Source organism: Luteimonas sp. YGD11-2 (assembly GCF_004118975.1).
GTDB classification, from domain to species: Bacteria; Pseudomonadota; Gammaproteobacteria; order Xanthomonadales; family Xanthomonadaceae; genus Luteimonas; species Luteimonas muca.
Window position 1 is genome coordinate 2,102,744 of the sequence record NZ_CP035376.1, and the last position, 55,061, is coordinate 2,157,804.

54 protein-coding genes, 2 pseudogenes and 1 riboswitch (2 of these 57 running past the window's edge) are annotated in these 55,061 nt (G+C 70.2%); of the genes and pseudogenes, 29 read left to right on the forward strand and 27 right to left on the reverse strand.

All coding sequences use genetic code 11. The annotated features are described in order from the left end of the window. Positions 1–416: the 3' end of a M13-type metalloendopeptidase gene (locus ERL55_RS09480; RefSeq protein WP_241685741.1), read on the forward strand. It extends 1,693 nt beyond the left edge of the window; the window shows 416 of its 2,109 coding nt (coding positions 1,694–2,109); its start codon lies off the left edge, out of view; it ends in the stop codon at positions 414–416. A 149-nt stretch (positions 417–565) separates the two neighbouring features. Further along, entirely contained in the window at positions 566–2,593 is a 2,028-nt protein-coding gene (locus ERL55_RS09485) for a M13 family metallopeptidase (protein ID WP_129136204.1), read from the forward strand. 247 nt (positions 2,594–2,840) lie between these two features. Here ERL55_RS09485 and ERL55_RS09490 read toward each other — a convergent pair whose 3' ends face one another. Further along, complete coding sequence (locus tag ERL55_RS09490) at positions 2,841–3,494, reverse strand: rhomboid family intramembrane serine protease (RefSeq protein ID WP_129136205.1); 654 nt, start codon at positions 3,492–3,494, stop codon at positions 2,841–2,843. Between the two features lie 71 nt (positions 3,495–3,565). Further along, a complete protein-coding gene (locus ERL55_RS09495; RefSeq protein ID WP_129136206.1) occupies positions 3,566–3,910 on the reverse strand; it encodes an MGMT family protein in 345 nt (114 codons plus the stop codon). Positions 3,911–3,994: 84 nt separating this feature from the next. On the opposite strand from ERL55_RS09495, the gene ERL55_RS09500 reads away from it, so the two are divergent. Beyond that, complete coding sequence (locus ERL55_RS09500) at positions 3,995–4,405, forward strand: hypothetical protein (protein WP_129136207.1); 411 nt, start codon at positions 3,995–3,997, stop codon at positions 4,403–4,405. Positions 4,406–4,429: 24 nt separating this feature from the next. On the opposite strand, the gene ERL55_RS09505 is transcribed toward ERL55_RS09500, so the two are convergent. Both ERL55_RS09505 and ERL55_RS09510 read right to left on the reverse strand, forming a co-directional pair. Beyond that, the gene (locus tag ERL55_RS09505) at positions 4,430–5,557 is read right to left on the reverse strand and encodes an inorganic phosphate transporter (protein ID WP_129136208.1); all 1,128 of its coding nucleotides are present in this window, start codon (positions 5,555–5,557) and stop codon (positions 4,430–4,432) included. Between the two features lie 54 nt (positions 5,558–5,611). Continuing rightward, the gene (locus ERL55_RS09510) at positions 5,612–6,238 is read right to left on the reverse strand and encodes a DUF47 family protein (protein ID WP_129136209.1); all 627 of its coding nucleotides are present in this window, start codon (positions 6,236–6,238) and stop codon (positions 5,612–5,614) included. Positions 6,239–6,603: 365 nt separating this feature from the next. On the opposite strand from ERL55_RS09510, the gene ERL55_RS09515 reads away from it, so the two are divergent. Together ERL55_RS09515 and ERL55_RS09520 are read left to right on the forward strand one after the other, a co-directional pair. Continuing rightward, a complete protein-coding gene (locus ERL55_RS09515) occupies positions 6,604–7,914 on the forward strand; it encodes a hemolysin family protein (protein ID WP_129136210.1) in 1,311 nt (436 codons plus the stop codon). Continuing rightward, complete coding sequence (locus ERL55_RS09520; RefSeq protein WP_129136211.1) at positions 7,904–8,539, forward strand: exopolysaccharide biosynthesis protein; 636 nt, start codon at positions 7,904–7,906, stop codon at positions 8,537–8,539. The genes ERL55_RS09515 and ERL55_RS09520 overlap by 11 nt, the downstream gene beginning before the upstream one ends. A gap of 9 nt (positions 8,540–8,548) precedes the next feature. Here the strand turns inward: ERL55_RS09520 and ERL55_RS09525 are convergent, their stop codons facing one another. The 3 genes from ERL55_RS09525 to ERL55_RS09535 all read right to left on the reverse strand — a co-directional run bounded on the left by ERL55_RS09525 (position 8,549) and on the right by ERL55_RS09535 (position 12,459). Further along, positions 8,549–10,675 (reverse strand): EAL domain-containing protein, encoded by a 2,127-nt coding sequence (locus tag ERL55_RS09525; RefSeq protein ID WP_164972170.1) that lies wholly within the window; start codon positions 10,673–10,675, stop codon positions 8,549–8,551. After that, complete coding sequence (locus ERL55_RS09530) at positions 10,672–11,577, reverse strand: phosphate/phosphite/phosphonate ABC transporter substrate-binding protein (RefSeq protein ID WP_241685742.1); 906 nt, start codon at positions 11,575–11,577, stop codon at positions 10,672–10,674. The genes ERL55_RS09525 and ERL55_RS09530 overlap by 4 nt, the downstream gene beginning before the upstream one ends. A 105-nt stretch (positions 11,578–11,682) precedes the next feature. Beyond that, positions 11,683–12,459 (reverse strand): RNA methyltransferase, encoded by a 777-nt coding sequence (locus ERL55_RS09535; RefSeq protein ID WP_129136212.1) that lies wholly within the window; start codon positions 12,457–12,459, stop codon positions 11,683–11,685. A gap of 87 nt (positions 12,460–12,546) precedes the next feature. Between ERL55_RS09535 and ERL55_RS09540 the strand changes: the two genes are divergently transcribed. Then, positions 12,547–13,407, forward strand: coding sequence for an inositol monophosphatase family protein (locus ERL55_RS09540; RefSeq protein WP_100322360.1), 861 nt, complete (start codon positions 12,547–12,549; stop codon positions 13,405–13,407). A 925-nt stretch (positions 13,408–14,332) separates the two neighbouring features. Here the strand turns inward: ERL55_RS09540 and secF are convergent. The 6 genes from secF to ERL55_RS09570 form a co-directional block, all read right to left on the reverse strand. Further along, entirely contained in the window at positions 14,333–15,298 is a 966-nt protein-coding gene (gene secF / locus ERL55_RS09545) for a protein translocase subunit SecF (RefSeq protein WP_129136213.1), read from the reverse strand. A 15-nt stretch (positions 15,299–15,313) separates the two neighbouring features. Continuing rightward, positions 15,314–17,164, reverse strand: a complete 1,851-nt coding sequence (secD, locus tag ERL55_RS09550; RefSeq protein ID WP_129136214.1) for a protein translocase subunit SecD — start codon at positions 17,162–17,164, stop codon at positions 15,314–15,316. Between the two features lie 143 nt (positions 17,165–17,307). After that, positions 17,308–17,646: a preprotein translocase subunit YajC gene (gene yajC, locus ERL55_RS09555; RefSeq protein WP_129136215.1), complete on the reverse strand. Its 339-nt coding sequence runs from the start codon at positions 17,644–17,646 to the stop codon at positions 17,308–17,310. An 87-nt stretch (positions 17,647–17,733) separates the two neighbouring features. Beyond that, the gene (gene tgt, locus ERL55_RS09560; protein ID WP_129136216.1) at positions 17,734–18,867 is read right to left on the reverse strand and encodes a tRNA guanosine(34) transglycosylase Tgt; all 1,134 of its coding nucleotides are present in this window, start codon (positions 18,865–18,867) and stop codon (positions 17,734–17,736) included. Between the two features lie 66 nt (positions 18,868–18,933). Beyond that, positions 18,934–19,998, reverse strand: a complete 1,065-nt coding sequence (gene queA / locus ERL55_RS09565) for a tRNA preQ1(34) S-adenosylmethionine ribosyltransferase-isomerase QueA (RefSeq protein ID WP_129136217.1) — start codon at positions 19,996–19,998, stop codon at positions 18,934–18,936. A 273-nt stretch (positions 19,999–20,271) separates the two neighbouring features. Then, on the reverse strand, positions 20,272–20,703 hold the full coding sequence (locus tag ERL55_RS09570) for an Lrp/AsnC family transcriptional regulator (protein ID WP_129136218.1): 432 nt from the start codon (positions 20,701–20,703) through the stop codon (positions 20,272–20,274). A 117-nt stretch (positions 20,704–20,820) separates the two neighbouring features. Between ERL55_RS09570 and ERL55_RS09575 the strand changes: the two genes are divergently transcribed. Beyond that, the gene (locus ERL55_RS09575) at positions 20,821–22,317 is read left to right on the forward strand and encodes an aminotransferase class III-fold pyridoxal phosphate-dependent enzyme (protein WP_129136219.1); all 1,497 of its coding nucleotides are present in this window, start codon (positions 20,821–20,823) and stop codon (positions 22,315–22,317) included. A gap of 40 nt (positions 22,318–22,357) precedes the next feature. Here ERL55_RS09575 and rlmKL read toward each other — a convergent pair whose 3' ends face one another. From rlmKL to ERL55_RS09590, 3 genes are all read right to left on the reverse strand, one after another. Then, the gene (gene rlmKL, locus ERL55_RS09580) at positions 22,358–24,526 is read right to left on the reverse strand and encodes a bifunctional 23S rRNA (guanine(2069)-N(7))-methyltransferase RlmK/23S rRNA (guanine(2445)-N(2))-methyltransferase RlmL (protein ID WP_129136220.1); all 2,169 of its coding nucleotides are present in this window, start codon (positions 24,524–24,526) and stop codon (positions 22,358–22,360) included. 69 nt (positions 24,527–24,595) lie between these two features. Beyond that, positions 24,596–25,126 (reverse strand): hypothetical protein, encoded by a 531-nt coding sequence (locus ERL55_RS09585; protein ID WP_129136221.1) that lies wholly within the window; start codon positions 25,124–25,126, stop codon positions 24,596–24,598. Next, positions 25,123–25,626, reverse strand: coding sequence for an MOSC domain-containing protein (locus ERL55_RS09590; RefSeq protein WP_129136222.1), 504 nt, complete (start codon positions 25,624–25,626; stop codon positions 25,123–25,125). The genes ERL55_RS09585 and ERL55_RS09590 overlap by 4 nt, the downstream gene beginning before the upstream one ends. A 92-nt stretch (positions 25,627–25,718) precedes the next feature. Between ERL55_RS09590 and ERL55_RS09595 the strand changes: the two genes are divergently transcribed. From ERL55_RS09595 to ERL55_RS09610, 4 genes are all read left to right on the forward strand, one after another. Further along, a complete protein-coding gene (locus ERL55_RS09595; RefSeq protein WP_129136223.1) occupies positions 25,719–26,297 on the forward strand; it encodes an N-acetylmuramoyl-L-alanine amidase in 579 nt (192 codons plus the stop codon). Between the two features lie 70 nt (positions 26,298–26,367). Further along, on the forward strand, positions 26,368–27,267 hold the full coding sequence (tesB, locus tag ERL55_RS09600) for an acyl-CoA thioesterase II (protein ID WP_129136224.1): 900 nt from the start codon (positions 26,368–26,370) through the stop codon (positions 27,265–27,267). A gap of 16 nt (positions 27,268–27,283) precedes the next feature. After that, a complete protein-coding gene (locus tag ERL55_RS09605; protein WP_129136225.1) occupies positions 27,284–27,688 on the forward strand; it encodes a DUF2007 domain-containing protein in 405 nt (134 codons plus the stop codon). A gap of 92 nt (positions 27,689–27,780) precedes the next feature. After that, entirely contained in the window at positions 27,781–28,923 is a 1,143-nt protein-coding gene (locus ERL55_RS09610; protein ID WP_232140582.1) for a sigma-70 family RNA polymerase sigma factor, read from the forward strand. 106 nt (positions 28,924–29,029) lie between these two features. On the opposite strand, the gene ERL55_RS14935 is transcribed toward ERL55_RS09610, so the two are convergent. After that, on the reverse strand, positions 29,030–29,740 hold the full coding sequence (locus ERL55_RS14935; protein ID WP_164972171.1) for an EF-hand domain-containing protein: 711 nt from the start codon (positions 29,738–29,740) through the stop codon (positions 29,030–29,032). Between the two features lie 145 nt (positions 29,741–29,885). Here ERL55_RS14935 and ERL55_RS15160 point away from each other — a divergent pair, with 145 nt between their 5' ends. The 3 genes from ERL55_RS15160 to ERL55_RS09625 are packed head-to-tail and all read left to right on the forward strand — an operon-like array spanning position 29,886 to position 32,391. Beyond that, on the forward strand, positions 29,886–30,455 hold the full coding sequence (locus tag ERL55_RS15160; RefSeq protein WP_232140580.1) for a hypothetical protein: 570 nt from the start codon (positions 29,886–29,888) through the stop codon (positions 30,453–30,455). Next, positions 30,452–31,180, forward strand: coding sequence for an arginyltransferase (locus ERL55_RS09620; RefSeq protein ID WP_232140579.1), 729 nt, complete (start codon positions 30,452–30,454; stop codon positions 31,178–31,180). Before ERL55_RS15160 ends, ERL55_RS09620 begins: the two co-directional genes overlap by 4 nt. After that, entirely contained in the window at positions 31,177–32,391 is a 1,215-nt protein-coding gene (locus tag ERL55_RS09625; protein ID WP_129136228.1) for an endonuclease/exonuclease/phosphatase family protein, read from the forward strand. The genes ERL55_RS09620 and ERL55_RS09625 overlap by 4 nt, the downstream gene beginning before the upstream one ends. A 58-nt stretch (positions 32,392–32,449) precedes the next feature. On the opposite strand, the gene ERL55_RS09630 is transcribed toward ERL55_RS09625, so the two are convergent. The 3 genes from ERL55_RS09630 to purT all read right to left on the reverse strand — a co-directional run bounded on the left by ERL55_RS09630 (position 32,450) and on the right by purT (position 35,374). Further along, positions 32,450–32,926 carry a hypothetical protein gene (locus tag ERL55_RS09630; RefSeq protein ID WP_129136229.1) on the reverse strand — a complete coding sequence of 159 codons (477 nt, stop codon included), beginning with the start codon at positions 32,924–32,926 and terminating at the stop codon, positions 32,450–32,452. Position 32,927: 1 nt separating this feature from the next. Continuing rightward, positions 32,928–34,016 (reverse strand): LysM peptidoglycan-binding domain-containing protein, encoded by a 1,089-nt coding sequence (locus ERL55_RS09635; protein WP_129136230.1) that lies wholly within the window; start codon positions 34,014–34,016, stop codon positions 32,928–32,930. Between the two features lie 143 nt (positions 34,017–34,159). Further along, complete coding sequence (gene purT / locus ERL55_RS09640; RefSeq protein ID WP_129136231.1) at positions 34,160–35,374, reverse strand: formate-dependent phosphoribosylglycinamide formyltransferase; 1,215 nt, start codon at positions 35,372–35,374, stop codon at positions 34,160–34,162. Positions 35,375–35,487: 113 nt separating this feature from the next. Between purT and ERL55_RS09645 the strand changes: the two genes are divergently transcribed. The 6 genes from ERL55_RS09645 (at position 35,488) to ERL55_RS09670 (ending at position 38,411) form a co-directional block, all read left to right on the forward strand. Next, positions 35,488–36,354, forward strand: a complete 867-nt coding sequence (locus ERL55_RS09645; RefSeq protein WP_129136232.1) for an SPFH domain-containing protein — start codon at positions 35,488–35,490, stop codon at positions 36,352–36,354. Further along, the gene (locus ERL55_RS09650) at positions 36,354–36,626 is read left to right on the forward strand and encodes a hypothetical protein (RefSeq protein ID WP_129136233.1); all 273 of its coding nucleotides are present in this window, start codon (positions 36,354–36,356) and stop codon (positions 36,624–36,626) included. Before ERL55_RS09645 ends, ERL55_RS09650 begins: the two co-directional genes overlap by 1 nt. Then, the gene (locus ERL55_RS09655; RefSeq protein WP_129136234.1) at positions 36,623–36,811 is read left to right on the forward strand and encodes an Arc family DNA binding domain-containing protein; all 189 of its coding nucleotides are present in this window, start codon (positions 36,623–36,625) and stop codon (positions 36,809–36,811) included. The genes ERL55_RS09650 and ERL55_RS09655 overlap by 4 nt, the downstream gene beginning before the upstream one ends. Beyond that, positions 36,804–36,983, forward strand: coding sequence for a DUF4177 domain-containing protein (locus ERL55_RS09660; protein WP_129136235.1), 180 nt, complete (start codon positions 36,804–36,806; stop codon positions 36,981–36,983). Before ERL55_RS09655 ends, ERL55_RS09660 begins: the two co-directional genes overlap by 8 nt. Before the next feature lie 128 nt (positions 36,984–37,111). Next, positions 37,112–37,498, forward strand: a complete 387-nt coding sequence (locus ERL55_RS09665; protein WP_206733303.1) for a DUF3887 domain-containing protein — start codon at positions 37,112–37,114, stop codon at positions 37,496–37,498. Between the two features lie 106 nt (positions 37,499–37,604). Further along, positions 37,605–38,411, forward strand: a complete 807-nt coding sequence (locus ERL55_RS09670; protein WP_241685743.1) for a M15 family metallopeptidase — start codon at positions 37,605–37,607, stop codon at positions 38,409–38,411. 75 nt (positions 38,412–38,486) lie between these two features. On the opposite strand, the gene ERL55_RS09675 is transcribed toward ERL55_RS09670, so the two are convergent. The 6 genes and pseudogenes from ERL55_RS09675 to ERL55_RS09700 form a co-directional block, all read right to left on the reverse strand. Further along, positions 38,487–39,161, reverse strand: coding sequence for a DNA-3-methyladenine glycosylase (locus tag ERL55_RS09675; protein ID WP_129136238.1), 675 nt, complete (start codon positions 39,159–39,161; stop codon positions 38,487–38,489). Between the two features lie 77 nt (positions 39,162–39,238). Then, positions 39,239–39,607: a DUF423 domain-containing protein gene (locus ERL55_RS09680; protein WP_129136239.1), complete on the reverse strand. Its 369-nt coding sequence runs from the start codon at positions 39,605–39,607 to the stop codon at positions 39,239–39,241. 99 nt (positions 39,608–39,706) lie between these two features. Next, positions 39,707–40,828, reverse strand: a complete 1,122-nt coding sequence (locus tag ERL55_RS09685) for an SRPBCC family protein (RefSeq protein WP_129136240.1) — start codon at positions 40,826–40,828, stop codon at positions 39,707–39,709. Positions 40,829–40,976: 148 nt separating this feature from the next. Next, positions 40,977–41,045 (reverse strand): annotated as a pseudogene (locus tag ERL55_RS15165) (DNA-binding response regulator); the annotation flags it as partial. 84 nt (positions 41,046–41,129) lie between these two features. Then, entirely contained in the window at positions 41,130–41,771 is a 642-nt protein-coding gene (locus ERL55_RS09695) for a response regulator transcription factor (RefSeq protein WP_129136242.1), read from the reverse strand. 115 nt (positions 41,772–41,886) lie between these two features. Next, a pseudogene (locus ERL55_RS09700) lies at positions 41,887–43,059 on the reverse strand (sensor histidine kinase); the annotation flags it as partial. Between the two features lie 140 nt (positions 43,060–43,199). Here ERL55_RS09700 and ERL55_RS09705 point away from each other — a divergent pair. The 7 genes from ERL55_RS09705 (at position 43,200) to ERL55_RS09735 (ending at position 49,068) form a co-directional block, all read left to right on the forward strand. Beyond that, positions 43,200–43,799, forward strand: coding sequence for a GNAT family N-acetyltransferase (locus tag ERL55_RS09705; RefSeq protein WP_129136244.1), 600 nt, complete (start codon positions 43,200–43,202; stop codon positions 43,797–43,799). Between the two features lie 2 nt (positions 43,800–43,801). Continuing rightward, positions 43,802–44,572 carry a septum site-determining protein MinC gene (minC, locus tag ERL55_RS09710; protein ID WP_129136245.1) on the forward strand — a complete coding sequence of 257 codons (771 nt, stop codon included), beginning with the start codon at positions 43,802–43,804 and terminating at the stop codon, positions 44,570–44,572. 168 nt (positions 44,573–44,740) lie between these two features. Next, positions 44,741–45,550, forward strand: a complete 810-nt coding sequence (gene minD / locus ERL55_RS09715) for a septum site-determining protein MinD (RefSeq protein WP_129136246.1) — start codon at positions 44,741–44,743, stop codon at positions 45,548–45,550. Positions 45,551–45,552: 2 nt separating this feature from the next. Next, entirely contained in the window at positions 45,553–45,816 is a 264-nt protein-coding gene (gene minE, locus ERL55_RS09720; RefSeq protein ID WP_100322326.1) for a cell division topological specificity factor MinE, read from the forward strand. 19 nt (positions 45,817–45,835) lie between these two features. Continuing rightward, complete coding sequence (locus ERL55_RS09725; protein ID WP_129136247.1) at positions 45,836–46,348, forward strand: hypothetical protein; 513 nt, start codon at positions 45,836–45,838, stop codon at positions 46,346–46,348. A gap of 7 nt (positions 46,349–46,355) precedes the next feature. Further along, a complete protein-coding gene (locus ERL55_RS09730; RefSeq protein WP_206733304.1) occupies positions 46,356–47,081 on the forward strand; it encodes a YrbL family protein in 726 nt (241 codons plus the stop codon). A 34-nt stretch (positions 47,082–47,115) separates the two neighbouring features. Continuing rightward, positions 47,116–49,068 (forward strand): M2 family metallopeptidase, encoded by a 1,953-nt coding sequence (locus ERL55_RS09735; protein WP_241685744.1) that lies wholly within the window; start codon positions 47,116–47,118, stop codon positions 49,066–49,068. A 56-nt stretch (positions 49,069–49,124) separates the two neighbouring features. Here the strand turns inward: ERL55_RS09735 and ERL55_RS09740 are convergent, their stop codons facing one another. Continuing rightward, positions 49,125–50,381 (reverse strand): multidrug effflux MFS transporter, encoded by a 1,257-nt coding sequence (locus tag ERL55_RS09740; protein WP_129136250.1) that lies wholly within the window; start codon positions 50,379–50,381, stop codon positions 49,125–49,127. Positions 50,382–50,632: 251 nt separating this feature from the next. After that, positions 50,633–50,734, forward strand: a riboswitch (glycine riboswitch). Between the two features lie 100 nt (positions 50,735–50,834). On the opposite strand from ERL55_RS09740, the gene gcvP reads away from it, so the two are divergent. Continuing rightward, positions 50,835–53,705, forward strand: coding sequence for an aminomethyl-transferring glycine dehydrogenase (gcvP, locus tag ERL55_RS09745; protein ID WP_129136251.1), 2,871 nt, complete (start codon positions 50,835–50,837; stop codon positions 53,703–53,705). Between the two features lie 889 nt (positions 53,706–54,594). Further along, on the forward strand, positions 54,595–55,061 hold the 5' portion of the coding sequence (locus tag ERL55_RS09750; RefSeq protein WP_129136252.1) for an NAD(P)H-dependent oxidoreductase. 82 nt of this gene lie beyond the right edge of the window; the window shows 467 of its 549 coding nt (coding positions 1–467); the start codon lies at positions 54,595–54,597; its stop codon lies beyond the right edge, outside the window.

Below are 55,061 nucleotides of genomic sequence, written 5' to 3' on the forward strand. Positions count from 1 at the left end.
CCGACGCCAGTGGCTTCCGCAAGCTCACCGACCGCCTGGTGGCGCAGTTCGATGCCTACGAGGCGGCGCCGGGCCAGCATGTCAACGGCAACCTGACGCTGGGCGAGAACATCGCCGATCTCGGCGGCCTGGCAGTCGCCTACGACGCCCTGCAGCGCGCACGCGAGGGCCAGCAGGATCCGAACGTGGACGGCCTCACCCAGGACCAGCGTTTCTTCCTCAACTGGGCCACGGTGTGGCGCCGCAACTTCACCCCGGAGGAACTGAAGGTGCGGCTGGCGACCGACCCGCATGCGCCGGCGAACTTCCGTGCCATCGGCGCGCCGGCGAACCTGCCGGCGTTCGCCGCCGCGTTCTCGTGCGAGGCCGGTGCGCCGATGGTGCGCGCGGGCGAGGAGCGCATCGTGATCTGGTGATGCGCCCGCACGAGAGGTGCGACGCGAAAGGCCGGGCCCGTCCCGGCCTTTCGCATTACGGGCATCGCGACTCCGCCCCGCCTGTGCGCCGTCGATGCCTCACGCGGCCGCGGCTAAACTCCGCGCAGACCGCAGCCATGGAATCTGCAATGCCGATCGCCCCCCTGTCCGCTTTCCTCCGCCCCACCCTGCTCGCTGCCAGCCTCGTCATGCTGCTCGGCACCGCCACCGACGCGGATGCCCAGCGCCGTCGCGCCGCCGCGCCGAAGCCACCACCGGGCCCGACCGCCTGCACCGATTTCTACAGCTTCCACAACAAGGACTGGCTGGCCGCCACCCCGGTGCCGGCGCAGGGCATGGTCACCGCGCTGGGTGAGCTGCAGCAGCGGTCGCTGCAGCAGCAGCGCGAGCTGCTGGACACGGCGATGCGCCAGCCGGCCAACCCCGTGCAGCAGCTCCTCGGCGACTTCTGGGCCAGCGGCCTGGACGAGGCCGCGGTGGAAGCCGATGGCGCACAGCCGATCGCCCCGCTGCTGGCGCGCATCGACGCGATCCGCCGCGCCCGCCACATCCCGCCGGCGATCGCCGCGCTGCACCAGGTGGGCATCCCGGTGGCGTTCAACTTCAACGCCGATGTCGACCTGGGCGACCTCGGCCGCCATATCGGCTACTTCACCCAGGGCGGCCTGGGCCTGCCGGACCCGGCCTTCTACACCCGTGGCGACGCCAACAGCCAGGCGCTGCTCGGGCGTTACCGCGAATACGTGCGCAACATCCTGGTGCTGAGCGGCGTGCCGGAAGCACAGGCGGACGCCGCCGCCGGCCAGGTGATCGAACTGGAAACGCGCATCGCGCAGAAGTCGCCGTCGCTGGTCGACAGCCGCGACCCGCGTGCCAACTACGCCCGCGTGGCGGTGCGCGATGCCAGCCGCCAGTACCGCAACCTGCAGCTGGGCGAGTTCCTGACCGCACAGGGCGTCGAGGACGACGTGGTGTCGCTGGCGCCGCCGGAACTGTTCGCCGACCTCAACACCTTCGTTGCGGGCCTTCCGGTCGAGCAGTGGAAGCATTACCTGCGCTTCCACGTCGGCTCCGCGATGGCGCCGTATCTGTCGAAGCCCTGGCGTGATGCGGACTTCGCCTTCCGTGGCCGCCTGCTGCGTGGCGACACCGCGCCGGCCACGCGCGAGGTGTTGACGCTCGAGGCGATCAACAAGGCCGCGGGCCCGATGCTTGCGCGCGAATATGTCGCCCGCCATCTGCCCGCGGCGACCCGCGAGCGTGCCGACACCATCGCCACCCAGGTGCGCGATGCCCTGGTGCGCAGCATCGAGCACAGCACCTGGATGACGCCCGCCACGAAGGCCGAAGCCCGGGCCAAGGCCTCGACCATCCGCATCGAGATCGGCGCACCGGTCGAGGATCTCGACTTCAGCGTGCAGCCGATGGGCCGCGGCAGCTTCGGCGGCAACATGCTGATCGCCTCGACCTGGCAGCGGCGCGAGGAAATGAAGCGCATCGGCCGCGCCAATGCCGACCGCCGCTGGGACGTGCTGCCGCAGCAGCCGGCGCTGGCCTACGACCTCGCACAGAACCGGCTGATCGTCTCCGCCGCGGTGCTGCAGCCGCCGGTGCTCGACCTCGCGCGCACGCCGGAATCGCATTACGGCAGCTACGGCGCACTGGTCGGCCACGAGCTGGGCCGCAGCGTGGACATCCGCGGCCGTGTCGTGGATGCCAGGCAGGACGCACGGATGTGGTGGAGCCCCGAGGACCTGTCCGCCTGGGAAGGCATCGCGTCGCGGCTGGCGGTGCAGTACAGCGCCTATCCGTATCCCGGGCTGACCGCGCTCAACGTCGACGGCACCCGCACCCGCGACGAGAATGCCGCCGACCTCGCCGGGGTGGAGCTGGCGCTGGACGCGTTTACCACCGCCAATCCCGGCGCGACGCCCGAGGCCTCGCAGCAGTTCTTCGCGGCGTGGGCGGAACTGTGGCGCCAGCAGGCGGCACCTGCCGCGGCCCAGCACGCCGCGATGACCTCGCCGCATGCGCCGGGCCACTGGCGCACCAATGGTCCGCTGGCCAACCTGCCCGCCTTCGGCACCGCGTTCGCGTGCGAGCCCGGCGCGCCGATGCAGCGCACCGAGGCGGAGCAGATCCGCATCTGGCGCTGAGGGTCTGTAGCGCTCCCGCCATGGGCTGGAGCGCTCCTGCCGCCGATCAGCGCGGATGGACGCGGCCAAGGCAACCCGCAAAAAAAGAAGCGCCCCACGGGGCGCTTCTTTTTCATCCGGGAAACGCAGGCAGGAGGGCATCGCCCGCCCCGGCTCACTCCTCGCTCCGCCCCGCTTCAATCCGCCCCGCTTCAATCCGCCTTGATCGCGTCATCCGCGGCAGACCGCTTGCATCCACCGGCCACGCTCAGAACCGGCGCACATTGCCGCGCGGGCGCAGCCGCGGGCCGAATGGCGGACGCCCGCGCCACTGCTGGATGAGCAGCCAGCCGAACAGCATGCCGCCGAGGTGGGCGAAGTGCGCCACGCCCGAGCGGGTGCCGGTGATGCCCATCAGCAGCTCGATCGAGCCGTAGACGATCACCAGCGTGCGCGCCTTCATCGGGATCGGCGGGATCAGCAGCATCACCCGGCGATGCGGAAACAGCATGCCGAACGCCAGCAGCAGGCCGAACATGCCGCCGGAGGCACCCACGGTCGGGTATGCCGCGCCGCCGGACGCCAGCGACCAGCTCACTACCACCAGCTGGCACAGGCCTGCGCCGACCACGCACACCAGGTAATAGGTCAGGAACCGCTTCTGCCCCCAGGTGTATTCAAGCTGCGAGCCGAACATCAGCAGCGCCAGCATGTTCACCAGCAGGTGCGCCATGTGGGCGTGCAGGAAGCCGTAGGTCAGCAGCTGCCACGGCATGAAGCCCAGCCCGCCGACATCGGCGCCGCCGAGCGGCCACAGCATCAGGGGCGCGAACAGCACACTGCCCAGCAGCAGCTGGGCCACGAATACCGCACCGTTGAGGATCAGCAGGATCTTCGTCGCGGGGGGGAGATTGAGGAACATCCGGGCTCCTGGTGAACCGCGCCATGATACCCGCCGCCAGTGAGCGCCGGCTCATCGCGCGGATCCCCGTGTCACCCGCCCGGACCCCAGACGCGGCTGTCGAGGTCGGCCTTCACCGCCTGTCCGCGCACGCGCCCGGCCTCCATCCGCACGCCTTCGGCGCGCAGCCGCTGCAGCTGTTCGGTCCAGCCCGGGCTGCCCTGCGGGAACGCGATCCGCCCGTCGCTGCGCAGCACGCGGTGCCATGGCAACGATGGATCGGTGTTGGCGGCCAGCACGGTCGCCACCAGCCGCGCGCGCCCGGGCAACCCGGCGCGGCGTGCCACTTCGCCGTAGCCGGCAACGCTGCCGGGCGCGATCGCCCGCACCTGCGCGAGGATGCGCCGTACCCGGTCCGCCGCCGTGTCATCCGTCACCCGCTCTGTCCCCCGTCATGGCCGCACGGACGATTCCGGGCCTAGGATAGGCGCAAGCCCGGCAGCCGGGCCTGGAGATCGGCCATGCAGACCTTCGAACGCATCCGCAGCCAGCTGCGCAGCGCGGACTTCAACATCACCATGCAGGAGCCGTACGTGGTCTGCGTGGAACTGTCGCTCGACAACGGGCATCGCCACCAGGCGATCTTCCTGTCGGAGCTGCACGACGACGACGGCCGCGAGTACCTGCGCGTCAGCACCGCGGTCGCGCCGATCACCGGCGTGGATCCGCGCCGCGCGCTGGCATTCAACTGGCAGAGCCGGGTGGGTTACCTCGCCATCGGCGAACTCGACGGCGTGCCCTACCTGCAGCTGTGCGAGAACCGCCCGTACAGCTGCCTGGATGCCGCGGAACTGTCGCGGCTGGTGCTGGAGATCGGCGGCATGGGCGACCGCCTGGAGCGGATGCTGACCGCGGACGGCGACCTGCTGTAGCAGGCCGCCGCGGCGCACCGGGGCTTATGCCCAGCCGAAGTTCTGCAGCAGACGGAACAGGCCGTAGGCCATGCCGCCCGACATCGGGATGGTCAGGATCCACGCCCACACCATCTTGTTGACCACGCCCCACTTGATCGCATTGAGGCGCTTGGCCGTGCCCACGCCCATGATCGCGGAGGAGATGTTGTGCGTGGTCGACACCGGGATGCCCAGCGACGACGCCGCCAGGATCACCGACGCCGCACTGGTTTCGGCGGCGAAGCCATGGATGGGGTGCAGCTTGACCAGCTTGTGGCCCAGGGTCTTGATGATCCGCCAGCCGCCCGCGGCGGTGCCGGCGGCCATCACCACCGCACAGGTGATCTTGATCCACAGGTCGATCCCGCCCTCGGTCAGGGCTTCCTCCGACGGATGCAGAAAGCCCAGCGCCCACGGCAGGTTGTCCAGGGTGCCGGCCGCCTCGGCGCTGACCAGGGTCAGGGCGACGATGCCCATGGTCTTCTGCGCATCGTTCATGCCGTGCGCGAAGCCCATGCCCGCGGCGCTGACGATCTGCGCCTTGCCGAAGAAGCTGTTGACCCAGCGCGGGCGCGCCAGGCGCCTGAGCCAGCCACCTGCCCGCGCCATCGCCGCGATGACCGCGAACAGCACGCCCATCATCAGGAAGCCGGAGGTGAAGCCGAGGATCGGCGAGCCGACCATCGGCACGATCACCTTCCACAGCACGCCGGCGCTGCGCCAGATCTGCTCGGCCGGCTCGGACCAGATCACCACGTCGAAATCCATCCCGGCCGCCGCTAGCGCGGCACCGATCAGGCCGCCGATCAGCGCGTGCGAGGACGACGACGGCAACCCGAACCACCAGGTGATCAGGTTCCAGATGATGCCGCCCAGCAGCGCGCACAGGATGAGCTGCGAACCGACGTCGACCACCCCGGCATCGATCAGCCCCGAGGCGATGGTCTGCGCGACCGCGGTCCCCGCCAGCGCGCCGATCAGGTTCATCGACGCGGCCAGGCTGACCGCCTGCAGCGGGGTCAGCACCTTGGTGGCGACGACCGTGGCGATGGAATTGGCGGTGTCGTGGAAGCCGTTGATGTATTCGAACACCAGCGCGGTCAGCACCACGATCAGGACGAGGGTCAGCATGGGGCGTGCTCCCGGCGCGCGGGCATGCGGAGGATCATGGCGTGCACTCCCGGCTCAGGAATTCTTGAGGACGATCTCGTAGGCGACCACGCCGGCCTCGCGGCAACGGTCGATCGCCTTTTCGAGGATCTCGAAGAACTCCTTGAGCAGGAACATCTGCACCGCATCCAGGCGCCCGGAATAGATGTCGCGGTAGAGCTCGAGCATCAGCCGGTCGGCCTCGTTCTCCAGCGCGCGCAGCTCGTCGCTGAGCTGCTTCATCGGCTCGAGCTTCATCTTCGGCAGCAGCTTGACCATCTTCACCACCACGCCGGCGGCCTGCTCGAGCATCGCCGCGCGCGGGGCGAAGTCGATGTGCTCGAGCTGCTGCAGCGCCAGCGCGTAACGGTCGGCGAACTTCTCGATCTGCTTGGGGATCTTGTACAGCGCCGAACCCAGCGCCTCGATGTCCTCGCGCTCGATCGGGGTGATGAAGCTGTCGACCAGCGCCTGACTGATCTTGTTGGAGGCCTCGCGCTCGCGCAGGCGCGCCAGCTTGAAGGCGTCCAGCGCGGGCGCGCGGTCGCTTTCACGCAGCATCTTGTGCAGCGCGGTCGCGGCGTCGTGGGCGGCCTGGGCGGCCTCTTCCAGCAGCGAATAGAACTGGTTGCCGCGGCCGAACATGGTTTGCAGGGAGAACATCCGCTCAGTGCCTCGCGAAAGCCCGGAACGGGAGGCCGGGCGCGTCGGGCGCGAATTATGACGTTTTCATTGCATCGATGGGGACATCGTCACGCCCCGCCGGCGCACGGCACCCCGGGCAACCATCCCGGCGGCGGTCGCTGCGCCGCGCCGGACCTCGCCGCATACCGCGCGCCGACCTCCGCGCATGCCGTGATGCGGCCTTCGCCGGGCTGCATCCGCCAGCTTCCACGGCGCGCTCACGCGCGCTGGTATCATGCGGTTCCGCGCACGACGCGCCCCGCGATCCCGATGGACGAAGACTCCAGTACGCCGCCGAGACCTTCCGGCGGCCTCCCCGCCCTCCCCGATCAGGAGTCCGGCCCATGCTGGAACTGCTGATCGTCCTGTTCCTCATCGCCTGCAACGCGTTCTTCGCGCTGTCGGAGATGTCGGTCGTCACCTCGCGCAAGGGCCGCCTCAAGCAGCTCGCGCAGACCCAGCGCACCGCGCGCCACGCACTGGAGCTCGCCGAGCACCCCGAGCGTTTCCTGTCGACGGTGCAGGTGGGAATCACGCTGATCGGCATCCTCACCGGCATGTTCGGTGGCGACGCGATCGGGCGCTGGATCGGCGACGGGCTGCTCGATGTGATTCCCGCCCTCGGCACCGGTGCACGCACCCTCGGCGTGGTGCTGGCGGTCAGCCTGATCACCTTCCTCACCATCGTGTTCGGCGAGCTGCTGCCCAAGCGACTGGCGCTGCTGGCGCCCGAACGGCTGGCCTCGGTGATCGCGCTGCCGATGATGTGGATCTCGCGCGCCGCGGCCCCCGCGGTGTGGCTGCTCAGCGCCAGCGTGCGCGGCATGCTGCGCCTGCTGCGGCTGGACCGCACCGAGGCCGCGCAGGTCAGCGAAGAGGAGATCCGCCTGCTGGTGAGCGAGAGCCACGAGCAGGGCGTCATCGACGATGACGAGCGCAACATGATGAACCGGGTGCTCAACCTGGGTGATCGCGATGCCGACAGCCTGATGACGCCGCGTACCCGGATCACCTGGCTGGATGCCGCCAAGAGCTTCGAGGAGAACCTGGCGACGATGCGCGCCACGCCGTTCTCGCGCTATCCCGTGCTGCGCGGCAGCGACGCCGACGTGATCGGCGTGCTCGAGGTGAAGTCGCTCATCGACCGCCTCGACGAGCGCGAGTTCGAACTGTTCAAGTACCTGCGCGAGCCGCTGTTCGTCTCCGACTCCACGCCTGCGCTGAAGCTGCTGGAGATCTTCCGCGAGGACCAGCAGTCGCTGGCGCTGGTGGTCGACGAGTACGGCGACATCACCGGGCTGATCTCGGTCAACGACCTGCTCGAAGCGGTGATCGGCCGCACCCAGACACGCGACGGCGCAGACGCCACCCCGCTGGTGGTGGAACGCGCGGACGGCACCCTGCTGGTGGATGGCGCGCTGACCATCGACCACGTGCGCGAACTGTTCGGTGGCGGCCCGCTGCCCAACGAGGAACTGCACGACTACCACACTGCCGCGGGCATGACGATCGCGCAGTTCGGCCGCATCCCGCACACCGGCGAGTCCTTCCAGTGGGCCGGCTGGCGGGTGGAGGTGGTGGACCTCGACGGTCCACGCGTGGACAAGCTGCTGCTGCAGCGCCTGCCCGCGCCGGCGGCTGGCGATGACGACTGAGGAACCCGCGGCGCGCCACTCCGACGCCGGCCTGCGGGCGCTGCTTGCCGCGTTCTCGACGGGCGACCCCGACGAGCTGCTGAAGTTGCGCGACCTGCTCGCCGGGCTTGGCAAGCGCGTGTTCGGGATGCTGCTGTGCGTGGCCGCGCTGCCTGCCTTCATCCCGATTCCCGGGCTGGCCGGTGCGGTCAGCGGGCCGCTGGTGATGCTGGTCGGCGTGCAGCTGCTGATCGGGCTGCGCAGGCCATGGCTGCCGCGCTTCATCGCCGAACGCGGACCGCACCGCCACAGCCTGGTGCGTTTCGAGCGGCGCGTTGCCCCCTTGCTTGCGCGGATCGAGCGCGTGGTGCGCCCGCGCATGACCGCGGTGCTCGACAGCCGCCCGGGCACCATTTTCACCGGCCTGCTGCTGGTGGTGCTGGGCCTGCTGCTGGCCTTGCCGATCCCGTTCACCAATTACCTGTTCGGCGTGCTGATGCTCGCCTACGCCCTCGCGCTGATCGAGCGCGACGGCGCGTTCATGCTGGCGTGCTGGTTCGCCGGACTGGTCGCCATCGCGGTGTTCGGGGTGCTTTCGGGCGCGCTTGCCGCCACCGCCGCGAGCTGGGTCGACGGCCTGTTCTGACCGCCCGCCTCAGCGGCACAGCGCGATCAGCTCCTCGAGCGGCATCGGGTGGCCCAGCCAGTAACCCTGGGCGAAATCGCAACCGCGCTCACGCAGCAGATCGGCCTGGGCCTCGGTCTCCACGCCCTCGGCCACCACGGTCATTCCCAGCGAATGCGCCATCGCGATGATCGCCGTGGTCAACGCTAGGTCGTCCGGATTGCGCGACGCTTCGGCAATGAAGCTGCGGTCGATCTTGACGCCGTCGATGGGCACGCGGCGCAGGTGGCTCAGGCCGGAGAATCCGGTGCCGAAGTCGTCCAGCCACACCTTCACCCCGCGCCCGCGCAGCCGCCCGAGCAGCCCGCTGACGCGCAACTCGTCGCCGATCACCGCGGTCTCGGTCAGCTCCAGGTGCAGCAGCGCCGGCGGGTGGCCGGTGTCGGCGAGGATCTCCTCCACCTGCGCGGCGAAATCGCCGCCACGCAGTTGCCGTGGCGACACGTTGACCGCGAGGAACAGTCCGTCGGGCTGCCCGCACGCCTCGCGCCAGCGCACCGCATCGCGGCAGGCGGTGCGCAGCACCTGCGGCCCGATCGTCTCGATCAGCCCGCCCTGCTCGGCCACTTCGATGAACACCGACGGCGCGACCATGCCGTGCGCCGGGTGCTGCCAGCGCAGCAGCACCTCGGCGCCGACCAGCCGGTTGGCGCCGAGGTCGAACACCGGCTGGTAGGCCAGCGACAGCTCGCCGCGGTCCCAGGCGCCGCGCAGGTCCTGCTCCAGGCGCACCCGGCGTTCCACCGCCTGGTCCATCGCGCGGCTGTAGAAGCGGTAGCAGTTCTTGCCGGCGACCTTGGCCTGGTACATCGCGATGTCGCCGTTCTTCATCAGCGACGTGGCGCCGCTGGCGTCGTCCGGGAACAGGGTGATGCCCACCGAGATGCCGAGGTGCACCGGCCGTCCACGGACCATGATCGGCCGCGCCAGCTCCTCGACCAGCACGCCGGCCAGCAGCGACGCGGTCTCGCGCAGGTGCCCGGCGCGTTCGTCGCCCTCGAGCAGGATGACGAACTCGTCGCCGCCGAACCGCGACAGCGTGGCGCCACCGCCGAAGCGTTGGACGGTGTCGCGGATGCGCTCGGAGAACTGCACCAGCACCTCGTCGCCGGCGTCGTGGCCGAGGGTGTCGTTGACGCGCTTGAAGTCGTCGATGTCGGCGAACAGCAGCGCCAGCGCACGCGCGGCGCCGCCGGACTCGATCAGGCGCTGGTCGAGCACTTCGCGGAATGCCAGCCGGTTGGACAACCCGGTCAGCGCATCGGTGTAGGCCATCCGGCGGACGTCGCGGTCGTGCCGGCGGACGCTCTCGCTCATGCGCCGGAACGCGCGCACGAGGTCGCCGATCTCGTCGCGGCGCCGGCTGTCGGCGACGTCGACATTGAAGTTGCCGGCCTCGATCTCGCGCGCATAGCCGGCCAGCTGGCGGATCGGCCGCACCAGCGCGCGCTGGGCGAGCAGGCTCAGCAACACGCCGAGCGTCACCAGCGCCGCCAGCGACAGCGCGACCCCCTGCAGGTGGCGGCCGCTGATCTCCTCCAGCGAGCGGCTGAGGATCTCGTTGGCCGCCTCCTCGTCGGCAGCCACGTTGCGCAGCGAATAGCCCACGCGCAGGCCGCCCAGGCGTTCGCCGCCCAGCGCGATCGGCACCGCGATGTCGAGCACGTCCTCGTCGGACTGCACCACCGGCGCACGCGCGGCCAGCGCGGCTGCGGCGAACGGGTCGTCCATCGCCTGGCCGAAGCTCATGATGTCCGGCGAGCCGTCGTGCAGCACATCGCCGGTGGGCGTGTAGACCACCACATAGCTCACGTCCGGCTGCCTGCGGATGGTCGCCAGGATCTGCCCGATCGCCTCGAGGTCGAAGTAGTACAGCGGATTGACCAGGCTCTCGGCGACGCGCTCGACGGTGGCGCGCCCCTGTTCGGCCAGCCGCGTGTGCACCAGTGCGTGCATCGAGCCGCGGCTGTGGGCGAGCATCTCGCGCTGCATCGCACCCTGGCGCTGCAGGATCAGGCCGACCACCACCAGGGTGATCACCGTGGCCACCAGGATCACCGTGATCAGGCGCGCGTGCAGGCCGTAGCGCAGGCTCACTCGACCTCCTCCACCACGCGTGCCACCGCCCGGCGCAGGTAGTCGAGCCCGGCCTCGTTGCGCGGATCGAGCGCGATGAAACGCGTGGTGCCGAAGAAATGGTCCAGCGCCTCGCGGGCGGCCGGGTCCGCGGCGGCCTCCAGCAGCACCTCGCGCAGCCGCGCGGCGACCGCAGGCTCGAGATCGCCACGCACCATCTCCAGCGCACGCGGGAATTCGCCGGTCTCGTGGATGATGCGCAGGTCGGGGCGGAAACTCGGCGACATCGTGGTCGGGCGCGCCCAGTCCAGGCTGCTCATCGCGCCCGCATCCACCAGCCCCTTGTGCACCCAGATGGCGATGTTGCTTTCCGATCGCCCGAACACGAAGCCCACGCTGCCGGGCGCACCGTCGTCGGTGGGCGTGGGCAGCATCTCCATCGCCAGGCCACGATCGAGCAGCTCCATCGCCGGCACGAAGTAGGCGCTGGTGGAGGCGCGGCTCTGCAGTGCGATGCTGCGGCCGCGCAGGTCCTCCAGCCGGGTGATCCCACTGTCGGTGCGGGCGAAGAACACGGTGTGATAGCGGCTGACGCCGTTGCGCTCGGCCAGCAGCAGCGCCCGTGCGCCGGCCTTGCGCTCCAGCAGCATCGCGCTGCCGGCGGTTTCGGTGAACCAGTCGACGCGCCCGCGGCGCAGGTAGCTCGCCATCTGCGCGGCATCGCGCGCCATCAGGATGCGGCCGCCGGTGATGCCGACGTCGCGCATCCGCGGCACCACGTAGTCGAGCAGCGGGCGCAGCTGTTCGTAGTGCTGGCGCGGGTCATCGCTGACGCGACCCAGCACCAGCTCGCGCGCCTGCGCGGCGGCGGTGAACGCCAGCAGCAACATGAGGGCAAGCCCGCAGATCGGGCGAGGGACCATACGTCGTGCTGCGGGCAAGTTGGGCTCGGACGTGCGTGCGGGTGGCGCCAGCCTAGCCGATGCCCTCGGGGCCGACAACGCGCCGACGACGGCGCCGCGCGTGCGTCAGTCGCGGTCCCCGCGGGCCGCCGCCAGCCGTGCCATGCGCTGGGCATCGGCGAGCACTCCGCGCAGCAGCCGGACCTCGCGTTCGTCGGGCTGCGCACGCAGGAACAACCGCCTGAGCTTGTGCATCGCGGCGTCGGGCGTGCGCCCCTTGTGGAAGTCGATCGCATCCAGCGTTTCCGCCAGCTGGCCGAAGAAGCCTTCCATCTGCGCGTGGCTGGCCGGCGGCTCGCGATGCCCGAGCGGCGACAGCGCGGCTTCACCGGCGCGATCCGCCAGCATCGCGATGCGCAGCTCGTACGCCAGCACCTGCACCGCCTGGGCGAGGTTGAGCGAGCTGTACTCCGGGTTGGCCGGGATGTGCACGGCGGCGTGGCACAGCTGCAGCTCGTGGTTCTCGAGCCCGGTGCGCTCGCGGCCGAACACCAGCGCGATCGCGCCATCGGCGGCCTGCACCAGCGCCTGTGCCGCGGCTTCGCGCGGAGCGAACTGGGCCAGCGCGATGCGGCGGTCGCGCGCGGTGCAACCGGCAACCCAGCGGCAGTCCGCTACCGCATCGGCAAGGGTGTCGTGCAGCGTCGCGGCTGCCAGCACGTCGTCGGCGCCCGCTGCCATCGCATCGGCATCGGCATGCGGAAAGCGCAGCGGCGCCACCAGCGCCAGTCGCGACAGACCCATCGTTTTCATCGCCCGCGCGGCGGCGCCGATGTTGCCGGGATGCTGCGTGCCGACCAGCACGATGCGGATGCGTTCAGTTGCGGTGACGGCGGAATCCATGGGGCCAATGGTAAACTGCGCGACCGGCCACGACGCCGGCACGTTCTTTTTCCCTGTCGATCCCCACCGCGCCCGGAGCCGTCCGCGATGCTACAACCTGCTGTCAACATCATGGTCAAGGCGGCGCGCGCCGGCGGTAACGTGCTGCTGCGCCACATGCACCGGCTCGATGCCCTCAACGTGGTGGAGAAGGACCGCCTCGACTACGCCAGCGAAGTCGACGGCCTGGCCGAAGAGGCCATCGTCAAGGAACTGCGCCGCGCCCACCCCGACTACGCCATCCTCGGCGAGGAAGGCGGCGCGCAGAAGGGCCGCGGCGGCAACAACCGCTACACCTGGGTGATCGATCCGCTCGACGGCACCAGCAACTACCTGCGCGGCCTGCCCCACTGGTGCGTGTCGATCGCGCTGGTGGAGAACGGCGAGCCGCTGCACGCGGTGATCTTCGACCCGCTGCGCAACGAGCTGTTCACCGCGAGTCGCGGCTCCGGTACCCAGCTCAACGAGCGCCGCGTGCGCGTCGCCGAGCGCCGTGAACTTGCCGGGGCGATGCTCGCCACCGGATTCGCGCCGCGCGAGCGCGCGCGTGCAGGCGCGCAGCTGGAATGCATCCGCGAGCTGCTGCGCGACGCCGAGGACATCCGCCGCGGCGGTTCCGCGGCCCTCGATCTTGCCTACACCGCGGTGGGCCGCGTGGACGGTTACTTCGAGGCCGGGGTGAAGCCCTGGGATATCGCCGCCGGCGTCCTGCTGGTGCGCGAGGCCGGCGGCCGCGTGTCCGACTTCAAGGGCGCCCCCACCGGCCCGATGGACGCCCGCGGTACCGCCAGCCGGCAGATCCTGGCCTCGAACGTGCGCCTGATCGAGCCGCTGCAGAAGGCCATCGTCGCCTCGGGTTATGCCGCCACCTTCGGGTTGACCAGCGCATCGAGCGCGGCGTCCGGCTGACCGGCCGCCCCTTCCAGCAGCGAAGACCGATACGAAAGATCGCGCCGAAGCGCGGTCTTTTTGTTGTTTGGTCCATCTCCCAGCATCGGGGGAGGTCGTACGGCTGAAGTGCCCCCGTGCGGCGCGGTGCCCGTCGTGCACACGAGCGGCGTTGTCCTCGGCCTTCACGTGGCGGCGGTGGCGTAAAGCCGGAGTGCCGGTGCTGGTGCCAGTCCGGAGTTGGGGTGCCGGGGAGGCGCTTTCGTTCTGGGCTGCGCCGCCCGTCGCGCGCACCGGGGGTGTGCTCCCCCGGCCGGAGTCCGCGTCCAGCTACCACGGCCGGCCGCCGGCCATCCATGGCCGGCTGGGAGCACACCCCCCCGGTGCACGCCACGGGCACAGGCATTCGCTGGCTCGGCACGGAAATCAACAGTGGTGGTGCAGGCGTCGCCTGCCGCTGACACGCCCGCCTCGTGCGTTCGGCAGTTCCGCTTGGAGGTCGGCAGGTGCGACATGGCCTCAACGCCGGTAGCGGCGGCAGCGGCGGCAATGGCGGCAATGGCGGTAGAAGCGGCAGGCCGAAAGTCGCCGCCACGACGGCTCTGGTTCTTCGCCGCTGAACTCTTCCGCAAACGCGACGACGGTTCGAAGCACGCCGCGGACGCAGGGGGATGTCCAGAGCCGGCCATGGATGGCCGGCGGCCGGATGTGGGAGCAGGACGCGGAGATATCCGGCTGGGCATCCCCCTGTGGCCGCGGCGGGCTGCCCGCGCCGCCGCCACCCGTGCTCCGGCTCCGGCTCCTGCTCCGGGTCGGCGCCTCGCTCGCAGACTTCGAGCTTGCTGGCTCAAGGCTCCGCTCTCGGACGGAACTCCCTCGACCGGCATAGGAACCAAAAAAAAGACCGCGCCGGAGCGCGGTCTCTTCATTTGGAGCCGACCACCAGTCAGGGCCGACGCGCGAGCGCCGCCTCGTCGCGCGCCTTGGGCAGCAGGTCCTGCTTGGTGACCCTGAGGAATCCGACGGTCAGCAGCGGGCAGGCCAGCAGGATCGACGACAGCGTGCCGACCACCGCACCACCCATCTGCGTCAACGCCAGCCCTTCCAGCGAGCCGCCGCCATACAGATACAGCGCGGCAACCGACAGGAAGAACACCGTCGAGGTGATGATCGTGCGCGAGAGCGTCTGGTTGATCGATCGGTTGAAGATCTCCAGCGGGTCGGCGCGCATGCTGCGGAAATTCTCGCGCACGCGGTCGAACACGATGATCTTGTCGTTGATCGAGAATCCCATCACCGACAGCAGGCCGGCCAGCACGGTGAGGTCGAATTCGCGCCCGGTCAGCGAGAAGAACGCCGCCACCACCAGCACGTCGAAGAGCGTGGTCGCGCTGGCCACCACCGCGAACTTCCACTCGAAGCGGAAGCCGATGTAAATGAGGAACCCGACGAGCACGAAGATCGCCGCCTCGACCGCACGTTCGGCGAGCTCGGCGGAAACCTGCGAACCGATCGACTCGCTGCTGAGCACGGCGGCCGGGTTGCCGGGCATGCTGGCGGTCTCGCGGACCTCCTGCACCAGGCCGGTGTTCTCGTCGACCGACAGCTGCTCACCCTCGGCCTGCAGGCGCACCAGCACGTCGGTGCCGGCACCGAAGGCCTGCACCTGCGCGTTGGCGTGCCCGCTGTCGGCCAGCCGCGAACGCACCGCCTCGATGTCGGCCGGCTGCTCGTAGCGCAGCGTGATGGCGGTACCGCCGGTGAAGTCCAGCGCGAAGTTGTAACCGTTGAGCGCGATGACCGCGATCGAGGACAGCAGCATCACGGCGCCGATCATGACCGCGACCAGGCGCACGCGCATGAAGTCGATGCGGGTGTCGTAGGGGATCAGCGAGAGCGGGAAGATTTTCATGGTCATGGTGTCCCGTCAGATCGCCAGGGTCTTCAGCTTCTTGCGGCGCGCGTAGATCAGCGTGGTGATGCCGCGGGTCACGGTGAGCGCGGTGAACATCGACGCGATGATGCCGACCACCAGGGTGATCGCGAAGCCGCGCAGCGGGCCGGTGCCGAAGGCGTAGAGCGCCACGCCGGCGAGGATGCCGGTCACGTTGGCGTCGAAGATCGATGTGGAGGCCTTGTCGTAACCGACCGCGATCGCCGCCCTGGGCGGCACCCCCAGCCGCAACTCCTCGCGTATGCGCTCGTTGATCAGCACGTTGGCGTCCACCGACAGACCGATCGAGAGTGCCAGGCCGGCGAAGCCGGGCAGCGTCATGGTGGCGCCGAAGATCGACATCACCGCCAGCACGATGACCAGGTTCAACAGCAGCGCGACCGAGGTGACCAGGCCGAACATGCGGTAGTACAGCATGAAGAACAACAGGGTGAACAGGAACGCGTAGGCCACCGCGGTGACGCCGCGCTCGACGTTCTCCTTGCCCAGGCTCGGGCCGATGATGCGTTCCTCGACGAAGTCCATCGGCGCCGCCAGCGAGCCGGAGCGCAGCAGGCGCGCGAGGTCGTCGGCTTCCTGCTTCTCCAGCCCGGTGGTCTGGAACTGGCGGCCGAACACCCCGTTGACGTTGGCCACCGAGATCACTTCCTCGCTGACCCGGAAGCTGCGCACTTCTTCGCCGTCGACCATGCGCACCTGCGGCACGCGCTCGACGTAGACCACCGCCATCGGCTTGCCGACGTTGGCGCTGGTGAAATCGAACATGCGCTTGCCGGCCGAGGCATTGAGGGTGACGCTCACCGCCGGCAGCCCGTTCTCGTCGTATGCGGACTGCGCGCTGACCATTTCCTCGCCGGTGGCGATGACGCGGCGGCTCAGCAGCACCGGGCCGCCGGTGCGGCGGTCGGTGTACAGGCGCGAGCCCGGCGGCACGATGCCGGTGCGCTGGGCCTCGACGGCATCGCCTTCGACCACCGCGTAATAGGCCAGCGTCGCGGTGGCGCCGATCATGCGCTTGGCCTCGGCGGTGTCCTGCACGCCGGGCAGCTGCACGACCACGCGGTCGGTGCCCTGGCGCTGGATCACCGGCTCGGACACGCCGATCTCGTCGATGCGGTTGCGCAGCGTGGTGATGTTCTGCTCGATGGCGTCGGCCGAGATCTGCTGCAGCTCGGACTCCGGCACGCGCACGGTGATGCGCGAACCGTCGACGTTGCGGACCAGCGTCGGCTGGTCGGCAGCCAGCAGGGTGTTGGCGCGCACGGCGTCGGCTTCGGACTCCAGCACCGCGACGATCGCGCCATCCGCGCGGCGGTCGACCGACTGGTAGCGGATGCGGTTGTCGCGCAGGATCGCGCGCGCTTCCTCGGCGTAGGCGTCCAGGCGCCGCTCCAGTGCGGCCTGCTGGTCGACCTGCATCACGAAGTGCACGCCGCCCTGGAGGTCGAGACCCAGCTGCATCGGCTTGGCGTTGAAGCGCGTCAGCCAGTCGGGCACCGTCGATGCGAGGTTGAGGGCGACCACGTAGTCCTCGCCCAGCGCGCTGCGCAGCGCGTCGGATGCGCGGGTCTGCGCGTCGAGGTCATCCAGGCGCACCAGCATGTTGCCGGCCTGCGCGTCGAGCTCGACTTCCTTCGCGTCCACCCCGGCATCGGCGAGCACGGATTCCACCCGGCCGCGCAGGGCCTCGTCCACCACCACGCCACGGGTGGCGTTGACCTGGACCGACGGGTCCTGCGGATAGATGTTGGGCAGCGCGTACAGCGTCGCCACGAACACCACGAGAAGGATGAGTGCGTATTTCCAGCGGGGAAATTCGAGCATTGCGGGTGCCGTATGTGGTCGAGGCAGGGCGTGCTGCTGCCCTCACCCCTTGCCCTCTCCGCGGACGGGGAGAGGGGGAGTGGGTGCCGTGCGGGTATGTCGTCCGGGACTGCGTCAGCCCCGGCAGGTCCTGCAGCGTCGGATCAGGCGGACTTCAGCGTGCCCTTGGGCAGCACGGTACCGATCGAACCCTTCTGCACGCGGATCTCGACGCCGTTGGAGATCTCCACGGTGACGAAGCTCTCGCCGATCGAGCGCACGGTGCCGGCGATGCCGCCGCCGGTGATGACCTCGTCGCCCACCGACAGCTTCTCCAGCATGTTGCGGTGTTCCTTCGCGCGCTTCATCTGCGGGCGGATCATCAGGAAGTACATGATCGCGATCAGGATGATCGGGAACATCAGCGTCGACAGCATGCTCGGCGCGGCCGGCGCCGGGGCGGCGGCGTAGGCGGGAGCGATCACGAAATCCAGCAGGTTCATCGTCGGGTCCGTAGGTTCGGCAAAACAGCGGGCGATTATGCCACGCGGCCGCATCCGGCGTGCCGGCCAGCCCCTGGGGGGCTCCGGTCAGCCGTGGCCGGCCGCCAGGCGTGCATGGAAGGACTCGCGGAAGGCCGCGAAGGTTCCCGCCTCGATCGCCGCACGCATGCCCGCCATCAGCTGCTGGTAGTGCCAGAGGTTGTGCAGGGTGCCGAGGATCGGGCCGAGCATCTCGTTGCAGCGGTCGAGGTGGCGCAGGTAGGCGCGGCTGTAGCCGCCGGCGCAGGCCGGGCAACCGCAACCTTCCTCGATCGGGCGCAGGTCGTGTTCGTATTTCGCATTGCGGATGCGCACCGCGCCGCTGGCGGTGAAGTAATGGCCGTTGCGCGCGTTGCGGGTGGGCATGACGCAATCGAACATGTCGACGCCGCGCGCCACCGCCTCGACAAGGTCCTCCGGGCGGCCGACGCCCATCAGGTAGCGCGGGCGGTCCCCGGGCAGCTGCGGGCAGGTGTGGTCGAGCATCGCGTTGCGCTCGTCCTCGGTTTCGCCGACGGCAAGCCCGCCGATCGCGTAGCCATCGAAACCGATCGCCTTGAGACCATCCGCCGAGCGGCTGCGCAGGTCGTGGTGAACCCCGCCCTGGACGATGCCGAACAGCGCCGCGTCGTTGCCCTCGTGGGCGCGCTTCGAGCGCTCCGCCCAGCGCAGCGACAGCTCCATCGATCGATCCACCACGTCCTTGTCGACCGGCCGACCATCGACCTGCACCGGCGGGCACTCGTCGAAGATCATCACGATGTCCGAACCCAGGACCTTCTGGATGTGCATCGACTCCTCCGGCCCGAGGAACACCTTCGAGCCGTCGGTGGGCGCGGCGAAGGTCACCCCCGCCTCGGTGATCCTGCGCTTGTGGGCCAGCGAGAACACCTGGAAGCCGCCGGAGTCGGTGAGGATCGGGCCATCCCAGCGTGCGAAGCCGTGCAGGCCGCCATGCGCCCCGATCACCTCGAGCCCGGGCCGCAGGTACAGGTGGAAGGTGTTGCCGAGGATGATTTCCGCGCCGAGGGCACGCACCTGGTCCGGCAGCATGCCCTTCACGGTGCCGTAGGTGCCGACCGGCATGAAGGCCGGGGTTTCCACCGTGCCGCGCGGGAAGGCGAGCCGGCCGCGGCGGGCGGCGCCATCGCGGGTGAGGAGGTCGAAGCGGAGTCGGGACATGGAACGGCACGGGGCGAGCGGCCGCGCATTGTAGACGCCACCGGCGCACCGGCCGGCCCGGTGCGTTCAGTCGCCGGTGATTAGCGGCGCGGTGTCCGCCTGCCCTGCGGACGGATACAGCAGCATCGCGTCGCCGTAGGAGAAGAAGCGGTAGCGCGTCCGCACCGCGTGTTCGTACGCGGCGAGGATGCGTTCGCGGCCACTGAAGGCCGAGACCAACATCAGCAGGGTGGATTCGGGGAGATGGAAGTTGGTGACCAGCGCATCGACGCTGCGGATGCGGTAGCCGGGATAGATGAAGATGCGCGTCTCGCCGGCAAAGGGCTGCAGCTCGCCTTCGGGCATCGCGCTCTCGAGCGCACGCACCACTGTCGTCCCCACCGCGATCACCCGCCCGCCGGCCGCGCGCGTGGCCTGCACCTGTGCGACCAGATCGGCGCCGACGTCGAGCCATTCGCTGTGCATCAGGTGCGCGTGGATGTCGTCGACACGCATCGGCTGGAAGGTGCCCGCGCCCACGTGCAGGGTGACGTGGCCGAAACCCACGCCGCGTGCGCGCAGGCGCTGCAGCAGCGCCTCGTCGAAATGCAGGCCGGCGGTGGGCGCGGCCACCGCGCCGGTGTTGCGCGCGAACACGGTCTGGTAGCGGGCGCTGTCGCCGGCGCCGGGCTGACGACGGATATAGGGTGGCAGCGGCAGCTGCCCCGCCCGCTCCAGCCATGCATCGAGCGCCCCATCCACGTCGAAGCGCAGCAGGTAGAACGCCCCTTCGCGGCCGAGCACCTCGGCCTCGCCGCCGCCCTCGAGAATGATGCGGGTGCCGGGGCGCGAGGGCTTGCTGGCACCCAGTTGTGCGCGCGCCTCGTTGCCGGGCAGCAGCCGCTCGATGAGGATCTCCACCCGCCCGCCGCTGGCCTTGTGTCCGAACACCCGCGCCGGAATCACCCGGGTGTCGTTGAACACCAGCAGGTCGCCCGGCTGCAACAGCTCGGGCAGATCGGCGATGCCGCGATCCTCGAACGCGCCCTCGCCCGGCGGCACCACCAGCAGCCGGCTGGCGGAGCGCTCGGCCAGCGGCGCCTGCGCGATCAGTTCCGGTGGCAGTTCGAAGTGGAAGTCGGACTTCTTCAAGGCGGGCACGGCGGGAAACAGGGCGTCATTGTAGGTGCGGGTGCGGGCGCACTCACGGGCTGGGGGCGCGCCGGTTCGTGCACGGCGCGCCGGGGTGACAGGCGGGTTGGTCCGGATGCGGGCAGCAGCTCACGTCGGCCGGCGCTGCAACTGACGTCGTGGCGTGCAGGCGCCCAGTGCCCTCACCCCACCACCCGCTAGCGCAGGTGGTTCCCCCCTCTCCCGCGAGCGGGAGAGCGGCGGTCGTGTCCCGCGCCTGCGGTGCGGGACTGCTCATCTTTCGAACTTGGCCGACAGCACGATCGACGAGGTGGTGCGCTCGACGCCGTCCAGTGCGCCGATGCGGTCGGTGAGCGCATCCATGTCCTCCACGCCCGGCGCCATCGCCAGCGCGACCAGGTCGAACGGCCCGCTGACCGAATGCAGGGCGCGCAGTTCCGGCATCGCGTGCAATGCATCCACCACCGCCGGCATCTGCTTCGGCGCCACGGTGATCATGATGTGGGCGCGGATATGGCCGCGCTCGGCCGCGCTGCCCATCCGCACGGTGTAGCCGGCGATCACGCCCTGGCGCTCCAGCCGCTCGATGCGGCTGTGCACCGTGGTCCGCGACATGCCGAGCCGTCGCGCGATCTCCGCCGTGGACGCACGGGCGTTCTCGCGCAGTACCGACAACAGGCCGCGGTCAGCCTCGGAAAGCTTCATATGTCACCGGGTTACGTCGATATGACGATGATCGCCTGATTTTCGTACAAATCCGGTCTGTCGATCGACGATCGAGTCGCCAATAATGAAGGTGACGTTCACGACAGGAGGCCGCCCATGGCCAGCATCACCCAGATCCTCGCCCCGCTGCGCGCGCATGGCGGCCATTGCCGCACCCCGGGCCTGGACGACGCCGTGCTCGCCCGCTTCGCGGAAGACGCAGGCCTGCAGCAGGCCGCGGTGAACGCGGTCGAGGCCTACCTGCGCATCCGCGAGGAGTTCTCCGACCTGCTCGACCTCGACGAGGACGCGCAGATCCAGGCCGTGCAGGCCGGCTTCGTGAATTTCTATCCCGTGGATGGCGTGAACCCGTACGTGGCGCTCGCCGCGCACGGCCCGTGGATCATCACCCTCAAGGGTGCGGTGATCCACGATTCCGGTGGCTACGGGATGCTCGGCCTCGGCCATACGCCGGAAGCGGTGCTGGACGCGATGGCCCGCCCGCAGACGATGGCCAACATCATGACGCCGAGCCTGGCGCAGCTGCGCTTCGAACGCGCGGTGCGCGCCGAGATCGGGCATACCCGTGGCGGCTGCCCGTTCGCGGCGTTCCTGTGCCTCAACTCCGGCTCCGAGTCGGTCGGCCTGGCGGCACGCATCGCCGACATCAACACCAAGCTGCAGACCGATCCCGGCGCGCGCCACGCCGGCGCCACCGTCAAGCGCATCGTGGTCAAGGGCAGCTTCCACGGCCGCACCGAACGCCCGGCGCTGTATTCCGACTCCACCCGCAAGACCTACCTGCAGCACCTGGCGAGCTTCCGTGGCGAGGACTCGCTGATCGCCGTCGAGCCGTACGATGCCGCCGCGCTGGAACAGGTGTTCGCCGACGCCGCCGCCAACGGCTGGTTCATCGAGGCGGTGTTCCTGGAGCCGGTGATGGGCGAAGGCGACCCGGGCCGTGCCCTGCCCCGCGATTTCTACGACACCGCGCGCCGCCTGACCCGCGAGCACGGCGGGCTGCTGCTGGTGGATTCCATCCAGGCCGGCCTGCGCGCGCACGGCGTGCTGTCGATCGTCGACTATCCCGGCTTCGGTGATGCCGACATCCCGGACATGGAGACCTATTCCAAGGCCCTCAACGCCGGCCAGTACCCGCTCTCGGTGCTGGCGGTGAACACGGCCTCGGCGGAGCTCTATCGCAGCGGCGTCTACGGCAACACCATGACCGCGAACCCGCGCGCGCTCGACGTCGCCAGCGCCATGCTCGGCGCGATCACCCCCGAGCTGCGCGCCAATATCCGCAATGCGGGCGAGCAGGCGGTGGCGAAGCTGGAGGCACTGAAGGAGGAGCTCGGCGGCCTGATCACCAGGGTCCAGGGCACCGGCCTGCTCTTCTCCTGCGAACTGGCGCCCGAGTTCAAGTGCTACGGCGCGGGTTCCACCGAGGAGTGGCTGCGCGAGCGCGGTATCGGCGTGATCCACGGCGGCGCCAACTCGCTGCGCTTCACCCCGCATTTCGCCATCGGCGACGACGAGCTCGATCTGCTGGTGTCGATGGTGGGCCGTGCTTTGCGCGAAGGCCCGCGCCGCAGCGGCGCCAGGGCAGCCTGACGCCCGTACGCCCGTCTCCCGCTACGCGGGAGACGGGCTGCTATCGCCGCCGCTGCAACCGCCACGCGCGATGGATGCGCGGGTTGCGTGCGAAGTCCGGCGGGATCGTCCCCGCACTGATCTCCTCGCAGTCGGCGAATGCGGCTATCGCGTCGACATCCAGCCGGAAGCGGCGGAAGTTGTTGCTGAAATAGAGGACACCGTCCAGCGACAGCCGTGCGACCGCCGCCTTCAGCAGGCGCACGTGCTCGCGCTGGATATCGAAATCATCGGCACGCGCGGAATTGGAGAACGTCGGCGGGTCGCAGAACACCAGGTCGTACTCGCCGCGCTCGGCTTCAAGCCACGCCAGCGCATCGGCCTGCACCAGGCGATGCAACCGGCCGCCGATCCCGTTGGTCTCCAGGTTGTCCGCCAGCCACTGCAGGTAGGTGCCGGACAGGTCGACGCTGGTGGTCTGCGCCGCGCCACCCACCGCCGCCTGCACGGTCGCCGCGCCGGTGTAGCAGAACAGGTTGAGGAAGCGCATGCCGTCGGCCTCGGCCGCGATGCGCGCGCGCAGCGGGCGGTGATCGAGGAACAGCCCGGTATCGAGGTAGTCGAACAGGTTCACCCGCAGCAGCGCATCGCCCTCACGCACGGTCAGGAATTCACCGCGCGCATCGAAGCGGCCGTACTTGCTGCCGCCCTTGCCTTTCGCGCGTGTCTTCACCGCCACCCGTTCACGCGGCACCCCGAACACCTCGCGCGCGGCCGCGAGCAGGTCCGCGAGCCGGCGCCGGGTGATGTCCTCGGGAATTTCCGACGGTGCCGCGTACTCCTGCACGTGCAGCCACGGCGCTTCGGGTGCATCCACCGCCACGTAGACATCGATCGCCGCGGCGTACTCCGGCAGGTCGGCGTCATAGGCGCGGTAGCAGCTGATGCCCTCCTGCGCGCGCCAGCGCTTCGTCGCACGCAGGGTCTTGCGCAGGCGGTTGGCGACCATCTGCGCCCCGTCCGACAGCGGCCGTGCGATCTCCTCGCGCGGTGCATGCGCCAGCGGCTCGACCACGATCAGGCTGCACTCGAGTGCGCCGTTGAACATCCGGTAGCGCTTGCGCGCGCGCAGGCCGGTGACGTGCGCAAGGTCGTCGTCGCCGCACAGCAGGCTCGCCCGCCACTCCGGCGCGATGCGCTGCAGGGTCTGCCCCAGCGCGCGGTACAGCGCCGGGTCGGCGGCGAGGCGCGCATCGTAGGGCGGATTGGCGACCACCAGCCCCGGCGGTGCATCACCTTCGCGCGGGCCCGGCGGCAGGTCGGCCGGCTGCAGCGATCGCAGGTCGGCCACGCGCAGGTCGAGCGCATGGGCGACGCCGGCACGCTCCGCGTTCTCCTTCGCGGCGGCAATCGCCTCCGGATCGACATCGGTGCCGAGGAAGCGCGGCGCCAGCGCGGCCAGCCCGGCTTCGGCACGCCGGGTGGCATCGTCATGCAGCTCGCGCCAGGTGTCCCGGTCGAAACCGGTCCAGCGCGACGGCGCGAGCCCCGGGGTCTGGCCGCGATGCAGCCCGGGGGCGACATCGGCGGCGACCAGCGCGCCCTCGATCAGCAGCGTGCCGCTGCCACACATCGGGTCCAGCAGGGCCGCACCCTGCGCATGCAGGCGATCCCAGCCACCACGCGCGAGCACCGCCGCCGCCAGCGTTTCCTTGAGCGGCGCCTCGTGGTGCGCCTGGCGCCAGCCGCGGCGATGCAGCGGCCCGCCGCCAAGATCCACCGACAGGATCGCGCGCCCCTTGCGCACGACCAGGTTGAGCCGCAGGTCGGGATCGTCGAGGTCGACATCCGGACGGGTGCCGTCGTGTTCGCGCATCGCGTCGACCACGGCGTCCTTGATCCGCTGCGCGGCGAAACGGGCATGGGTGATCGCCTCGCCGGAGACATGTGCATCGACCGCGACAGTCATCCCCGCCTCCAGGTGTTCGTGCCACGGCAGTGCACGCGCGCCGGCGTACAGCGCGGCCTCGTCGGGGCAGTCGTAGTCGGTCAGCGGCCACAGCACCCGGCTGGCCAGCCGCGACCACAGCACGGCGCGCTGCGCGTCCACCAGTTCCCCCTCGACGTTGACGCCGGCCATGGCCGCGGTCGCGCGTGCGCAACCCAGGGCGACAAGCTCGTCGGCAAGCAGGTATTCCAGGCCCTTGGCGCAACTGGCGAAGAACTTCATCGGCGATCCGGACACGAAGGGCCGGCCATTGTCGCGCGGATGCGCGGCCGGCGCCCGTGGACGATGACCTCAGAGCCCGGCCAGCAGTTCCGCGAAGGCTTTCGCCGACGCATCCACGTGCGCCGCCAGGCGGTGGCTGTCGTCGACCAGCAGCAGGCGCGCGCGCCGCGGCTGCGCCCAGGCCACCACATCGGCGGCGGTGATGAGCTCGTCGTCCCAGCCGTGGATGACGGCGGTCGGCACCGCGGCGGCTTCCAGCGCCGGCGCCTCGCCCATCCGCACCGGCGGCGCCATCAGGAACAGGCCGGCCACCGGCACCTCCAGCGAGACCCGGCCGGAAATCCATGCACCGAGGCTGGATCCGGCCAGCACCAGCGGTCCGCCCGCGGCCGCGGCATGCGCGCGTGCCCGCAGCCGGTCGAGCCTTGCGGCGACATCGCCGAGCCGGCTCACTTCGTGACGCGCATCGAGGTCGGTGTAGTCCGGACGCTCGTGGCTCCAGCCAAGGCGCTCGGCGACGTCCGCGAGCGCGGTGACCTTGGTCGCCTCGGGGCCGCTTTCGAAGCCGTGCGAGAGGATGCAGTGGCCGCGCACGCTCATGCGCCGATCCACTCCACGGGGTCGCCGACACGCAGCACGCCGCCCTCGATGATGCGCGCGCACAGCCCACCCATGCCGCGCATCGCGTTGTAGCCGCCCGGGCCGAGCGTGGCTTCCATCTGCGAGCAGGGGTCGCAGGGCGCGGTGCCTTCCAGCACCACCTCGCCGACGCGGAACCGCCAGCCCTTGAGCGCGATCACCGGGATGCCGGACACCACCAGGTTACGCCGCAGCATCGCCGGAGTGAGCGCCGGCACGCGCGCAAGCGCGGCGATCGCGGGCAGGTGCTCGGCCTGGATCAGGGTGACACCACGCTTGCCGCTGCCACCGGTGTACCGGTCGCCCTCGAGGCCGCCGCCGGTATGCGCGAGGGTGGCGTCGAGCTCGACCACCGGCGCACCGCGTGACGGGCGCACGCCGATCCACTCGACCCGGCCGCTGGCCGGAAAGCGACTCATCAGCCGGTAGAGGTCGGATTCCGGGGGCGGCAGTCGGCTCATCCGGCGAAATGCTAGCAGGCGCCGCAGCGGTCACGGGCGCATCGCGCGACATGCCTGCGTATCGCCCCACGCCGCTGCTAGCATCCGCCGGCATGAGGACACCGCTTCCCGCGATCCAGATCGATCACCTGCCCTATGTATCGCGGCTGCAGGCGCGCGATATCGCCGACATCGATCTCGTGGTCATCCACTGCACGGAACTCCCCGACATGGCGATGGCGCGCGAATACGGCGAGCGCGTGCTGTATCCGCAGGCCGGCACCGGCGCCGCCGGGCACTGGTATGTGGACCGCGACGGCAGCCTCCACGAATACGTGCCCGCCGGGCGCATGGCGCACCACGTGCGTGGTTGGAACCCGCGCTCGGTGGGCATCGAGCTGGTCAACACCGGGCGGTATCCGCACTGGTACGACAGCCGCCACCAGGCGATGACCGAGCCCTATCCGGATGCGCAGGTCGATGCGCTGCTGGGCCTGCTCGCCCACCTGCGCGCCGCCCTGCCCGGCCTGCGCTTCATCGCCGGCCACGAGGACCTCGACACCGACCGCATGCCCGCCAGCGACGATCCGGCCCGCAGCGTGGCACGCAAGGTCGACCCGGGCCCGCTGTTCCCGTGGCCGCGGGTGCTCGCGGGGGGCGAGCTCGAGCGCCTGTCGCCGCCTGCGTCCTAGCCCCCGCGCCGTTGCCGGCGATGCAGGGCGCGCCGCCTATAATCCGCGGCCCTCCTGCGCTGCCCTCCGAATGAACCCGCACGTTGCCGAACTGGTCGAACTGCTGACGCTCGAACGCCTGGAAAACGACCTGTTCCGCGGCCAGAGCCGCGACATCGGCACCAAGTACGTATTCGGCGGGCAGGTGCTGGGCCAGGCGCTGTCCGCGGCCCAGGCCACGCTGGCGCAGCCGCGCACCGCGCATTCGCTGCATGCCTACTTCCTGCGTGCCGGCGATGTCGACCATCCGATCGTCTACGAGGTCGACCGCACCCGCGAGGGCGGCAGCTTCTCGGTCCGCCGGGTCACCGCCATCCAGCACGGCCGGGTGATCTTCTTCTGCGCGGCCTCGTTCCAGGCCGACGAGGGCGGCGCGGCCACCCACCAGCTGTCGATGCCGGAAGTGCCGGCGCCGGAGGACATCGCGCCGTCGCCGTCGGTGCCCGACGCGGTGCTGGCGACGCTGCCGACCAAGGTGCAGCGCTGGCTGAGCCGCAGCGGCCCGTTCGAGTTCCGCCACGTCTATCCGCGCGACGAGCTCAACCCGCCCAAGCGCCCGCCCTACCAGCAGGTGTGGTTCCGCCTGGCCGAAGCGGTCGGCGATGCGCCGGAGCTGCACCGCGCCCTGCTCGCCTACGCATCGGACTTCCACCTGCTGGGTACGGCCACCTTCCCGCACGGGATCAGCTACTACCAGCCCAACGTGCAGATGGCCTCGCTCGACCATGCACTGTGGTTCCACCGCCCGTTCCGCGTCGACGACTGGCTGCTGTACTCCATCGACAGCCCCAGCGCGCAGGATTCGCGCGGCCTGGCGCGCGGCATGATCTACGACCGCAATGGCCGCCTGGTGGCCAGCACCGCGCAGGAAGGGTTGATCCGCGTCGTCCGTGACGCCCAGGCCGCGGCCCAGGTGCCGTCGCACGAATGACAGAGGTTGCAGCAACGTGAGAGAGGTCTTCAGCAGTCCGCGGCTCGAGAACGTGGAAAAGGTCGCGCAGTGGCTCGAGGAACAGGGCATCCCGGTGCGCATCACCAACGGCCGTTCCTACCACGGCAACCGCCGCCGCCACTTCAACTACCGCACCGCCGGCAACACCCCGCAGGCGGCGGTGTGGGTGATCCACTCCGAGGACCAGCCGCGCGCGCGCGCGCTGATGCGCGAGGCGGGGCTGTCCGGGCCCACCACGCGCCCGGTCGCACAGTCCCCGGTGGGGACCGGCAACGCACTGCCGCAGGTTCCGGCCGAACCGGTGCTGCCGCCTTCGGCGCTGCAGCGGATCAGCCGCTTCCGCCGCGTGCTGCTGATCGTCATCGCGGTGATCGCGGCCATGGCCATCTGGGCGGTCTGAGCGCGTCATCGCATGGTTGGCGGGTGGCGCGGCGCGCGTCACACTTGGCCCGGCCCTGCGTCAGGGAATGACCTCCCGAACCGGACACCGCCATGGACATGGCCTGCGCGCTTCCCATCGACGAGCTGATCTCGCGTGAGCTGCCGGCCGCGGCGCGCGGCGATGCGCACGCCTACGGCCGCATCGTCGCCGCCAGCCAGAACACGGTGACCGCGGTGGCGCTGGCGATCACCCGCGACGTGGCCACCAGCGAGGACATCGCCCAGGAGGCGTTCCTCTCGGCATGGCGGCACCTGCCGCGACTGCAGAACCCCTCGAGCTTCCTGCCGTGGTTGCGGCAGATCACCCGCAACCTCGCCCGCGACCATCTGCGCGCGAACCGCAACCGCCCGCTGGACGGCGAGGCCGCGGAACTCGCCATCGCCCGCGCCGCCGATCCGGAGCAGTGCCCGGCCGGGCGCCTGCTCGACCAGGAACGCGATGCGATCGCCGCCGAACTGATCTCCGAACTGCCCGAGGACAGCCGCGAGGTGCTGCTGCTGTATTACCGCGAGGGCCAGAACTCGAAGCAGGTGGCGGCGCTGCTGGGGCTGTCGGATGCGGCCGTGCGCAAGCGGCTGTCGCGTGCACGGCGCTGCCTGCGCACCGAACTGCTGGAGCGCTTCCGCGATTTCGCCAACGGCAGCGCGCCGGCGACGACGTTCGCGGTGGCGGTGACCGCGGCACTGGGCGGGATCAGCAAGCCGGCGGCAGCGGCCGGCATGGCGACCACCGGCAGCACCATCGCCGGTGGCCTCGCCGGCAAGCTGGTCTTCGGTACCGCCGGCGCGGTGGCGTCGGGCATGCTCAGCGGAGTGCTCACCGCGTGGCTGTTCCGCCGCGTGCTGACCCGCTATGCCGACAACGCAACCGAGCGCCGCGCGATCCTGCGCGCCTACGACACCTACCTGCTGACCGCGCTCGCGTGCGGGTTCCTCGTCGGTGTCACCTGGCTGGCGGAAACGCGCATCCTCATGTACGCGGCGATCGGCGCCAGTTTCGTGGTGCTCAACTACATCATGCTGGTGCCGGTGCCGCGGGTCATGAACCCGCTGGTGCAGCGCGATGCGCAACGCAACCCGCGCAATGCCTACTGGCGCACGCTCGGCTACCGGCTGTCGATGGGGCCCAGCGGGTTGCTGATCAGCAACCTGGTCGTCGCCGGCATCCTGGCGATGTACTACATGCAGGGCTGATCCGCACCCGGGCCGCATGCCGGCAATCCCTCTGGGGCAAATGACGACACCCGCGCAGTTGCCTGCGCGGGCGTCCGGTAACGTGCGTGGACCGTTGGATGGGTGCTCAGCGGCCGCGCTGCGGACGCAGTTCGTTGCGCTCAAGGACGCCGTCACCGTTCTCGTCCAACCAGGCGAAGCGGCTGGCGATACGCGGCATCTTCTCGTCGACCTCGACCCGGCTCAGCCGGCCATCGCCGTTGAGGTCGGCGGCGCTGAAGCGCTCGTCGAAGCGGCGCTGCATTTCCGCCTCGCGCTGCGGCCGCTGGGCCTCGGACCAGCTGCGCAGTTCGCCGCGGCTCAGCAGTGAATCGCGGTTGCGGTCGATGGCGTCGAACTGCGCCAGCAGGTCGGGGCGTGCGCGGTGTCCGGTGCGCGCGGCGCGCTTCGGGTCCGCACCGGCACGTGCCTCACGTGCGGCGTTGGCCGCCTCGAGCTCGCCACGGCTGATGCGGCCGTCGCCATCGGTATCCAGTCGCGCCAGTGCGTCGATGCCGGCGTGGCGGTGGCCGCCGCGATGGCCGCCACGGGGCCCGTGGCCCTTGCGTGCGCCGCGCAGTTCCTCGCGCTGCAGGCGGCCGTCGCCATTGGCATCGAGGGCGTCGAAGCGCGCGGCCAGCCGCGTGGATGCCGCGGCTTCGGTGCGGTCGATGACGCCGTCGCTGTTGCTGTCGAGCTGCAGCACGCGGGCGTGGGGGGCCTGTTCCGGCGGGGCAGCGTGGACACCGGCTGCGGCCAGCATGGCCAGGGTGGCGGCGGCGAGCATGTGGATCTTCATCGTGCCTGTCTCCAGTAGGCGGCGTGATTGGCCGCTGGTGAGCACATCAACGCCCGCTGCGCCGTGCACGTTGACCGCCGGCCAGCCGCGTTCAGGCGGGCGACAGTCGCAGGCCGCGCGACCCGCTCCGGTATCCTTCGCGGCGATGCCGTCCTTCCCCACCCTGCCGGCCCGGCTCGTGTCGATCCTCGGCCACCCGCTGCTGGTGTTGCCGCTCGCGCTGCTGTTGCCGATGGCCACGATCGATGCCGCAGGCACCGCGCGCGCCGCCGCCGGCATCGCGGTATGCGCGGCGCTGGTGCTGGGATGGTCGTGGTGGCGCGTGCGCCGCGGACACTGGCGGCATGTCGACGCCAGCAACGTGCACGAACGTCGCAGCCTCAATGTGTTCCTGCTGCCGCTGTTCGTGCTTGGCGCACTGCTGGCGTCGCCGCAGCCCGGGCTGTCGCTGCGCCTCGCGCTGGCCGCGGCGATCATCGCCGTGGCGCTGCTGGCGACGCGCTGGTGCAAGCTGTCGCTGCACGCCGCGTTCGCCGTGTATGCCGCGCTGCTGCTGGGCGCATGGCAGCCTGCGGCGGGCGTTGCGATGCTGCTGTTCGCGATCGCCATCATCGCCTCGCGGCTGGCGCTGGCTCGCCACGGCATGCGCGACGTCGTCGCCGGAGGCGTGGTCGGCGGGCTCGCAGGCCTGCTGGCGGGATGGAGCACCGCGTGAGCGCCGTCAGCGACAACCTGCGCCTGTTCCACACCGGCACCCATGCCTGCGGCTACTGGCCCGAGCGCGAGGCACGCGACCTGGTGCTCGACCCACGCGATGCGCGGCTGCCGGCGTTCTACGGCCAGGCCCTGCAGTGGGGCTTCCGCCGCTCCGGCGACATCGTCTACCGCCCGCATTGCGCCGGCTGCCGCGCCTGCGTGCCGGTGCGCATCCCGCTGGACCGTTACCGGCCCGACCGCAGCCAGCGCCGCTGCCTGGCCCGCAATGGCGATGTCGAGGCACGCGTGCGCCCGGCCAGCCGTGACGACGAGCGGCTGGCGCTGTACCGCCGCTACCTGCAGGCGCGCCATCCGGGCGGCGGCATGGACAGCCACGGCGCTGTCGAGTTCGACCAGTTCCTGCTCGGCCGCTGGGCGGATGCCCGCTTCCTGGAACTGCGCGCCGGTGGCCGGCTGCTGGCGGTGGCGGTGACCGACCTGGTCGAAGGCGCACTGTCGGCGGTCTACACCTTCTACGAGCCCGACGAGGCTGCGCGTGGCCTCGGCACGCTGGCGATCCTGCGGCAGATCGAATGGGCCCGGCGCGATGGCCGCCAGCACCTGTATCTGGGCTACTGGATCGACGGCCACGGCAAGATGGACTACAAACGCCGGTTCCGCCCGCTGGAACGGTTCGATGGCCGCGGCTGGCGCGACATGTGCGAGGACGACCCCACCCGATGATGCGACTCCTGCTGCTGCCTGTTGCGCTCGTGCTGCTTGCCGGCTGCGTGCGCGTCAACGTCCACGGCGACCCCGCCGCCTACCGCCGTGCCATGTCCGATTCCGATCTGCGCGTCGCCACCTACAACGCCTCGCTGTATGCCGACACCGCCGGCGGGCTGGTCGCGCGGCTGGCCAATGGCGACGCCGACGCCCGCAAGGTGGCCGCGGTGCTGCAGCGCGTGCGCCCGGACGTGGTGCTCATCAACGAATTCGACTTCGATCCCGACGGGCGCGCGGCAGACCTGTTCCAGCGCGACTACCTCGAGGTCGCACAGCCCGGGGGCGGTGCCGCGCTGCGCTATCCCTACCGCTACTTCGCGCCGGTCAACACCGGCGTGGCCAGCGGGCTGGACCTCGACGGCGATGGCCAGGTGGGCGTTGAAGGCCGCGCGTACGGCAACGATGCCTGGGGCTACGGCCTGCACCCGGGCCAGTACGGCATGCTGCTGCTGTCGCGCCACCCGATCGACGGCGCACGCGCGCGCACCTTCCAGCACCTGCGCTGGAGCGCGCTGCCGGATGCACGCCGGCCGGTGCTTCCGGACGGCCGCCCGTTCCATGCCGATGCGGTGTGGTCGCAGTTGCGGCTGTCGTCGAAGTCGCACTGGGACGTGCCGGTGCGCACGCCGCTGGGCACCGTGCACATGCTGGCCTCGCACCCCACGCCGCCGGTGTTCGATGGCGCGGAGGACCGCAACGGCCGCCGCAATGCCGACGAGATCCGCCTGTGGCGCGAATACATCTCGCCCGGCGCGAAGCCATGGCTGTGCGACGACGCCGGCGCCTGCGGCGGGCTGCCCGGGGACGCGCGCTTCGTGATCCTCGGCGACCTCAACAACGATCCGGCGGATGGCGACGGGCTGCACGACGCGGTGAACGCACTGCTCGGGCATCCGCGCGTGGTGCGCCATCCCACGCCATCGAGCGCCGGGGCACTCGCCGCCGCGCGCGCCGCGCCCGCGGTACATGCCGGCAGGGGCGGCAACCCCGCCCATGGCACCGGTGACTTCGGCGGCCGTGTCGGCGTGCTGCGGCTGGACTATGCGTTGCCGTCCACCGGCATGCGCCTGGCCGGCACCGGCGTGTACTGGCCGGCACCGGGCGAACCGGGCGCGGACCTCGTCGACGGTTCGGACCATCGGCTGGTATGGGTCGACCTCGCACCCTGAAAAGCGGTCCGTTGCGGAGCGTGCTGCCCGGCCACGGGACACAGCGGATCGGCGCGGCTCAGGATCCGTCGCGGCGATAGCGTCCGTCGACCCCGCCGCGGAGCCCGCAGCCGCGGTAATCGCTGCTGACCCGGGCGACATCGCCGTCGAATTCGACGCGCACCTGCGCCGGCTCGGCCTCGAGATCCGCAGCGCTGACGCTGATGGTGTCGCCCTCGAACGGCACCACCGGCGCCTCGATGCGCCCGTCACGCAGTGGCCCACGCGCGCGGATTTCACAGTCGGCAGCGACGCCGGGGCCATCGGCAGGGTCGCCCCCGGCGACAACCGCAACCTCCCATTCGCCGCCCTGCTGTTCGAGTCTCAGCGTGCCGGTGCGCGTGCCCTCCAGGTGCCAGAGACCGGCGGGGTCCGGGGCGGCCGGCGCCCGGCCGGCGGGCGCCTCCTGCGCGCAGGCCGCAAGCAACGGCGCTGCGCCCAGCGCCATCGCCAGCACCCCCGCATCGCGGCGTCGACGTGTGGGCGTACCGCGCATGTCAGCGGCCCTCCAGCATGGCGAGCGCGTCGGCACGTTCGCTGGCGAAGCGGTTGGCGACGCTCTGCTGGGTGGATGCCGGCGAACTGCTGAAATAGACCAGATTGCCGTTGGCGTCGCGGCGCCCGCGCTCGTCGTAGATCGCATCGATCAGCGCGCGGTCGTAGGTCTCGCCATCGGCGGGCCGGATGCCGCGCGCCTCGACGTTCGCGATCGCGCGATTGACCACCGCCGACTGCGGCCCGTGCTGCACGGCGGTCGACCACACCGCGTCGCGCACCGCCGGCGAGCGGGTGGTGAGGTCGACGCCGCTGTTGCGCCTGACGTGGGCCATCTGCACGTCGTAGTGCGTGCGTTCGATAAAGGCGTGCTGCGCGGCGCCGAAGGCGTCGGGCTCGCGCGCGGCGATCACACGCCAAGTCGCGCTGAAGCCCGCGCTGCCCGGCGCTGCGCCAGCGAATTCCGCCGCCCACCGCGCGCCCTCGTTGGCGAGGAATTCCTGCGGCCTGCCACGGTTGGTGGCCAACTGGTAGCTGCCGTAGGACACGCCACCCGGGTCGCCCTGCCCGGTCGATACCGTGCCGGGGCCGCGGCCGCCGGTCTCGTAGCGTTCCGACAGCCGACCGGGCACGTGGCCGTCGCCGGCACCATTGCCGGCAGGCGGTGACGCATCCGGAGCCGACACCGGTGCCGAGGTTGCAGGCGCGGGGGCCGGCGCGGGCGCGGTGGCGCTCGCCCCCGGCAGGGCCAGCCACTGACCCGGGTGGATCAGGTCCGGGTTTCGGATCGCCGGATTGGCCGCGACGAGATCGCGTAGCGCGAGGCCCTCGCGTGCCGCGATCCCCGACAGGGTGTCCCCGGCGCGCACTTCCAGGCCGCGGCTGCCCTGGGGGAGTTCGATCACCTCGCCGGGATAGATGACATCCGGATTGAGCACGCGCGGGTTGGCCGCCAGCAGCGACTCCAGCGGCACGCCGTAGCGCACGGCGATCGCCGACAGGGTGTCGCCGCGGGCGATCTCATGGCGGTCGCGGGCCGGCTGCGGGATGCCCGGATCGGACACGCGGTCGCTGACAGGAGAAATGGCCATGGCAGGGGTCTCCGGTGGATGCCCCGAGTGTCGCGGGCGCGCCACGCACGGGCATCCCCGGGCCGACCCTAGCCGGCGCGCAGGTGCGACCGGGTTCGCAGCCTGCTGCCGGTGCCGGCGCGCGAAGCCGCAGGACCGACGGCTCAGTCCAGCGAGATCGTCAGCGCGGCCGCCGCCTCGCGTGCCACCGTACGTGCGGCATCGACGTCGGCAGCGCGCGCCAGGGTCACGCCGACCCGGCGCTGCCCTTCCACGCGCGGCTTGCCGAACAGCCGCAGCGCGGTATCGGGTGCGCGCAGCGCCGCTTCGACCCCGGCGAACGCCGGCACGCCGTGGCCCTCGGCCAGCAGTGCGCACGAGGCCGACGCACCGAGCGCCGCCACGGTGCCGTCGGCATCCACCGGCACCGGCAGGCCGAGGATCGCGCGCGCATGCAGTGCGAATTCGCTCAGTTCCTGCGAGACCAGGGTGACCAGGCCGGTGTCGTGCGGGCGCGGCGAGACCTCGGAGAACCACACCTCGTCGCCCTTCACGAACAGTTCCACCCCGAACACGCCCCAGCCGCCGAGGTCGTCCGTGATCACGCGCGCGATATCGCGCGAACGCGCAAGCGCGACCGGCGACATCGGCTGCGGCTGCCAGCTCTCGCGGTAATCGCCATCGCGCTGCAGGTGGCCGATGGGCGCGCAGAACGCGGTGCCGCCGGCATGGCGCACGGTCAGCAGGGTGATCTCGTAATCGAAATCGACGAAGCCCTCCACGATCACCCGCCCGGCGCCGGCGCGGCCGCCGGTCTGTGCGTACTCCCATGCGCGCTGCACGTCGGCGTCCCCGCGCACCAGCGACTGTCCCTTGCCCGACGACGACATCACCGGCTTGACCACGCACGGCAGGCCGATTTCAGCAACCGCCGCGCGGTAGTCCTCGACGGTGTCGACGAAGCGGTACGGCGAGGTCGGCAGGCCCAGCGTCTCGGCCGCCAGCCGGCGGATGCCCTCGCGATCCATGGTCAGCCGCGCCGCCCGGGCGGTGGGGATCACCCGCATGCCGCTGCCTTCCTGCACGGCCTCGCGCTCCAGCCCCTCGAGGGTCTGCGTGTGGATGGCCTCGATCTCGGGAACGATGAGGTGCGGGCGCTCGCGCGCCACCAGTGCGCGGATCGCGGCACCGTCGAGCATGTCGAGCACATGGCCGCGATGGGCCACCTGCATCGCCGGTGCATCGGCATAACGGTCGGCGGCAATCACCTCCACGCCGAAACGCTGCAGCTCGATGGCCACCTCCTTGCCGAGCTCGCCGGAACCGAGCAGCAGCACGCGGGTGGCGGACGACGACAGCGGCGTGCCGAGACGGAGCATGGTGGTTCCTGGCCGGGAGGGGGCGCCATTGTAGGCGGCGGCAACCGAGTTGACAGATAGATATCATTTCGATATCAATCACCGCAGGCCACCCCGGCCCTGCGGAGACCGCCATGAAGGAAAACCCGACCCGTTCCCTGCCCGGCATTCCGATCCTGCTGGGCCTGTTGCTGCTCCTGGCCGCTGCCGGCTGGGCGTTCTTCGACGCCGCACTCGGCGGCGGCCCCGGCCTGCAGCTGGTGGCCGCGATCGGCGTCGGCGTCCTCGCGCTGCTGCTGATGGTCGGCCTGTACATGGTGGAGCCCAACCAGTCGGCGGTGGTGAGCCTGTTCGGCAAGTACGTCGGCACCGTCCACGACAACGGCCTGCGCTGGAACAACCCGTTCTTCAGCAAGCGCAAGGTCTCGCTGCGGGTGCGCAACTTCGAAAGCGGACGGCTCAAGGTCAACGAGCTCGAAGGCAGCCCGATCGAGATCGCCGCGGTGATCGTGTGGAAGGTGGTGGATTCCGCCGAGGCCGTGTTCAACGTCGACGACTACGAGAGCTTCGTGCACATCCAGTCCGAGGCGGCGTTGCGCGCGATGGCCACCAGCTATCCCTACGACCAGCACGAGGAAGGCCAGATCTCGCTGCGCAGCCACCCCAACGAGATCTCCGAGCACCTCAAGGTCCAGCTCGACGAGCGCCTGGCCAAGGCCGGCGTCGATGTGCTCGAGGCGCGCATCAGCCACCTCGCCTACGCGCCGGAAATCGCCCAGGCGATGTTGCAGCGCCAGCAGGCGAACGCAGTGGTCGCGGCACGGGCGCGCATCGTCGCCGGCGCCTGCGGCATGGTCGAGATGGCGCTGGCCGAACTGCAGAAGTCCGGCGTGGTGCAGCTCGACGAGGAGCGCAAGGCGGCGATGGTCAGCAACCTGCTGGTCGTGCTGTGCGGTGACCGCGGCACCCAGCCGGTGGTCAACGCGGGTTCGCTGTACTGATGGCCGACGGCATGTTCGCGGCGGCGCTGATCGCGCTCACCAGCGTGCCGGCGTTCCTGCTGGCACGCAGCTTCCGCCACGACCGCCCGCGCATGGCGACCGTGCTGCGCCTGGTCGGCCTGGCGATGCTGGCCGGCGCCCTGGGCCTGGCCTGGGCCGACGGCGACCGCACCCGCACGCTGGCCGTCGCGGTGGCGATGGCGCTCGCGGTCAACGGGCTGGCGGTGGCGGTCCTGGTGGATGTCATCCGCCGGCGACGTGGCGGGACATGACCGCGAAGAAGGCCTACCCGCTGCGCATCAACGCCGAGATCCTCGCGGCGGTGCAGCGCTGGGCCGACGACGAGCTCCGCAGCGTCAACGCGCAGATCGAATACGTATTGCGCGACGCGCTGCGCAGGGCGGGCCGGCTCGACGGCCCGCGTGGCTCCACAGACGAAGGACACGACGATGAGTGATCGCTGGCAGTACAAGGTCGAAGAGGTCAAGGGCAACGTGTGGGGCACGATTAAGCCCGCCGACATCGAGGAGCGGCTGCGCGCACTCGGCGCGCAGGGCTGGGAACTGGTCAACGCGGCGCACACCGGCCAGTGGGGCCCGACCTTGCTGTTCCTGAAGCGCCGCGGCTGAGGCCGGCGCCGCGGTCCCGGTGAGTGCGGGCCACCGGCGTCGGCCGCCACTCTGTGGCAGCCTGCGCATGCGATCCGCAGGGGATCGCCCACCGCCACCCAGGGAGATTGACGATGACGGGATCGACGATGAGGACCAGCCTTGCCAGCTGGACGACCGCACTGCTGCTCGCCTTCGCGACCTGCGTGGCGACAGCCAAGGACCCCCCGCAGGCCGGCGCCGTGGCCGCCATCGACCAGCTCGAGGCCGGCGAATTCGACGCGTTGCACGGACGGTTCAACGCTGACATGGCGGCGCAGGTCGATGCGGGGCAGCTGCGCCAGGTCTGGGACGGGCTGTTGGCGCAGGCCGGCGCGCTGCAGTCGCGCGGGGAGCCGGTGCAGCAGCAGCACCAGGGCTACGACGTGGTGGTGACGCCGTTGCAGTTCGAGCGCGCAAGCTTCAACGCGATCGTCAGCTTCGATGGCGAAGGCCGGATTGCGGGCCTGCTGCTGCAGCCGGCCGGCCAGCCCTAGAGGCCGCACACACCGGGATGTCTCCCGGTGCCGCCACCCGGACGCCTCAAGGGCCGTGGCAGGCCAGCGCTACACTGGCCTGCCCCGTGCGCTTTCCGGAGCCGTCGTGCGCGCCCTGCCCCGCCTGCTGATCAACACCGCCGACATCGAACTGTGGCCGGCGGACCTGCTGCGCGCGCGCGACAGCCACGACCAGCGTGCGCTGGCGCTCGCCCGCTGGGTGCTGCGCCGCAAGAGTGACGGCCGCTATCTCGCCGCCGCGCTCGATCAGGGCCTGGTCGAACTGCTGCCGCGCTGGCAGGCCGGGCTGGCGGCCGATGCCGCCCTGCGCGCCCTGGCCAGCGCCCCCGTGCTGCGCGGCGAACGCCTGCCGCGCGCACATGCCCTGCCGGTCCACGGGCTGGAGGCACGCCTGGCGGGGCTCGGCCTCGATGCCGACGCCTATGCTGGACGGACCGGGCTTGCGCTGGTGGCCGAACCGGCCTGGCTGGCCTTTGCCGGCCACGACCGCCACGCCCGTCCGCTCTGGCTGGAACGCGATGCCGCGCTCGCCTGGCAGCGCATGCAGGCCGCGGCGCGCGATGACGACATCTGGCTGGAGTCGGTGTCGGGCTACCGCAGCCACGCCTACCAGCTGGGGATCTTCGCCCGCAAGCGTGCCCGCGGACTGCACGTGCAGGACATCCTCGCGGTCAACGCCGCGCCCGGCTTCAGCGAACACCACTCGGGCCAGGCGCTGGATATCTCCGCGCCGGGCGAACCGTCGGCGGAGGAAAGCTTCGAACACACCACCGCATTCGTATGGCTGCAGGAACACGCTGCTACCCACGGCTTCGCGATGAGCTATCCGCGCGACAACCCCCACGGCATCGTCTACGAACCCTGGCACTGGCGTTACCGCGCTGCCGCGTGAGGCCGCGCGCCCGCGATATCGCCAGCACCACTGCGTAATAGGGCATCGCAGGCGCGAGCGCCTGCAAGCGCCGGGCTATTCCTGCGAGCGCGGGGTCGGCGCCTTTGCCGCCTGCGCCGCGTCGGCGATCCGCCACAGATAGAACGCCGCGTAGGTGCGGTACGGCCCCCAGCGCTCGCCCCGCAGCGCAAGTTCGCGCGGTGTCGGCATGGTCTCCAGGCGATCGACGATCTGCGCACCCTTGCGCACGCCCAGATCGTCCACCGGCAGCAGGTCGGGGCGGCCGAGGCGGAACATCAGCATCATTTCCACGGTCCAGCGGCCGATGCCGCGGATCGGCACCAGTGCCTCGATGATCGCCTCGTCGTCCATGCCGGCCATCCGCCGCAGGGAGGGGATCTCCCCGCCGGTTTCACGCGCGGCGAGGTCGCGCAGCGCCAGGGTCTTGTTGCCGGAGACGCCGCAGGCACGCAACGCGGCGTCGTCGACGCGCGCGAGGGTGTCGGCATGCAGGCGGCTGGAGCCGATCGCCACCTCGACCCGGCCGACGATGGTCGCGGCAGCCTTGCCCGACAGCTGCTGGAACAGGATCGCGCGGGCCAGCGCGTCGACCGGATCGAACGCGCGGCGCCAGCGTGGATCGGGCGCGATGGGCCCGATACGGCGCATCCAGGTGGCCAGCTTGCGGTCGCGCCGCGACAGCCACCCGTGCGCGGCAACCGTATCGAAACCCCTTGCGTGGCGTGGCATACATGGTCCCGCGGCGGTTGGCCGGCCATGTTTGCCCACCGTCCCGCCGGCCGCCAGTGCCGGCACGTGGACGCTTCCTAGCGGCGCAGAGCGTCCACGGCCAGCAGCAGCCAACCCAGCATCATCGACATGCCGCCCCACGGCGCGGCACGGGTCGGCCAGCCCGCCAGAGCGGCGCCGGCGAGACTGCCGGAGAACACCAGCACGCCAAACAGCAGCAGCGCGAGTGCGATGAGCGCCGCGCCCCGCAATGCCTGCCGCCCCAGCACGGCAAGGGCCACGCCATGGCCGAACGCGAACATGGCCGCCAGCATCATCCGCGACTGCGCTTCGCCCTCGAGCCCGTGCGACGCGTACGCGGCTGCCGCAACCGACACGCCTGCGCACAGCGCCCCCATGGCGGCAAGCCAGCGTTGCGAAGGATGGACGCCATGGTCCCTGGTCATCGGCTCACTCACTCCCTGGGTGTTGCTGAACCTCGCGCCCAAACGCGCGCGCCGCGCCCGGTGAGGGGCGCGGCGCGGCGGGACAGCGGTGCGTGGACCTTACTGCTTGACGGTCCAGAACACTTCGTATTCGCCGTCGGCGGTGAACGCCGCATCGACGCCGTTGACGTAGTTCTCGAACGGACGGCCGATCACCTCGTGGCCCTGGGTCATCGCCCAGGCGCGCAGCGCGTTGCGGACGTTGTCCAGCTCGGCCATGAAGCCGGTGTAGTTCGCCCGGGCGACGCGCACCGGCGGGCTGTGCACGTATTCCACCGGGCCCATCAGCTGCAGGCCGGTCAGCGGCTGGGTGGCATCGGCCACCGGTGCAGGCGCGGCTTCACCCTCGCCCTCGTCCGACGCGTCAGCACCACCGGCACGCACCGGCACCGCGATGTCGAAGGTGTAGGTCTCGCGGCCCAGCTCGGAGGTGATGATGCGCATCGGACCCGCCGCCTGCAGCTTGTTGGCGGCCAGGGTGCGGTTGATCCACTCCATGTTGTCCTTCATCGAGGACATGATCGCGTCGTTGCTGCGCTCGATCGCACCGGCCTTGACGATCAGCAGGTGTTCGGCCGGCAGCTCGGTCGTGGTGAGGTCGCGCAGGCTGCTGCCTTCCACGGCGTAGTCGACGTTGGGCACCGACGCCAGCATGTTGGTCAGGCGCTTGAGGCCGATCTGCATGTTGTCGCCGACGTTGCGCGCGACGTACAGGCCGGCGTAACGGCCCAGCAGGTCCCAGCCGTAATCGACGTTGTAGGTCTGGGTGATCTCGATGTTGCGCCCGCTGCGGCCGGTCGGGCGCAGGGTGATCTCGCTGCGCTTGTTGTTGCCGCGCTGGTCGTTCTCGATCGCGTAGGCGACCTTCGTGCGCGGCTCGGACTCGACGATCTCCCAGCTGCCCGTGCCGATGTTCCCGACCGAAGACTCGTAGGACATCGTGGCACCGACGCCCGAATCGGGGCCGGAAAGCTGGATCTGGATGCGCGGATCCTGGACGGCATACGGGTGCCAGTCGTCGAAACGGCGGAAACTGTTGATGGTGTCGAACACGATCGACTGGCGGCGATTGGTTTCCACCTTCTCTTCCAGCGAACGGCTGGACGGAAGGAGCACGCCGATCACCAGGAACATCACGGCGGTGATCGCGAGGGCAATCAGGATCTCGAGCAAACGGGTCATTCAGGGTTCTCCAGGACCGGAACCGGGCAGTGCCGGGGCGCAGACCGGCAATCGTACAAGATGTTCCGGGTCCGGCGACAGCAAAACGGAAGCGATTTCATGTGCGTGATGCGGTCGTCGGCGGCGGGACGGCCGCACGACGGCGCGCTCACACGAGCTTGAGCTCGAAGGCTTTCAACACCGCCCGGGTGCGGTCGCGCACGCCGAGCTTCGAGAGGGCGAGCGGCCACCGCCTGCGAGGCACCGCCTCGCGTGGCCGCGAGCGCCAGCCGCACAAGCGGCGGGCCGGACATCCTCCGCCTCACACGAGCTTGAGCTCGAAAGCCTTGAGCACCGCCCGGGTGCGGTCGCGCACGCCGAGCTTCGAGAGGATGTTCGAGACGTGGTTCTTGATCGTGCCCTCGGCCACACCAAGCGAGTTGGCGATCTCCTTGTTGGAGAAGCCGCCGGCCATCAGCCGCAGGATCTCGGTCTCGCGGTCGGTGAGCGGATCCGGGCGATCGAGGCTGACGAACTCGTTGCGCATGTGCTCGAGCCCCGACAGCAGCCGCTGGGTCATCGCCGGCTGCACCAGCGACCCGCCGTTGGCCACGGTGCGGATCGCGCCGACCAGCTGGTCGAGCGACACGTCCTTGAGCAGGTAGCCCTTGGCGCCGGCCTTGATCCCGGCCAGCACCAGCTGGTCGTCGTCGAACGTGGTGAGGATGATCGTCGGCGGCAGCCGGCCCTCGCGCGACAGCATCTGCAGCGCTTCCAGGCCCGACATCACCGGCATGCGCATGTCCATCAGCACGACGTCGGGCTGCACCTGCGGGATCAGTTCGACGGCCTGGCGGCCATCCCCGGCCTCGGCCACAACCTCGATGCCGCCATCCAGCGCGAGCAGCGAACGGATGCCCTGGCGCACCAGGGTTTGGTCATCGACCAGACAGACGCGGATCATGCCGTTCTCCTTTGCTGGATGGCCCGGCCGCTTCGTTGCCGCCGGAGGTGTCCTGGGATTGCCGCTTGCGCCGGGGCTGCACGCGCGCGCCCTCGGCGGCGCGGGCCACGCGCTCCGCCGGCGCCGACAACGGCAGTTGCAGCTGCAGATGGAAGCCCTTTGCGGGCGCGGTCTCGATCGCGACACTGCCGCCATAGGCCGCCAGCCGCTCGCGCATGCCGCGCAGCCCGTTGCCGACATTGGCGACCTCGGCGCCACGACCGTCGTCGCGGGCGTCCAGGCGCACGCCATCGGCGGCCAGACTGTAGCGCAGCCAAAGCTGCTCGGCCTGGGCGTGGCGCACCGCGTTGGTGATGATTTCCTGGGTACAGCGCAGCAGCACGTGGGCGCGCTCCGGGTCGTCGAGCAGGAACGGCTCGGGCATCTGCATGTGGATGCGCAACGCGGGCACGTTCTCGGCCAGCGGGCGCAGGGTGGCGCCGAGGTCGATGGCGTCGTCGTCGCGCAGCTGGCTGACCGCCTCGCGCACGTCGCTGAGCAGCAGCTTGGCCAGCGTGTGCGCCTGCTGCACGTGTTCCTGCGCGGTGCCGCTGGTCAGGTGGTTGGCCACCTCCAGGTTCAGGCTCAGCGCGGTCAGGTGGTGGCCCAGCAGATCGTGCAGTTCGCGCGAGATCCGCGTGCGCTCGTTGACGCGGACGCTCTCGGCCAGCAGCGCACGGGTGGCCCGCAGCTCGGAATTGAGCCGCCGCTGCTCGTCACGCGCGCGCGCCTGCTGGCGCGCCACCAGTCCGGTCACGAAGGCGAAGCCGGTGAAACCCGCATACAGGCTGGCCTGCAGCAGCGCCTCCAGCCACGAGAAGTCCAGCCCGCGCAGGTACACCGGCACGATCACGAACTCGCAGGCCACCAGCAGGGCGATACCCAGCCAGACCGGCATCAGCCAGGGCAGCACGCAGGCCACCACCATCAGCAGGATGCTGCCCAGCCCGGACTGGCTGTAGTAGCTGATCGCGATGGCGCTGCCGGCCAGCAGCGCCGTCAGGACGTGATCGAGCGCGCCGATCCGGCGTTCGCCCAGCGCGCGGGTGAGCCAGGCGTAGGACAGCCCGAACACACCCCAGGCCAGCCACGCCCGCATGGCGCTGCTCAGGAAGGCCGCCTGCCCGGGGTCCGGAACCTCGAGATCGGCCTGGGTGACCGTGCGCACCAGCAACGGCAGGCCGATCACCCCCCAGGTGAACAGACCGGCGTAGCGCAGCAGGCGATTGTTGTTGAGGTGCTGGATCATCGCGACGATCGTAGTGAAGACGGGCCGGTGGCGAGGTTGCCGGAAGTCATGGCGCCGCGCCCGCGGGGCGGCATGCGATAATCCGGCTTCCGCCCGCCGCGATGCGCGCGGCGTGCCTGCTGCAACCCAGGATGTCCCAAATGTCGATCGTCATCCGCGACGTGCGCGAGCACGAGCTGGATTCCATCCTTGCCCTCAACAACGCCGCCGGTCCTTCGATCCTGCCGCTGGATGCGGCCCGCCTCCGACGCTTCCACGACACCGCGGAATACTTCCGCGTCGCCGAGCGCGACGGCAACCTCGCCGGGTTCCTGGTCGGTTTCGGCTCGGGCTCCGGCCACGACAGCAGCAATTTCCACTGGTTCCGCGAGCACAGCGGCGACGCCTTCTTCTATATCGACCGCATCGTGGTCGCCAGCCGACGTCGCGGCGGTGGCGTCGGCCGGGCGTTCTATGCCGACGTGCAGTCGTACGCCGAGGTGCGCTACCCGGTACTGGCCTGCGAGGTGTTCGTCGAACACGACAGCGACCCGGCGCGCCTGTTCCACGGCAGCTTCGGCTTCCTCGAAGTCGGCCAGCACGTGATGCCCGGCAATGGCGTGCGCGCCTCGATGCTGGTCAAGCCACTGTGCAGCCACGCCTGGGTGCGCCAGCGCTACGGCGGGGAACTCCCCGACGTGCCGTGGCTGCTGCGCCCGCGCGCCAGCGCGCCGCTCGTCCATCGACCGACGGGCACCTGACCATGGCCGCAACCAGCATGGATTTCGAACCCGCCGGCGAGCTCAAGTTCGGCCAGGTCGGCATCGCCAACCTGCGCGTGCGCAGGCTCGACCCGGAACGCCTCGCCGCGGAAATGCGCGACCGCGTGACCCGCGCACCGAACCTGTTCGCACGCGCGGCGGTGGTGCTCGATTTCGGCGGCCTGCCGGCCACGCCCGGCGTGGACGAGGCACGCGCACTGATCGATGCGCTGCATGGCGCCGGCGTGCTGCCGGTGGCCCTGGCCTGGGGCAGCAGCGACAACGCGCGGCTGTCCGAGCAGCTCGGGCTGCCGCTGCTGGCCAAGTTCCGCGCCCAGTACGAGCGTGGCGACGAGCCATCGCCGGCGCCCGCGGCCGAGACCACGCCGCTGCCGCCCGAGCCCGCACCTCCGCCGCCCCCGCCCCCGGCGGCCGGCGCCGGTGATCCGGGCCTGATGCAGACGCTGCCGGTGCGCTCCGGTCAGCAGATCTACGCCGAGAACCGCGACCTCACCGTGCTGGGCGCGGTCGGTGCCGGTGCCGAGGTGATCGCCGACGGCTCGATCCACATCTACGGCCCATTGCGCGGCCGTGCGCTGGCCGGCGCCCAGGGCAATGCCGGCGCGCGGATCTTCTGCCGCGCCTTCCAGGCCGAACTGGTCGCCGTGGCCGGGCGCTACAAGGTGCTCGAGGAAATCCCGAAGGAACTGCACGGCAAGGCGGTACAGGTCTGGCTGGAAGGAGACGAGCTGCGCATCGCCGCGCTCGACTGACATGGCGGCGCGGTTTTCCCGCGCTGCCGCAACGATTACGCTAGCGGCCTGCATGCCAGGCGCCGGATGCGCGCATCCGGCACGTGCCCGGGCCTTCCGCGGCACGCCTACGGGCGCAACCCACATTCCGACCGCGCAACCTGCGCGGTCCATTCCAGGAGAACGACATTGGCCGAAATCATCGTAGTCACCTCGGGCAAGGGCGGTGTCGGCAAGACGACCTCCAGCGCCAGCCTTGCCAGCGGCCTTGCCCGGCGTGGCAAGAAGGTCGCGGTGATCGACTTCGACGTCGGCCTGCGCAACCTCGACCTGATCATGGGCTGCGAGCGCCGCGTGGTGTACGACTTCGTCAACGTCGTCAACGGCGAGGCCTCGCTGAAGCAGGCCATGATCAAGGACAAGCGCTTCGACACGCTCTACGTGCTGGCCGCCTCGCAGACCCGCGACAAGGACGCGCTCAGCCGTGATGGCGTCGAGCGCGTGCTCAAGGAACTGTCCGACGACGGCTTCGACTACATCGTGTGCGATTCGCCCGCCGGCATCGAGAAGGGCGCGTTCCTTGCGATGTACTTCGCCGACACCGCGGTGGTGGTGGTGAATCCGGAAGTGTCTTCGGTGCGCGACTCCGACCGCATCATCGGCCTGCTGCAGTCCAAGACCCGCCGCGCCGAGAACGGCGAGCGCGTCAACGAGCACCTGCTGCTGACCCGCTACAGCCCCTCGCGCGTGGAAACCGGCGAGATGCTGTCGATCGGCGACGTCGAGGAAGTGCTCGGCCTGAAGACCATCGGCGTGATCCCGGAATCCAGCGACGTGCTCAACGCGTCGAACAAGGGCGAGCCGGTGATCCTCGACATGGAATCCAACGCCGGCCAGGCCTACGACGACGCGGTGGCGCGCATCCTCGGCGAGAGCCGGCCGATGCGCTTCACCCATGCCGAAAAGAAAGGCTTCTTCAGCAAGTTGTTCGGAGGTTGACGATGGGCATCCTCGACTTCCTCAAGCCGAAGAAGAACACCGCCAACATCGCCAAGGAGCGCCTGCGCATCATCGTCGCGCAGGAACGCACCGGCCGTGACGCGCCCGACTACCTGCCGCTGCTGCAGCGCGAGCTGCTCGAGGTGATCCGCAAGTACGTCAGCATCGATGCCGATGCGGTCAAGGTGGACCTGGCCAAGGAAGGCGACCACGACGTGCTCGACATCTCGGTCGCGCTGCCCGATGGGCGCCCCGGCCCGGCCTGACCGGGACCACGGCAGGCAGATGTCCGCCGCCCCGCTCCCTGCGCCACCGTCCGCGGCGGGCGGCGAGGACAGCGTGCTGCGGGTTGCCGACGTGCCGTTGCCGGCAGCGTCGACGCTGCTGGCCACGCACGGACTGGCGCTGCATCTGGTCGAGCCGGATGCGGACATCCCCGGCTCGTACTGGGGCGCGCCCGAGGCCGGCGTGATCGGCGCCAACGTGTACGTGCGCGCCGATACGCCGGTGCACTCGATGCTGCACGAGGCCTGCCACCTGATCGTGCTGCCACCCGAGCGCCGCGCCGCGGTGCACACCGACGCCACCGACTCGGTGGCCGAGGAAGACGCCACCTGCTACCTGCAGATCGTGCTCGCCGATGCATTGCCGGGGGTCGGCCGCGACCGTCTGATGGCGGACATGGATGCCTGGGGCTACAGCTTCCGGCTGGGCTCCGCGCGCGCGTGGTTCGAGCACGATGCCGCCGATGCGCGCGAGTGGCTGGTGGCGCGCGACCTGCTGCCGGCCGGCTGCTGACCGGCCCATGTCGCCCGCACCTGCGAGCCCGTTGCCCCGGGCATCCGCACAGGGCTTCTCCGCGGATGGGCGGCTCTGGCAGGGCATGCAGGTGGTGGCACGCGGCGCCAACCGTGTGTGTGTGGTCGATCCGGACCTGCCGGGCCACTGCCTGAAGTACCCGTTGCCGGCGGACCCGGCCCTGCACCGTCCGCTGCGCCACCGCGTGCGCGATGCATGGGCCGCGCATTGGCCATCGAAGCAGGCCAATGCGCTCGAACTCCGCGCGTGGCGGCAGTTGCACGCGCGCCTGGGCGGCCGCCTCGACGGCCAGGTGGCACCCTGTGTCGGGCTGGTCGACACGCCCGCGGGCCGTGCATTGCGCTGCGCACTGGTGACCGGCACCGACGGCAGCCCGGCCCCCAGCCTCTACGCGCTGCTGTTCGGCGCCGAGCGCGGCCGCCACCACGCCGACGCGCTGTGCGATGCGGTCACCCGCTTCGAAGCCTGGCTGCATGCCAACGCCATCCCGCTGTTCGACCTCAACAGCGGCAACCTCGTTGTGACCGGGGACGCCGGCCGCCCCGAGCTGGTCTGCGTCGACGTCAAGTCGGTGCTCGGCGGCAAGGAAGTGCTGCCGATCTCGCGCTGGTCGCGGCGCCTGATGCACCGCAAGATCGCGCGCCGCGCCGAACGCCTGCGCGCGCGCATCCGCGCCCATGCGCCCCTTGCGGGCGCGCCGGACGGCCACTAGCCTGCCGGGTTCAATACCGCCCCGTGGGTGCACCGTGAACCACCGCCTGACCCTGACCCTGCTTGCCGGTGCCTGCCTGGCGCTGTCGGCCTGCCAGCGCTCGCCCGACACGGCCGCGCACCCGGAAATCCCCAAGAACGAGACCGCCGACCAGTTCGTGGCCCGGGTCAACGACGAGTACCGCGCGCTGTACCCGGAAACCACCGCCGCGCAGTGGCTGTCGTCCACCCATATCAGCGACGACAGCCAGCTGCTGGCGGCCAAGGCCAGCGAGCGCTGGCTGACGAAACTCAATGGCTGGATCGAGCAGGCGCGCAGGTTCGAGGGGCAGGAGATGTCGCCGGAAACCGCGCGCGCGATCCACCTGCTGAAGCTCAAGACGGCGATGCCGGCCCCGCGCGACCCGGAAAAACTCGGTGAGCTCACCCGCATCGCCACCCGCATGGAAGGCACCTACGGCGCCGGCACCTACTGCAGCGGCGAAGGCGCGCAGCGCAGCTGCCGCCAGCTGGGTGAGCTGGAGGACGTGCTGCGCGGCAGCCGCGACTACGACCAGCAGCTCGATGCCTGGCAGGGCTGGCACGGCGTGGCAAGCCCGATGCGCCAGGACTATGTGCGCTTCGTCGATCTCGTCAACGAAGGCGCGCGCGAGATGGGCTATGCCGACGCCGGCGAGATGTGGCGCTCCGGCTATGACATGTCGCCGGTGGAGCTGTCGGCCGAGACCGACCGCCTCTGGAACCAGGTCAAGCCGCTGTACGACCAGCTGCACTGCTACGCGCGCACCCGGCTGCAGGCGCGCTATCCGGGCCAGGGCGACGTCAACGGCATGCTGCCGGCGCACCTGATGGGCAACATGTGGCAGCAGGACTGGAGCAACCTCTGGGACATCCTCGCGCCATACCCCAACGCGGGCAGCCTGGATGTCAGCGCCACCCTGGAGCGCCAGTACCGCGAAGGCTACGACCGCCGGCTGGCGGCGATGGACACCCTGCCCGACCCGACCGCCCTGGCCGAAGAGGAACGCGCCGCGCAGCTGGCGATCGCCACCACCATGACCCGCCGCGCCGAGGACTTCTACACCTCGCTGGGCATGCCGCAGCTGCCCGATGCGTTCTGGCAGAAGAGCCAGCTGATCAAGCCGCGCGATCGCGACGTGGTCTGCCATGCCAGCGCCTGGCCGATGGATCTCGACGACGACGTGCGCATCAAGATGTGCATCAAGCCGACCGAGGAGGACTTCACCACCGTCTACCACGAGCTCGGCCACATCTATTACTACCTCGCGCAGAAGGCGCAGCCGCCGCTGTTCCAGGAAGGCGCGCACGACGGCTTCCACGAGGCCATCGGCGACACCATCGTGCTGGCCATGACCCCGGATTACCTCGCCTCGATCGGGCTGGTCGACACCCCGCAGCAAAGCCAGGCGGCGCTGATCAACTCGCAGATGCGCATGGCGCTGTCGAAGGTCGCATTCCTGCCATTCGGGCTCATGATCGACCGCTGGCGCTGGGGCGTGTTCGACGGCTCGATCACGCCGGAGAACTACAACAGCAGCTGGTGGGAGCTGAAGGCGCGCTACCAGGGCGTGGCGCCGGTGAGCCCGCGCGGGGAGGAGTTCTTCGATGCGGGTGCGAAGTACCACGTGCCCGGCAACACCCCGTACACCCGCTACTTCCTCGCCCACATCCTGCAGTTCCAGTTCTACAAGGCACTGTGCGAGACCGCCGGCCACGATGGCGCCCTCTACGACTGCAGCTTCTACGGCAATGCGCAGGCCGGCGAGAAGTTCTGGACCATGCTCGGCCGTGGCTCCAGCCAGCCGTGGCAGGCCACGCTGCAGGAGATGGCCGGCAGCGACCGCATGGACGCCGCCGCGGTACTGGAGTACTTCGCGCCGCTGCAGGACTGGCTGAAAGCCCAGAACGAGGGCCAGGCCTGCGGCTGGAGCGCCGGTGCGATGCCGGAAGCGGCCGCGGCGCCCTGACAGCCGTACGACACGGGAAGGGCCCGCATTGCCGGGCCCTTCTGCATTCAGGCCTGCTAGAGCGGCTCCCCCGGCTCGATCACCGGCGGGCCGCTCACCGGGCGCGGCGGGGTGCGGTCACGGCGGCGCTCCCAGCGCCAGAACGCCCAGCCGATGGCGAGGAAGGCCGCCCCACCAAGCGCGAGCGACTGCGCGGAGTGGCTGAGCAGCGGTGACAGCAGGCCGGCGATCAGCGCGTTGAGGACCAGGCTGGTGAACGCCTGCAGCGAGGATGCGGCGCCGCGCTGGCGCGGATACATGTCGAGGATCGACAGCGTGATGATCGGAAACACCAGTGCGATGCCGAACGAGTTCAGCACCATCGGCAGCACCGCCCACGGCACCTGCGGCTGGTCGACGAACAGGTTGTAGGCGATGTTGAGGGCGATCGCCACGCCGCTGCAGGCGAATCCGATGTCCACCAGTCGCCTGCCGCTGATGCGCCCGGCCGCGCGCCCGGACACCCACGCACCCGCCATCATCCCGCTGATCATCGGCACGAAGAACCAGCCGAACTGGCGTTCGTCGAGGCCGAGGATGTCCATCACGAACGCCGGGGCCGAGGCGATATAGAGAAACAGCGCCGAGAAGTTGAATGCCGAAGCGGCCGCCAGCCGCTGGAAGCGCGGATTGACCAGGATCGCCCTGTAGTCGCGCGCCAGGCACGCGGGCACCAGCGACCCGCGCGCCTCGCGCGGATGGGTTTCGGGCAGCCAGCGCCAGGTCGCGAACAGCAGCAGCAGCGAGAACACCACGAGGAACCAGAAGATCATCGGCCAGCGCTGCCAGCCGAGGATCCAGCCACCGATGATCGGCGCGATCGCCGGCGCCACGCCGAAGATCATCGACACCTGGCTCATCAGGCGCTGGGCATCGTCGCCATCGAACATGTCGCGGATCACCGCGCGCCCGACGACCAGCCCGACGCCGGCCGACAGCCCCTGCAACGCGCGGAACACCAGCAGCGTGGGCAGGTCGCGCGACAGCGCGCAGCCGATCGAACCGACGATGAAGACCACCAGCCCGGCCAGGATCACCCTGCGCCGGCCCAGGGCATCCGACAGCGGCCCGTGCACGACGCTCATCACGGCGTAGGCGATGAGGTACACGGCGATGGTCTGCTGCATCGCCAGCTTGTCGGCACCGAACTCGGTGCCCATCTGCGCGAACGCAGGGAAGATGGTGTCGATCGAGAACGGGCCGAACATCGCCAGCCCCGCCAGCAGCAGGGCGATGCGACGGGTGGACGGCACGGAAGACGCGGGGGCAGTCATTCGTGGGACCTCGGCGCCCGGCAGAACCAGCACGTCGGGAAACCCGACGGTGCTGCCGGACGATGGTGAATGGGGGCGGCGTGCCGATTGGCGGCCACGGAACGCGTCATGTTAAGCCAGCACCCCGGTCGGGCCCGTGGTGGCGGGATATAATCGGCCGCAGCAACCGACGGTGGGAGAAGCGGTCCTTTCGAGGCAACCGCTGCCGAAGGCGCAACCGCCCGCAATCGCTCAGGCTCCCCAACCATCGCCGGCACAACTCTGGAGAGACCGGTTCATTCCGGCGCCGAAGGGGCACCAGTCGCAGCACCACGCGGCTCCAAACTCTCAGGCAAAAGGACAGAGGGGCGCATCGACCGCCGGACGACCGGCGTGTCGCTCCCGTATGACGCCGGCGCAGCCGGCCACGCGGGCGACAGCGATGCCCCTCCGCCCGTCTGCCGGAATGCCGTCATGTCCCAGCCTGCCCCTTCCCTGCGCGCCCTCGAACACCACGACGCGTTCCTGGAACGCCACATCGGCCCCAACGAGGCCGAGATCGCCCACATGCTCGAGGTGATCGGCCAGCCTTCGCTGGATGCGATGACCGATGCCATCGTGCCGGCGAGCATCCGCTCCGCCGATCCGCTCGACCTGCCCGCCCCGATCGACGAGCACGAGGCGCTGGCCAGGATCCGCGGCCTGGCGAAGAAGAACCAGGTGTTCCGCAGCTTCATCGGCCAGGGTTATTACGGCACCCGCACGCCGAACGTCATCCTGCGCAACATCCTCGAGAACCCCGCCTGGTACACCGCATACACGCCCTACCAGGCGGAGATCTCGCAGGGCCGCATGGAAGCGCTGATCAACTTCCAGTCCATGCTGTCCGACCTCACCGGCATGGACATCGCCAACGCATCGCTGCTCGACGAGGGCACCGCGGCGGCCGAGGCGATGACCCTGGCCAAGCGCTCGGCGAAGTCGAAGTCCAACGTGTTCTTCGTGTCCGAGCGCGTGCATCCGCAGACGCTCGAAGTGCTGCACACCCGCGCCGATGGCCTCGGCATCGAACTGCGCGTGGGCCCCGATGCGGAGGCCGCGCAGGCCGACAGCTTCGGCGTGCTGCTGCAGTACCCCGATACCTTCGGCCAGGTGCATGACCACGCCGCGCTCGCCGATGCCGTGCACGCGCGCGGCGCGGTGGTGGCGGTGGCCGCCGACCTGCTGGCGCTGACGCTGATCAAAGCACCGGGCGAATGGGGTGCGGACATCGTGGTCGGCAACACCCAGCGCTTCGGCGTGCCGTTCGGCTTCGGCGGCCCGCATGCCGGCTACATGGCCTGCCGTGATGCCTACAAGCGCTCGATGCCCGGCCGCCTGATCGGCGTGTCGGTCGACGCCGAAGGCAACCATGCCTACCGCCTGACCCTGCAGACCCGCGAGCAGCACATCCGCCGCGAGAAGGCGACCTCCAACATCTGCACGGCGCAGGTGCTGCTGGCGGTGATGGCCGGCATGTACGCGGTCTACCACGGCCCCGAGGGGCTCAAGCGCATCGCCCTGCGCACCCATCGCCTGGCGGCCATCCTTGCCACTGCACTGGGCAAGGCCGGCATCACCGTGGGCCCGGACTTCTTCGACACCCTGCACGTGGTCGATGTCGACGCCGATGCGATCCACGCGCGTGCACGCGAGGCCGGCATCAACCTGCGCACGATCGACAGCAACAGCGTCGGCATCAGCCTGGACGAGACCACCAGCCGCGATGACGTCGTCGCGCTTGCGAAGCTGTTCGACGTCGCGATCGACGACATCGACGTGCTCGATGCCGCCGCCACCGACGCGCTGCCGGCCGGCCTGTTGCGCACCTCGGCCTATCTCCAGCACCCGGTGTTCAACACCCATCACAGCGAACACGAGCTGCTGCGTTACATGCGCGCGCTGGCCGACAAGGACCTGGCGATGGACCGCACGATGATCCCGCTGGGCTCGTGCACGATGAAGCTCAACGCCACCGCGGAGATGATCCCGATCACCTGGCCGGAGTTCGCCAACATCCATCCGCTGGCACCGGCAGAGCAGACGCAGGGCTACCAGGAACTGATCGACGGGCTGGAGCGGATGCTGGCCGAGATCACCGGCTACGACGCGGTGAGCTTCCAGCCGAACTCCGGTGCGCAGGGTGAATTCGCCGGGCTGCTGGCGATCCGCGCCTACCACCAGTCGCGCGGTGAAGGCCATCGCGATGTCTGCCTGATCCCGGAATCGGCGCACGGCACCAACCCCGCCTCGGCGCAGATGGTCGGCATGCGCGTGGTGGTGGTGAAGTGCGACCGCGACGGCAACGTCGACGTCGACGACCTGCGCGCGCAGGCCGAGAAGCACGGCGAAAAGCTCGCTGCGCTGATGGTCACCTACCCGTCCACGCATGGCGTGTTCGAGGAGGCGATCGTCGAGATCTGCGAGATCGTCCACCAGCACGGCGGTCAGGTGTACACCGACGGCGCCAACATGAACGCGCTGGTCGGCGTGGCGCGCCCCGGCAAGTGGGGTTCGGACGTTTCCCACCTCAACCTGCACAAGACCTTCTGCATCCCGCACGGCGGCGGCGGCCCGGGTGTCGGCCCGTGTGCGGTGAAGTCGCACCTGGCGCCGTTCCTGCCGCGCGCGTTCGGCGGCGAGGGCGAGGTCGGCATGGTGTCCGCGGCCACCCACGGTTCGGCATCGATCCTGCCGATCAGCTGGATGTACATCGTGATGATGGGCGCCTCCGGCCTGAAGCGCGCCACCCAGGTCGCGCTGCTCAACGCCAACTACGTGGCAAAGCGTCTCGAGCCGCACTACCCCACCCTTTACACCGGCCGCAACGGGCTGGTGGCGCACGAGTGCATCCTCGACCTGCGGCCGATCAAGGACGCCACCGGCATCAGCGCCGAGGACGTCGCCAAGCGCCTGATCGACTTCGGCTTCCACGCCCCCACGCTGAGCTTCCCGGTTGCAGGCACGCTGATGGTGGAGCCGACCGAGAGCGAGGCGCTGCACGAGCTCGATCGCTTCATCGATGCGATGATCCAGATCCGCGACGAGATCCGCGCGGTCGAGGAAGGCCGGCTCGAGCGCGAGGACAACCCGCTGAAGAACGCCCCGCACACCGCCTCCATGGTGACGGGCAGCGAATGGACGCACGCCTACCCGCGCGAACTGGCGGCGTTCCCGCTGGCCACGTTGAGGCGGCAGAAGTACTGGCCGCCGGTGGCACGCGTGGACAACGTGCACGGCGACAAGAACGTGATGTGTTCGTGCATCCCGATCGAGGCGTACAAGGAAGAGGAAGCCGACGCCTGACGCGCCGCGCATCGTAGTAGAACCAGGCTCCCTCCCGTCGCCGGGAGGGGGTTTTCCTGGGCGCCTCCAACTCCGGGACGATGTCGTCGGTCTGAAGTGGCTCGGTACGCGTGTAGCCCCATTGGCCGCCGTGGGACGCTCGCCCCGCTCGGCGAACGGGCGTCGGCGCTGGCCGCGCTCGGGCGCCATTGCCCATCGTGCACACCGCGGGTGTCTCGCTCCGCGGCCGCTTTGGGGCACGCCGGAGTGCAGACGTCGCTGAGGTGCTTCGTTGGGCTTCGCGCTGCCCGTCGCGCGCACCGGGGTGTGTACTCCCCCGGCCGGAGTCCACGTCCAGCTACCACGGCCGGCCCCCGGCCATCCATGGCCGGCTGGGAGCACACACCCCGGTGCACGCGACGGGCCCGGCCAATCGTGGGCGTCGGCACGGAGAGCAACAGCGGGCGCCTCCGCTCTTGCGTGCCGTTGGCGATCTGCAGACTTCGGCACTGAGATCAGGAGCGGTGCCGCGAGAGCCGAATGCCACCGACCAAGGGCTGGTTCCTGTCTTTGACTTTGATCTTCGACCAGACGCGACGACAGCTCGGTGCACGCCGCGGACGCAGGGGGATGTCCAGAGCCGGCCATGGATGGCCGGCGGCCGGATGTGGGAGCAGGACGCGGAGATATCCGGCTGGGCATCCCCCTGTGGCCGTGGCGGGCTGCCGCGCCCCGCCCAGCCGGTGCTCTGGCTCTGGCCCAGGCTTTCCGGGCGCGAAGCTCCGCGCTCGGTGGAAACCCCTAATCGCGAGTTGAACCTTTTTATCGGGGGAGCTGGCGTCACCAACGGGCAACGGCGGTTTAACAGCGGCGGGCACAGCATGGAGGGCCCGAAACCAGGAGCCCCGCCATGCCAGACCTCGCCATTGCCGTACTCGTCGGAAGCCTGCGCAAGGACTCGTTCAACCGGAAGCTCGCCGACGCATTGCCGGCACTCGCGCCCGACGGCGTGCGCTTCGACATCCAGCGCATCGACGACCTTCCGCTCTACAACCAGGACGACGACGACAACCCGCCCGAAGCGGCGACGCGCCTGAAACAGGCGATCACTTCCGCCGACGGCGTGCTGTTCGTGACGCCGGAATACAACCGCTCGGTGCCGGGCGTGCTCAAGAACGCGATCGACCATGCCTCGCGCCCCTATGGCCAGAGTGCGTTCGCAGGCAAGCCCGCCGGCATCCTTGGCGTCTCGATCGGCGCCATCGGCACCGCGTGCGCGCAACAGCACCTGCGCACCATCCTCGCCTACCTCGACATGCCGACGCTGGGCCAGCCCGAGATGTTCCTTGCCGCGGACAAGGTCCTCGAGGACGGCGG

Excerpts from the sequence above, each read along its gene's own strand:
- purT (WP_129136231.1), bottom strand. The coding sequence starts at position 35,374 with ATGCTCCGTCTCGGCACGCCGCTGTCGTCGTCCGCCACCCGCGTGCTG.
- ERL55_RS09650 (WP_129136233.1), top strand. The coding sequence starts at position 36,354 with ATGGCCGACGGCATGTTCGCGGCGGCGCTGATCGCGCTCACCAGCGTG.
- ERL55_RS09510 (WP_129136209.1), bottom strand. The coding sequence starts at position 6,238 with ATGTTCTCCCTGCAAACCATGTTCGGCCGCGGCAACCAGTTCTATTCG.
- ERL55_RS15160 (WP_232140580.1), top strand. The coding sequence starts at position 29,886 with ATGCCGTCCTTCCCCACCCTGCCGGCCCGGCTCGTGTCGATCCTCGGC.
- ERL55_RS09570 (WP_129136218.1), bottom strand. The coding sequence starts at position 20,703 with ATGAAGCTTTCCGAGGCTGACCGCGGCCTGTTGTCGGTACTGCGCGAG.
- yajC (WP_129136215.1), bottom strand. The coding sequence starts at position 17,646 with ATGAACCTGCTGGATTTCGTGATCGCTCCCGCCTACGCCGCCGCCCCG.
- ERL55_RS09530 (WP_241685742.1), bottom strand. The coding sequence starts at position 11,577 with ATGGTCCCTCGCCCGATCTGCGGGCTTGCCCTCATGTTGCTGCTGGCG.
- ERL55_RS09705 (WP_129136244.1), top strand. The coding sequence starts at position 43,200 with ATGTCGATCGTCATCCGCGACGTGCGCGAGCACGAGCTGGATTCCATC.
- ERL55_RS09675 (WP_129136238.1), bottom strand. The coding sequence starts at position 39,161 with ATGCCACGCCACGCAAGGGGTTTCGATACGGTTGCCGCGCACGGGTGG.
- ERL55_RS09655 (WP_129136234.1), top strand. The coding sequence starts at position 36,623 with ATGACCGCGAAGAAGGCCTACCCGCTGCGCATCAACGCCGAGATCCTC.
- ERL55_RS09585 (WP_129136221.1), bottom strand. The coding sequence starts at position 25,126 with ATGAGCGTGCGCGGCCACTGCATCCTCTCGCACGGCTTCGAAAGCGGC.
- ERL55_RS09590 (WP_129136222.1), bottom strand. The coding sequence starts at position 25,626 with ATGAGCCGACTGCCGCCCCCGGAATCCGACCTCTACCGGCTGATGAGT.
- secD (WP_129136214.1), bottom strand. The coding sequence starts at position 17,164 with ATGCTCGAATTTCCCCGCTGGAAATACGCACTCATCCTTCTCGTGGTG.
- ERL55_RS09500 (WP_129136207.1), top strand. The coding sequence starts at position 3,995 with ATGCAGACCTTCGAACGCATCCGCAGCCAGCTGCGCAGCGCGGACTTC.
- ERL55_RS09540 (WP_100322360.1), top strand. The coding sequence starts at position 12,547 with ATGCTACAACCTGCTGTCAACATCATGGTCAAGGCGGCGCGCGCCGGC.
- ERL55_RS09685 (WP_129136240.1), bottom strand. The coding sequence starts at position 40,828 with ATGACCCGTTTGCTCGAGATCCTGATTGCCCTCGCGATCACCGCCGTG.
- ERL55_RS09505 (WP_129136208.1), bottom strand. The coding sequence starts at position 5,557 with ATGCTGACCCTCGTCCTGATCGTGGTGCTGACCGCGCTGGTGTTCGAA.
- ERL55_RS09490 (WP_129136205.1), bottom strand. The coding sequence starts at position 3,494 with ATGTTCCTCAATCTCCCCCCCGCGACGAAGATCCTGCTGATCCTCAAC.
- tgt (WP_129136216.1), bottom strand. The coding sequence starts at position 18,867 with ATGTCCCGACTCCGCTTCGACCTCCTCACCCGCGATGGCGCCGCCCGC.
- ERL55_RS09695 (WP_129136242.1), bottom strand. The coding sequence starts at position 41,771 with ATGATCCGCGTCTGTCTGGTCGATGACCAAACCCTGGTGCGCCAGGGC.
- ERL55_RS09665 (WP_206733303.1), top strand. The coding sequence starts at position 37,112 with ATGAGGACCAGCCTTGCCAGCTGGACGACCGCACTGCTGCTCGCCTTC.
- gcvP (WP_129136251.1), top strand. The coding sequence starts at position 50,835 with ATGTCCCAGCCTGCCCCTTCCCTGCGCGCCCTCGAACACCACGACGCG.
- ERL55_RS09515 (WP_129136210.1), top strand. The coding sequence starts at position 6,604 with ATGCTGGAACTGCTGATCGTCCTGTTCCTCATCGCCTGCAACGCGTTC.
- ERL55_RS09730 (WP_206733304.1), top strand. The coding sequence starts at position 46,356 with ATGTCGCCCGCACCTGCGAGCCCGTTGCCCCGGGCATCCGCACAGGGC.
- minE (WP_100322326.1), top strand. The coding sequence starts at position 45,553 with ATGGGCATCCTCGACTTCCTCAAGCCGAAGAAGAACACCGCCAACATC.
- ERL55_RS09660 (WP_129136235.1), top strand. The coding sequence starts at position 36,804 with ATGAGTGATCGCTGGCAGTACAAGGTCGAAGAGGTCAAGGGCAACGTG.
- ERL55_RS09645 (WP_129136232.1), top strand. The coding sequence starts at position 35,488 with ATGAAGGAAAACCCGACCCGTTCCCTGCCCGGCATTCCGATCCTGCTG.
- minC (WP_129136245.1), top strand. The coding sequence starts at position 43,802 with ATGGCCGCAACCAGCATGGATTTCGAACCCGCCGGCGAGCTCAAGTTC.
- ERL55_RS14935 (WP_164972171.1), bottom strand. The coding sequence starts at position 29,740 with ATGAAGATCCACATGCTCGCCGCCGCCACCCTGGCCATGCTGGCCGCA.
- ERL55_RS09625 (WP_129136228.1), top strand. The coding sequence starts at position 31,177 with ATGATGCGACTCCTGCTGCTGCCTGTTGCGCTCGTGCTGCTTGCCGGC.
- ERL55_RS09630 (WP_129136229.1), bottom strand. The coding sequence starts at position 32,926 with ATGCGCGGTACGCCCACACGTCGACGCCGCGATGCGGGGGTGCTGGCG.
- ERL55_RS09610 (WP_232140582.1), top strand. The coding sequence starts at position 27,781 with ATGGACATGGCCTGCGCGCTTCCCATCGACGAGCTGATCTCGCGTGAG.
- ERL55_RS09635 (WP_129136230.1), bottom strand. The coding sequence starts at position 34,016 with ATGGCCATTTCTCCTGTCAGCGACCGCGTGTCCGATCCGGGCATCCCG.
- ERL55_RS09485 (WP_129136204.1), top strand. The coding sequence starts at position 566 with ATGCCGATCGCCCCCCTGTCCGCTTTCCTCCGCCCCACCCTGCTCGCT.
- ERL55_RS09575 (WP_129136219.1), top strand. The coding sequence starts at position 20,821 with ATGGCCAGCATCACCCAGATCCTCGCCCCGCTGCGCGCGCATGGCGGC.
- rlmKL (WP_129136220.1), bottom strand. The coding sequence starts at position 24,526 with ATGAAGTTCTTCGCCAGTTGCGCCAAGGGCCTGGAATACCTGCTTGCC.
- ERL55_RS09740 (WP_129136250.1), bottom strand. The coding sequence starts at position 50,381 with ATGACTGCCCCCGCGTCTTCCGTGCCGTCCACCCGTCGCATCGCCCTG.
- ERL55_RS09535 (WP_129136212.1), bottom strand. The coding sequence starts at position 12,459 with ATGGATTCCGCCGTCACCGCAACTGAACGCATCCGCATCGTGCTGGTC.
- ERL55_RS09725 (WP_129136247.1), top strand. The coding sequence starts at position 45,836 with ATGTCCGCCGCCCCGCTCCCTGCGCCACCGTCCGCGGCGGGCGGCGAG.
- ERL55_RS09595 (WP_129136223.1), top strand. The coding sequence starts at position 25,719 with ATGAGGACACCGCTTCCCGCGATCCAGATCGATCACCTGCCCTATGTA.
- secF (WP_129136213.1), bottom strand. The coding sequence starts at position 15,298 with ATGAAAATCTTCCCGCTCTCGCTGATCCCCTACGACACCCGCATCGAC.
- ERL55_RS09520 (WP_129136211.1), top strand. The coding sequence starts at position 7,904 with ATGACGACTGAGGAACCCGCGGCGCGCCACTCCGACGCCGGCCTGCGG.
- tesB (WP_129136224.1), top strand. The coding sequence starts at position 26,368 with ATGAACCCGCACGTTGCCGAACTGGTCGAACTGCTGACGCTCGAACGC.
- ERL55_RS09680 (WP_129136239.1), bottom strand. The coding sequence starts at position 39,607 with ATGACCAGGGACCATGGCGTCCATCCTTCGCAACGCTGGCTTGCCGCC.